Origin of the sequence: Pseudonocardia sp. CA-142604 (genome assembly GCF_050948475.1) — a bacterium.
Lineage (GTDB): Bacteria > Actinomycetota > Actinomycetes > Mycobacteriales > Pseudonocardiaceae > Pseudonocardia > Pseudonocardia alaniniphila.
The window spans coordinates 2,170,514-2,226,938 of sequence record NZ_CP192045.1 but is presented as its reverse complement, the minus strand read 5'-3'; the positions used below and the strand labels follow the sequence as shown (position 1 = coordinate 2,226,938).

General features: G+C 72.0%; 54 protein-coding genes and 1 pseudogene (1 of these 55 only partly in view). 20 read left to right on the top strand and 35 right to left on the bottom strand.

From position 1 onward, the window contains the following. The first annotated feature begins 49 nt into the window (after positions 1-49). Both ACQPZQ_RS10085 and ACQPZQ_RS10080 read left to right on the top strand, forming a co-directional pair. Positions 50-853, top strand: coding sequence for a DUF5995 family protein (locus tag ACQPZQ_RS10085; RefSeq protein ID WP_433294363.1), 804 nt, complete (start codon positions 50-52; stop codon positions 851-853). A gap of 68 nt (positions 854-921) precedes the next feature. Then, on the top strand, positions 922-2,568 hold the full coding sequence (locus tag ACQPZQ_RS10080) for an ABC-F family ATP-binding cassette domain-containing protein (RefSeq protein WP_433294361.1): 1,647 nt from the start codon (positions 922-924) through the stop codon (positions 2,566-2,568). Between the two features lie 14 nt (positions 2,569-2,582). Here ACQPZQ_RS10080 and ACQPZQ_RS10075 read toward each other — a convergent pair whose 3' ends face one another. The 11 genes from ACQPZQ_RS10075 to rimP all read right to left on the bottom strand — a co-directional run bounded on the left by ACQPZQ_RS10075 (position 2,583) and on the right by rimP (position 13,395). Next, positions 2,583-3,932 carry an MATE family efflux transporter gene (locus ACQPZQ_RS10075; RefSeq protein ID WP_433294359.1) on the bottom strand — a complete coding sequence of 450 codons (1,350 nt, stop codon included), beginning with the start codon at positions 3,930-3,932 and terminating at the stop codon, positions 2,583-2,585. A gap of 25 nt (positions 3,933-3,957) precedes the next feature. Continuing rightward, entirely contained in the window at positions 3,958-4,596 is a 639-nt protein-coding gene (locus tag ACQPZQ_RS10070; RefSeq protein ID WP_433294357.1) for a class I SAM-dependent methyltransferase, read from the bottom strand. Between the two features lie 89 nt (positions 4,597-4,685). Continuing rightward, a complete protein-coding gene (locus ACQPZQ_RS10065; RefSeq protein ID WP_344725331.1) occupies positions 4,686-4,952 on the bottom strand; it encodes a hypothetical protein in 267 nt (88 codons plus the stop codon). Beyond that, complete coding sequence (locus ACQPZQ_RS10060; protein ID WP_433294355.1) at positions 4,949-6,160, bottom strand: S8 family serine peptidase; 1,212 nt, start codon at positions 6,158-6,160, stop codon at positions 4,949-4,951. Before ACQPZQ_RS10060 ends, ACQPZQ_RS10065 begins: the two co-directional genes overlap by 4 nt. A gap of 147 nt (positions 6,161-6,307) precedes the next feature. After that, the gene (locus ACQPZQ_RS10055; RefSeq protein ID WP_433294353.1) at positions 6,308-7,342 is read right to left on the bottom strand and encodes a DHH family phosphoesterase; all 1,035 of its coding nucleotides are present in this window, start codon (positions 7,340-7,342) and stop codon (positions 6,308-6,310) included. Continuing rightward, positions 7,339-7,788 carry a 30S ribosome-binding factor RbfA gene (gene rbfA, locus ACQPZQ_RS10050; protein ID WP_433294350.1) on the bottom strand — a complete coding sequence of 150 codons (450 nt, stop codon included), beginning with the start codon at positions 7,786-7,788 and terminating at the stop codon, positions 7,339-7,341. Before rbfA ends, ACQPZQ_RS10055 begins: the two co-directional genes overlap by 4 nt. 27 nt (positions 7,789-7,815) lie before the next feature. Next, a complete protein-coding gene (locus ACQPZQ_RS10045) occupies positions 7,816-8,115 on the bottom strand; it encodes a DUF503 domain-containing protein (protein ID WP_344725334.1) in 300 nt (99 codons plus the stop codon). Between the two features lie 62 nt (positions 8,116-8,177). Then, positions 8,178-11,270: a translation initiation factor IF-2 gene (gene infB, locus ACQPZQ_RS10040; RefSeq protein ID WP_433294346.1), complete on the bottom strand. Its 3,093-nt coding sequence runs from the start codon at positions 11,268-11,270 to the stop codon at positions 8,178-8,180. Between the two features lie 93 nt (positions 11,271-11,363). Further along, the gene (locus tag ACQPZQ_RS10035; RefSeq protein WP_433294344.1) at positions 11,364-11,912 is read right to left on the bottom strand and encodes a YlxR family protein; all 549 of its coding nucleotides are present in this window, start codon (positions 11,910-11,912) and stop codon (positions 11,364-11,366) included. Further along, entirely contained in the window at positions 11,837-12,856 is a 1,020-nt protein-coding gene (gene nusA, locus ACQPZQ_RS10030) for a transcription termination factor NusA (RefSeq protein WP_433294342.1), read from the bottom strand. Before nusA ends, ACQPZQ_RS10035 begins: the two co-directional genes overlap by 76 nt. Beyond that, complete coding sequence (gene rimP / locus ACQPZQ_RS10025) at positions 12,853-13,395, bottom strand: ribosome maturation factor RimP (protein ID WP_433294340.1); 543 nt, start codon at positions 13,393-13,395, stop codon at positions 12,853-12,855. Before rimP ends, nusA begins: the two co-directional genes overlap by 4 nt. A gap of 150 nt (positions 13,396-13,545) precedes the next feature. On the opposite strand from rimP, the gene ACQPZQ_RS10020 reads away from it, so the two are divergent. Both ACQPZQ_RS10020 and ACQPZQ_RS10015 read left to right on the top strand, forming a co-directional pair. Then, entirely contained in the window at positions 13,546-14,019 is a 474-nt protein-coding gene (locus ACQPZQ_RS10020; RefSeq protein WP_433294338.1) for a hypothetical protein, read from the top strand. Beyond that, positions 14,016-14,483 carry a ferritin-like domain-containing protein gene (locus ACQPZQ_RS10015; protein WP_433294335.1) on the top strand — a complete coding sequence of 156 codons (468 nt, stop codon included), beginning with the start codon at positions 14,016-14,018 and terminating at the stop codon, positions 14,481-14,483. The genes ACQPZQ_RS10020 and ACQPZQ_RS10015 overlap by 4 nt, the downstream gene beginning before the upstream one ends. A gap of 21 nt (positions 14,484-14,504) precedes the next feature. Here ACQPZQ_RS10015 and ACQPZQ_RS10010 read toward each other — a convergent pair whose 3' ends face one another. Next, a complete protein-coding gene (locus ACQPZQ_RS10010) occupies positions 14,505-15,527 on the bottom strand; it encodes an aminotransferase (RefSeq protein WP_433294333.1) in 1,023 nt (340 codons plus the stop codon). A gap of 19 nt (positions 15,528-15,546) precedes the next feature. On the opposite strand from ACQPZQ_RS10010, the gene ACQPZQ_RS10005 reads away from it, so the two are divergent. Then, complete coding sequence (locus tag ACQPZQ_RS10005) at positions 15,547-15,957, top strand: secondary thiamine-phosphate synthase enzyme YjbQ (protein ID WP_433299102.1); 411 nt, start codon at positions 15,547-15,549, stop codon at positions 15,955-15,957. A gap of 29 nt (positions 15,958-15,986) precedes the next feature. Then, on the top strand, positions 15,987-17,291 hold the full coding sequence (locus ACQPZQ_RS10000; RefSeq protein WP_433294330.1) for a hypothetical protein: 1,305 nt from the start codon (positions 15,987-15,989) through the stop codon (positions 17,289-17,291). Positions 17,292-17,329: 38 nt separating this feature from the next. On the opposite strand, the gene ACQPZQ_RS09995 is transcribed toward ACQPZQ_RS10000, so the two are convergent. The 7 genes from ACQPZQ_RS09995 to ACQPZQ_RS09965 all read right to left on the bottom strand — a co-directional run bounded on the left by ACQPZQ_RS09995 (position 17,330) and on the right by ACQPZQ_RS09965 (position 27,558). Next, positions 17,330-20,728 carry an FHA domain-containing protein gene (locus ACQPZQ_RS09995; RefSeq protein WP_433294328.1) on the bottom strand — a complete coding sequence of 1,133 codons (3,399 nt, stop codon included), beginning with the start codon at positions 20,726-20,728 and terminating at the stop codon, positions 17,330-17,332. A 269-nt stretch (positions 20,729-20,997) separates the two neighbouring features. Continuing rightward, positions 20,998-22,746, bottom strand: a complete 1,749-nt coding sequence (locus ACQPZQ_RS09990) for a proline--tRNA ligase (RefSeq protein WP_433294326.1) — start codon at positions 22,744-22,746, stop codon at positions 20,998-21,000. 91 nt (positions 22,747-22,837) lie between these two features. Next, positions 22,838-23,290: a dCMP deaminase gene (locus ACQPZQ_RS09985; RefSeq protein ID WP_433294323.1), complete on the bottom strand. Its 453-nt coding sequence runs from the start codon at positions 23,288-23,290 to the stop codon at positions 22,838-22,840. Then, a complete protein-coding gene (locus tag ACQPZQ_RS09980; RefSeq protein WP_433294321.1) occupies positions 23,283-23,969 on the bottom strand; it encodes a RibD family protein in 687 nt (228 codons plus the stop codon). The genes ACQPZQ_RS09985 and ACQPZQ_RS09980 overlap by 8 nt, the downstream gene beginning before the upstream one ends. 112 nt (positions 23,970-24,081) lie before the next feature. Beyond that, positions 24,082-24,927, bottom strand: a complete 846-nt coding sequence (locus tag ACQPZQ_RS09975; protein WP_433294319.1) for an SMP-30/gluconolactonase/LRE family protein — start codon at positions 24,925-24,927, stop codon at positions 24,082-24,084. Between the two features lie 80 nt (positions 24,928-25,007). Then, positions 25,008-26,159 (bottom strand): homoserine O-acetyltransferase MetX, encoded by a 1,152-nt coding sequence (gene metX / locus ACQPZQ_RS09970; protein WP_433294317.1) that lies wholly within the window; start codon positions 26,157-26,159, stop codon positions 25,008-25,010. Positions 26,160-26,244: 85 nt separating this feature from the next. Then, entirely contained in the window at positions 26,245-27,558 is a 1,314-nt protein-coding gene (locus tag ACQPZQ_RS09965) for a bifunctional o-acetylhomoserine/o-acetylserine sulfhydrylase (RefSeq protein WP_433294315.1), read from the bottom strand. Between the two features lie 547 nt (positions 27,559-28,105). On the opposite strand from ACQPZQ_RS09965, the gene yaaA reads away from it, so the two are divergent. The 3 genes from yaaA (at position 28,106) to ACQPZQ_RS09950 (ending at position 31,747) form a co-directional block, all read left to right on the top strand. Further along, positions 28,106-28,855 (top strand): peroxide stress protein YaaA, encoded by a 750-nt coding sequence (gene yaaA / locus ACQPZQ_RS09960; RefSeq protein WP_433294312.1) that lies wholly within the window; start codon positions 28,106-28,108, stop codon positions 28,853-28,855. Between the two features lie 275 nt (positions 28,856-29,130). Next, positions 29,131-30,087: a serine protein kinase RIO gene (locus ACQPZQ_RS09955; protein WP_433294310.1), complete on the top strand. Its 957-nt coding sequence runs from the start codon at positions 29,131-29,133 to the stop codon at positions 30,085-30,087. A gap of 361 nt (positions 30,088-30,448) precedes the next feature. Beyond that, positions 30,449-31,747 carry a DEAD/DEAH box helicase gene (locus tag ACQPZQ_RS09950; RefSeq protein ID WP_433299100.1) on the top strand — a complete coding sequence of 433 codons (1,299 nt, stop codon included), beginning with the start codon at positions 30,449-30,451 and terminating at the stop codon, positions 31,745-31,747. A gap of 83 nt (positions 31,748-31,830) precedes the next feature. On the opposite strand, the gene ACQPZQ_RS09945 is transcribed toward ACQPZQ_RS09950, so the two are convergent. Both ACQPZQ_RS09945 and ACQPZQ_RS09940 read right to left on the bottom strand, forming a co-directional pair. Continuing rightward, positions 31,831-32,154 carry a LapA family protein gene (locus ACQPZQ_RS09945; RefSeq protein ID WP_433294308.1) on the bottom strand — a complete coding sequence of 108 codons (324 nt, stop codon included), beginning with the start codon at positions 32,152-32,154 and terminating at the stop codon, positions 31,831-31,833. Between the two features lie 275 nt (positions 32,155-32,429). Then, on the bottom strand, positions 32,430-32,897 hold the full coding sequence (locus ACQPZQ_RS09940; protein ID WP_433294306.1) for a GNAT family N-acetyltransferase: 468 nt from the start codon (positions 32,895-32,897) through the stop codon (positions 32,430-32,432). 125 nt (positions 32,898-33,022) lie between these two features. Between ACQPZQ_RS09940 and ACQPZQ_RS09935 the strand changes: the two genes are divergently transcribed. Both ACQPZQ_RS09935 and ACQPZQ_RS09930 read left to right on the top strand, forming a co-directional pair. Beyond that, complete coding sequence (locus ACQPZQ_RS09935) at positions 33,023-34,402, top strand: mycothione reductase (RefSeq protein ID WP_433294304.1); 1,380 nt, start codon at positions 33,023-33,025, stop codon at positions 34,400-34,402. Positions 34,403-34,506: 104 nt separating this feature from the next. Next, complete coding sequence (locus ACQPZQ_RS09930; RefSeq protein ID WP_433294302.1) at positions 34,507-35,454, top strand: acyl-CoA desaturase; 948 nt, start codon at positions 34,507-34,509, stop codon at positions 35,452-35,454. Positions 35,455-35,462: 8 nt separating this feature from the next. Here the strand turns inward: ACQPZQ_RS09930 and ACQPZQ_RS09925 are convergent, their stop codons facing one another. The 6 genes from ACQPZQ_RS09925 to ACQPZQ_RS09900 all read right to left on the bottom strand — a co-directional run bounded on the left by ACQPZQ_RS09925 (position 35,463) and on the right by ACQPZQ_RS09900 (position 40,725). After that, on the bottom strand, positions 35,463-36,275 hold the full coding sequence (locus tag ACQPZQ_RS09925; RefSeq protein WP_433294300.1) for a lysophospholipid acyltransferase family protein: 813 nt from the start codon (positions 36,273-36,275) through the stop codon (positions 35,463-35,465). 129 nt (positions 36,276-36,404) lie between these two features. Next, complete coding sequence (locus ACQPZQ_RS09920) at positions 36,405-36,995, bottom strand: pyridoxamine 5'-phosphate oxidase family protein (RefSeq protein WP_433294298.1); 591 nt, start codon at positions 36,993-36,995, stop codon at positions 36,405-36,407. 10 nt (positions 36,996-37,005) lie between these two features. Next, entirely contained in the window at positions 37,006-37,545 is a 540-nt protein-coding gene (locus tag ACQPZQ_RS09915; RefSeq protein WP_433294296.1) for a CGNR zinc finger domain-containing protein, read from the bottom strand. 59 nt (positions 37,546-37,604) lie between these two features. Continuing rightward, positions 37,605-38,462, bottom strand: coding sequence for a type I methionyl aminopeptidase (gene map, locus ACQPZQ_RS09910; RefSeq protein WP_433294294.1), 858 nt, complete (start codon positions 38,460-38,462; stop codon positions 37,605-37,607). 37 nt (positions 38,463-38,499) lie between these two features. Further along, entirely contained in the window at positions 38,500-38,880 is a 381-nt protein-coding gene (locus tag ACQPZQ_RS09905; RefSeq protein WP_433294292.1) for a DUF3054 domain-containing protein, read from the bottom strand. Positions 38,881-38,934: 54 nt separating this feature from the next. Beyond that, complete coding sequence (locus ACQPZQ_RS09900; RefSeq protein WP_433294289.1) at positions 38,935-40,725, bottom strand: penicillin-binding transpeptidase domain-containing protein; 1,791 nt, start codon at positions 40,723-40,725, stop codon at positions 38,935-38,937. Between the two features lie 215 nt (positions 40,726-40,940). On the opposite strand from ACQPZQ_RS09900, the gene rfbC reads away from it, so the two are divergent. From rfbC to ACQPZQ_RS09885, 3 genes are all read left to right on the top strand, one after another. Next, entirely contained in the window at positions 40,941-41,489 is a 549-nt protein-coding gene (rfbC, locus tag ACQPZQ_RS09895; RefSeq protein WP_433294286.1) for a dTDP-4-dehydrorhamnose 3,5-epimerase, read from the top strand. Next, the gene (locus ACQPZQ_RS09890) at positions 41,486-42,769 is read left to right on the top strand and encodes an NAD(P)H-dependent oxidoreductase (RefSeq protein ID WP_433294284.1); all 1,284 of its coding nucleotides are present in this window, start codon (positions 41,486-41,488) and stop codon (positions 42,767-42,769) included. The genes rfbC and ACQPZQ_RS09890 overlap by 4 nt, the downstream gene beginning before the upstream one ends. A 199-nt stretch (positions 42,770-42,968) precedes the next feature. Beyond that, entirely contained in the window at positions 42,969-43,607 is a 639-nt protein-coding gene (locus ACQPZQ_RS09885) for a TetR/AcrR family transcriptional regulator (protein WP_433294282.1), read from the top strand. Here ACQPZQ_RS09885 and ACQPZQ_RS09880 read toward each other — a convergent pair. After that, positions 43,604-44,404 (bottom strand): TetR/AcrR family transcriptional regulator, encoded by an 801-nt coding sequence (locus tag ACQPZQ_RS09880; RefSeq protein WP_433294280.1) that lies wholly within the window; start codon positions 44,402-44,404, stop codon positions 43,604-43,606. The genes ACQPZQ_RS09885 and ACQPZQ_RS09880 overlap by 4 nt on opposite strands. Before the next feature lie 69 nt (positions 44,405-44,473). Here ACQPZQ_RS09880 and ACQPZQ_RS09875 point away from each other — a divergent pair, with 69 nt between their 5' ends. Next, complete coding sequence (locus ACQPZQ_RS09875; protein ID WP_433294278.1) at positions 44,474-45,466, top strand: ATP-binding cassette domain-containing protein; 993 nt, start codon at positions 44,474-44,476, stop codon at positions 45,464-45,466. Next, positions 45,463-46,176: pseudogene (locus tag ACQPZQ_RS09870) on the top strand (ABC transporter permease); the annotation flags it as partial. The gene ACQPZQ_RS09875 and the pseudogene ACQPZQ_RS09870, both read left to right, overlap by 4 nt. Positions 46,177-46,284: 108 nt before the next feature. Here the strand turns inward: ACQPZQ_RS09870 and ACQPZQ_RS09865 are convergent. From ACQPZQ_RS09865 to dxr, 6 genes are all read right to left on the bottom strand, one after another. Then, positions 46,285-47,100 carry an SAM-dependent methyltransferase gene (locus ACQPZQ_RS09865; protein WP_433294276.1) on the bottom strand — a complete coding sequence of 272 codons (816 nt, stop codon included), beginning with the start codon at positions 47,098-47,100 and terminating at the stop codon, positions 46,285-46,287. A 49-nt stretch (positions 47,101-47,149) separates the two neighbouring features. Continuing rightward, positions 47,150-47,983 (bottom strand): GNAT family N-acetyltransferase, encoded by an 834-nt coding sequence (locus tag ACQPZQ_RS09860; protein ID WP_433294274.1) that lies wholly within the window; start codon positions 47,981-47,983, stop codon positions 47,150-47,152. Positions 47,984-48,199: 216 nt separating this feature from the next. Further along, positions 48,200-49,342, bottom strand: a complete 1,143-nt coding sequence (gene ispG, locus ACQPZQ_RS09855) for a flavodoxin-dependent (E)-4-hydroxy-3-methylbut-2-enyl-diphosphate synthase (protein WP_433294272.1) — start codon at positions 49,340-49,342, stop codon at positions 48,200-48,202. A 74-nt stretch (positions 49,343-49,416) separates the two neighbouring features. Beyond that, entirely contained in the window at positions 49,417-49,956 is a 540-nt protein-coding gene (locus ACQPZQ_RS09850) for a hypothetical protein (protein WP_433294270.1), read from the bottom strand. Positions 49,957-50,076: 120 nt separating this feature from the next. Then, positions 50,077-51,366, bottom strand: coding sequence for a M50 family metallopeptidase (locus ACQPZQ_RS09845; protein WP_433294268.1), 1,290 nt, complete (start codon positions 51,364-51,366; stop codon positions 50,077-50,079). Further along, positions 51,363-52,565, bottom strand: coding sequence for a 1-deoxy-D-xylulose-5-phosphate reductoisomerase (dxr, locus tag ACQPZQ_RS09840; RefSeq protein WP_433294266.1), 1,203 nt, complete (start codon positions 52,563-52,565; stop codon positions 51,363-51,365). Before dxr ends, ACQPZQ_RS09845 begins: the two co-directional genes overlap by 4 nt. A gap of 110 nt (positions 52,566-52,675) precedes the next feature. Between dxr and ACQPZQ_RS09835 the strand changes: the two genes are divergently transcribed. After that, on the top strand, positions 52,676-52,969 hold the full coding sequence (locus ACQPZQ_RS09835) for a DUF2631 domain-containing protein (RefSeq protein ID WP_433294264.1): 294 nt from the start codon (positions 52,676-52,678) through the stop codon (positions 52,967-52,969). 6 nt (positions 52,970-52,975) lie between these two features. Next, entirely contained in the window at positions 52,976-53,944 is a 969-nt protein-coding gene (ligD, locus tag ACQPZQ_RS09830) for a non-homologous end-joining DNA ligase (RefSeq protein ID WP_433294262.1), read from the top strand. A gap of 49 nt (positions 53,945-53,993) precedes the next feature. Here ligD and mug read toward each other — a convergent pair whose 3' ends face one another. After that, positions 53,994-54,554, bottom strand: a complete 561-nt coding sequence (mug, locus tag ACQPZQ_RS09825; protein ID WP_433294260.1) for a G/U mismatch-specific DNA glycosylase — start codon at positions 54,552-54,554, stop codon at positions 53,994-53,996. Positions 54,555-54,649: 95 nt separating this feature from the next. Here mug and ACQPZQ_RS09820 point away from each other — a divergent pair, with 95 nt between their 5' ends. Next, on the top strand, positions 54,650-56,257 hold the full coding sequence (locus ACQPZQ_RS09820) for a DUF222 domain-containing protein (RefSeq protein WP_433294258.1): 1,608 nt from the start codon (positions 54,650-54,652) through the stop codon (positions 56,255-56,257). 74 nt (positions 56,258-56,331) lie between these two features. After that, positions 56,332-56,425, top strand: the start of a protein-coding gene (locus ACQPZQ_RS09815) for an ATP-dependent DNA ligase (protein ID WP_433294256.1). 974 nt of this gene lie beyond the right edge of the window; only the first 94 of its 1,068 coding nucleotides appear in the window; its start codon is at positions 56,332-56,334; the stop codon falls past the right edge of the window.

Here is a 56,425-nt window from a genome sequence, read left to right as displayed (position 1 = left end):
CACCTGGAGCAGTCACCCGGACGGGAAGATCGAACGAGAGGAGCGTGCAGTGGACACGGAGGACATCGGGAAGTTGGCACAGCCCGGCGGGGGGCCGGGGTCCACTCAGCACCTGGCCAGGCTCGCGGGCACCACCATGCCGGAATCCATCCCCGACGTCATTCGGCGGCTCGCCGCGATCCACGAGTACGCCTCCGGCACGTCGATGCTGCGCGATGACGACGGAATCGCCGCGTTCACCCGGCTCTACCACATCATCACGACCCGGATCGGGAACATGGTCGACGGCGGGGAGTTCCGCGACCCTGCCTTTCTGATCAGGCTCGATCTGGAGTTCGCCGAGCGCTACCTGCGCGCCCTGCGCACCTACGCCGAGGACATGCACCGCACGCCCGGGGTCTGGCGCCTGCTGTTCGACAACCGCAGCGACCCCCGTATCGCCCCGGTGAACTTCGCGGTGGCGGGCGTGAACGCCCACATCAACTTCGACCTCTCGTGCGCGCTGGTGGCCACCTGGAAGCACGTCACCCCCGACGGCGACGGACCCGACAGCGCCCAGTTCTACGACTACCGGCTGATCAACGAGGTCTTCGAGCAGGAGATGGACCCCCTGCGCGAGGAGCTGGGCTCCTTCCTCAGCAGGGGCCCGGACGACGCCATCTGGGACCGCACGGCCAACTGGGTCTCCGACCTCGTCATCCGCTTCACGCGCGACCTGGCGTGGGACGAGGCGAAGCGGGTGTGGGACCGCGGCGCCGACGACAAGGTGATGCAGGCGTCCGAGGAGAAGCTCGACACCATCGCCTCGTTCGTCGGCGAACGCCTGCTCCGCGCCCCGATCCTGCCCGTGTAGTCACCAGAGATATCGGCTGGGATATCGGCTCGACCCGGCGACCGGCCTACGGGCACCATCTCCCCTCCGTGGGACACATCGAGGCAATGGCCGTCGGGCACCGCCTGCCCGACGGCCGCACGCTCTTCTCCGACGTCAGCTTCCGGGTCGGCGAGGGCGCCAAGGTCGCCCTCGTCGGCCCGAACGGTGCAGGGAAGACCACGCTGCTGCGGATGATCGCCGGCGAGCTGACGGCGACGACGGGCAGCATCGCGCGGAGCGGTGGCCTCGGGGTGATGCGCCAGTTCATCGGGTCGATCACCGACGACCGCACCCTCGCCGATCTCGCCCTGTCCCTCGCCCCGCCCGGGGTGCGTACCGCCGGACTCCGGCTTGCCGCGGCCGAGCAGGCGCTCGACGACGGGGAACGCTCGCAGCTCCGGTACGCCCACGCGCTCGCGAGCTGGGGCGAGGCAGGCGGGTACGCGGCCGAGGTGGAGTTCGACACGGCCGCGATCGCTTCGCTGGGCCTGTCCTGGGCCGATGTCCGTGACCGCCCCGTCGTCACGCTCTCGGGCGGGCAGCAGAAGAGGTTCGCGCTCGAACTGCTGCTCCGCGGCCCTGACGAGGTGCTGCTGCTCGACGAGCCCGACAACTTCCTCGACGTCCCCGGCAAACGCTGGCTTGAGGGCCGGATCCAGGAGTCGGGCAAGAGCGTGCTGTTCGTCAGCCACGACCGGGAGCTGCTCGCCGCCACCGCCCAGCGTGTCGTCACAGTCGAGGCGGAGTCGGCGTGGGTGCATCCCGGCGGGTTCGCGTCCTGGCACGAGGCACGAGTGGCGCGCCACGACCGTCTCGACGAGGAACGCCGCCGCTGGGACGAGGAGCGAGCGAAGCTGGAGCGGCTGGTCGTGTACTACAAGCAGAAGGCCGCCTACAACGACGGTCTGGCGTCGCGTCTGCAGGCGGCACGCACCCGGCTGGCCCGGTTCGTCGATGCGGGCCCACCCGAGGAGAAGGCGCGCGAGCAGAACGTCCGGATGCAGCTGACCGGCGGCCGTACGGGCAAGCGAGCGCTGGTCTGCGACCAGCTCGAACTGGACGGGCTCACCTATCCGTTCGATCTCGAGGTCTGGTTCGGCGATCGCGTAGCAGTGCTCGGGGCGAACGGCTCGGGCAAGTCCCACTTCCTGCGGCTCCTCGCGCGCGGAGGCACCGACCCGGAGCCAGGCAGCGTGCCGGCCAGCGGCGCGGCCCTTCCCGCCGTGGCCCATGACGGCGTGGCCCGGCTCGGCGCGCGCGTGCGTCCCGGGCACTTCTCGCAGACCCACGACCGGCCCGAGCTGACCGGTCGCACGCCGCAGGACATCCTCGTGAGCGGGGACGCCGACCGTCCGGGTCGCACTCGCGGCGACGCCATGAAGGCGCTGGCCCGCTATGAGCTGGCGGCCCAGGCCGAGCAGCGGTTCGAGACGCTCTCCGGCGGGCAGCAGGCCCGGCTGCTCATCCTGCTGCTGGAGCTGTCCGGAGCCACGCTGCTGCTGCTCGACGAGCCGACCGACAACCTCGACCTCGCCTCGGCGGAGGCGCTCGAGCAGGCCCTCGACGCATTCGAGGGCACAGTGCTGGCGGTAACCCATGACCGCTGGTTCACCCGGGGGTTCGACCGCTTCCTGCTCTTTGCGGGGGACGGCGAGGTGCGGGAGACCGACGAGCCCGTGTGGGCCGTGGGCTGAGATTCGTCACCGCGTCAGCGCGCGGGCCGCACGGCGCCGATCACCACCCACCGGTCCGAGCGCGCCCGCAGCCCCACGGCGACGAGGCGGAGCACCATGAACAGCGTGAGGCCCGTCCAGATCCCGGCCAGGCCCCAGCCGAAGGCGAGCGAGGCCCAGATCAGGGGAAGGAATCCCACCACTGCGGCGAGCAGGGTGGACGTACGCAGGTAGGCGGCGTCCCCGGCGCCGAGCAGCACTCCGTCCAGTGCGAACACCACCCCGGCCACCGGTTGCATGGCCGCGAAGAACCACCAGGCGACGGGCACGGCGTCGAGCACCTCGGCGTCCGGGGTGAACACCGGCGGCAGCACCCCGGAGAGGGCCGCGTACAGCACGCCGAACCCGATGCCGAGCACCAGCCCGTAGCGGGTGACCTGCCCGGCCAGTGCCTTGGCCCGCTCCGCACCGCGGTCCGGCGATCCCAGCGCGGCCCCCACCAGTGACTGCGCCGCGATCGCCACGGCGTCGAGCACGAGGGCCTGGAACGTCCAGAGCTGCAGGACGATCTGGTGCGCCGCCACCGTGGCAGCCCCGAAGCGGGTGGCGACCGCAGCGGCGGAGAGGAAGCAGGCCTGGAACGCGAGGCTGCGGGCGATGAGGTCGCGGCCGAGCGTGATCTGCGAGCGCAGCACCGTGGCCGAGGGCCGCAGCGGCGCCGCCTCGGCCCGCGCGGCCCGCACGAGCGCGCCCAGGAACAGGCTCGCACCGACGGTCTGCCCGGCGACGTTCGCCCACGCCGACCCGACGAGCCCGATCCCCGCCCAGCCACCGATCCCGTGCACGAGCAGGGGGCAGGCCAGCGCGGAGAGCCCGTTGCCTGCGAGGACGTAGCGCAGCGGGCGTGCGGTGTCCTGCACGCCGCGCATCCAGCCGTTGCCTGCCAGCGTCACCAGCACCAGCGGCGCTCCGATGAGGGCGATCCGCAGCCAGGACACCGCCGCGTCGGCGATGTCGCCGCCGTTCCCGAGAGCAGAGGCGACCGGATGGGCGACGAGCTGCCCGACGACGAGCACCAGAAGGCCGACGGCCAACGCGAGCCAGGTGGCCTGCACGCCTTCCCCCACGGCATCGCTGCGCCTGCCCGCGCCGTGCAGGCGAGCCGCGCGTGCCGTGGTGCCGTACGAGAGGAAGTTCAGCTGGCTCGTGACCTGCGCGAACAGCACGCCGGCGATGGCGAGACCGGCAAGCGGCACCGCACCGAGCCGACCGACCACCGCGGTGTCGACGAGCAGGTACAGCGGCTCGGCGGCCAGCACCGGCAGCGCCGGGGCCGCCAGTCGAAATATCTCTGAGGCGTTGGCGCGAGCGGACGTCGTGGTCATCGAGCAGCGACCCGGGAGACGACGGTCATTCGGCAGGTGTGCGCGGGCGCCGGCACACGTAGACGAAGGCGGGTGGCAGGTTGCGCCACACGGTGGCGGTGACCAGCACCTCGTCGAACGTCTCGCGCAGCGTGCGGCGGAAGCGGCGGGCCGCTCCGAGCGTCATGCCGTGCAGGTAGGCGAACGTGGTGAAGGCGCCGGTCGACCCGATGGCCCGGCTGATCTCGGCGAGCAACGCGGTCTGGGTCGGGTCGTCGAACAGCGCCCACGGCAGGCCGCAGATCACTGCGTCGACGGACGAGATGTCGCGCTCGGCGAGCAGGGCGCCGAGGTTCGCGGCGTTGCCCGGCACCACCTCGAGCTCCGGGCGGGTGCGGCGCAGGAACGTGACCATGTCCGGGTCCAGCTCCACGGCGAGGTGCCGGGCGCCTGCGGGCAGCCGCTGCGCGATCACGGCGCTCACCGCCCCGGTGCCCGGACCCAGCTCGACCACGACGGGAGCGCCCGCGGTGGGCACGATCGACGCGAGCACCGCACCCAGCCGCGGCGAGCTGGGGGCGATCGCTCCCATGGTCGCCGGCCTGCGCACGGCAGCCGAGAGAAATGCGCGCCGAGCCGCACCCGCATCCGATTCGGCGCGGGCGGGTCCGGTATCGGACGTCATCGTGCGGGGCTCCTTCGTTCGGTGTATCCACCGTAGACCGGAGCCGGCGTCACCGATCACCCGGCGAGGACGCCACCGAGGCCTTCGGTTCATCTGTCCCGTTCGTCCTGGAAGGGGCCGTCAGGTGGGAGGCGGAACGTGCGCTGCGGCTCCACCGCGGCCACGCCGTCGAGATCGGCGAGCGCCTCCCAGTCGGCCGGCGCCGATCCGGTGATCACCCCGACCGGACGGAGCACCTGCTCGACGTCCATCCCGGCCGCCCGCAGGCGGTCGGCCAGCTGGTCGATCGCCCCGACGTGGGCGTCGTCGACCGTGACCGTGACCGAGACGTGTCCGGGAGTGTTCGACGAGGTCATGACGGTGCCTGCACGAGTCCGGCGCCGACGTCCGTCGCCGGTGCGTCGAGCGCTTGAGCGGCTCCCACGACCTCGTCCCAGAGCCCTCGGCCGCGGGCACCGTTGCGTTCCGCCCACAGCGCGGCGATTCCCGCGACGTGTGGAGTGGCCATGCTGGTGCCGGAGATCGTGTTGGTGCGCCGCGGGAGCGGCCAGCTCGAGTAGACCGCCACACCCGGTGCCGCGATGTCGATCTCGCCGCCGCCGACGTCGGTGGCCGATGCGGAGAAGTCGGCCACGGCAAGGGTGGAGTCCACCGCCGCCACCGCGAGTATCGACGGGCTGTTGGCCGGCACCCCGACGAAGCCGGGGTTGCCCTGCGAGCGGCGTGCGTTGTTGCCTGCGGCCGCCACGATGAGGGTGCCTGCGGCCAGTGCCCGGCGCCCCACCGTCTCGTAGGCGGTGGAGATCGCCCGCTGGTCGGCGCCCAGCGACATCGAGATCACCTGAGCGCCGGCACTGATTGCCCAGCTCATCCCGGCAAGAATATCCGCGTCGGTGCCGCTGCCCTGGTTGTTCAGCACCTTGCCGACGAGCAGCCGGGCGCCGTACGCGATCCCGTAGCGCCGCCCCTGCGCCGGTTCGCGCGGGCCCGCCATCGTGCCCGCGCAGTGCGTGCCGTGCCCCTGGACGTCCTGCGCGGTCTCACCGTCGACGAACGAGCGGGTGGTGATGTCGCGGCCGGCGAAGTCAGGGTGCCGCAGGTCGATGCCGGTGTCGAGCACCGCGATGGTGATCCCGGCCCCGGACTCCGTCGCGTCGAGCACGCCGGTGGCGTGCAGCCCCCAAGTCGCCACGGTGTCATCGGAGAACGCGGCCTCCTGCTCGGGATCGACCGGCGCCGCTTCCTGCAGAGCGTGCACCACCCGCTCCTGCTCGACGGCGAGGATCCGGTCGTCGGCGGATTCGAACACGCCGGTGGCCCCCACCCGGTCCGGCGCGACGCTGACGACCGCGACCCCGAGCTCGGCGAACAGCAGCGCGCCCGTGGTGGCCGCGGGGTCGAGCGCCTGGGCGCCCGGATCCTTCGTGCTGACGACGTCCTGGACGCCACTCACCTCACGCACCACCTCGCGCGACGCCTCATCGTCCCCGAACAGCTCGTCGCTGATCACGAGCAGGTAGCGCCCGGTCGTCGAGGCCGCCGGTTGCGCGTCAGGTCCAGTCATCATCACATCGTGACGGACGATCGATCATTCGTCTCGAAAGTCTCGCCGGGATGTGATGTCGGATCGCGGGAGCGCCATCGCCCTGCCTCCTCGACGGGCGCCTCCTGCCGGATGAGGGTGTCCGACGGTCGAGAACTCCCGGGGATCTCAGGCAGGTCGCTCCACCGCGTCGAGGGCCCTCAGCGCAGAGCGGAGGGCGGCGAGCACCTCGCCTTTCGTGCCGTCGTGGGTGAAGCCGGCGGCAGCCCGGTGGCCACCCCCACCGAGCAAGGAGGCGACCTTGGCGACGTCCACGCGCCCCTTCGACCGCAGCGAGGTGACCCACCGCCGCTGGGCCACCTGCTTGAGCACCGCCGCCACCTCGGCCTCGGCGACGGTGCGCAGGACATCGACGATGCTGTCGACCTCCTCAGGGCGGAACCGGGAGACGTCCTCGAGGGGAACGGAGGCATGCACCAGCCCGAGACCGTCGCCCGCCTCCGGCTCCAGCTCGACGCGTTGCAGCACCTCGCCCAGCGTGGCCAGCCAGCCGTAGGGATGGGTGTCCATGATCGGACGCGCCACCGCTTCCGCCTCGACGCCTGCGGCCAGGAGGTCGGCCGCGATCCGGTGCGCCGCCTCGCCCGCCGTGCGGAATCCACGGGTGTCGGTGACCAGCCCGGCGTAGAGACACCGGGCGATGTCGGCGTCGATCGGCTCCCCCATCGCCACGAGCACGCGGTGGACGAGCACGACCGTCGCTTCGGCGTCGGGGTCGAGCACCTGGACCCCACCGAAACCCGGGTTGGTGGTGTGGTGGTCGATCATCAGCGACGCCTCGGCACAGTCCAGCCGGTTTGCGAGTGCGCCCAGCCGGGACGGCTCCGCGGCGTCACAGAGCACCAGGACCTCGGGGGCAGCCGGCACCTGGTCCGGTCCGACCACCAGCCCGAGGACGTCCAGCGGGCCGAGCGTCTCGGGCACACGTGCGGGCGACGCGAACGACACCCGGACCGTGGCCCCGCGGCGGCGCAGCGCGATCCCCAGGGCCAGTGCGCTACCCAGCGAGTCGGCGTCGGGATTGATGTGGGCGAGCAGGGTGACGTCCCGGGCACGGACCAGCAGCGCGGCCGCAGCCGTGATCGCGGCCTCGAGGGACGTCGTCGTCCCGAGACCGCTGCCCCGCCCGCCCCGCTTGGTCACTCCTCGTCGGTCCGCTCGCGTGGCACGCGGTACGGGTCGGCGTCCCCGGCCGGACGGGCACCCGCGGCTAGCCGCGCCACCTCCGCGTCGGACTCCCGCGTGCGGGCCAGCAATTCCTCCATGCGACGCGCCTCGTCCGGCACCTGGTCCGGCACGAACGCGAGCGAGGGCGTGTAGCGGACGCCTGTGCCCGCCCCGACGAGCGAGCGCAGCACACCGGTGGCGCTCGCCAACGCGGCCGCAGCGCCGGCGGTGTCGGGGTCGGCATCGACCGTCTCGCCGAGAACCGTGTAGTACACGGTGGCCTCTCGGAGATCACCGGTGACGCGCGTGTCGGTGATCGTCACCATCTTCAGGCGAGGGTCCTTGACCTCGTGTTCCAGCGCGGCAGCCACGATCTGCGAGATCCTCTTGGCCAGTCGCCGCGCACGAGCCTGGTCCACCATCAGCCGCTCCTCAGGGTCTTACCGGTCCTACGACTCATCGTCAGGGCGCATCATGCGCTGCCGCGCGGAGAGCAGCTCCAACTCGGGTCGGGCGGCGACCAGCCGCTCGCACCGGTCGAGCACCTCCGTGACGTGCTGGTGGTCGGCAGCCACGCAACTGACCCCGAGCAGCGCACGGCGGTGAAGGTCGAGATGGCCCGCCTCGGCGACCGCCACCTCGAACCTGCGGCGCAGCTCGCTCAGCACGGGCCGGACGACCGACCGCTTCTCCTTGAGGGAATGGACGTCACCCAGCAGCACGTCCAGTTCCAGCGCTCCGACGAACATGGGATCTCCACGATCGAACCGACGACGGGGGGACCGGTGAGCACCGGTCCCCCCACGTCGCGTCAGCTCCTCGGCTTCTCGCGCATCTCGAAGGTCTCGACGACGTCGCCGACCTTGATGTCGCTGTAGCTGCCGAGGGTGAAACCGCACTCGAAGCCCTCGCGGACCTCGACCACGTCGTCCTTGAACCGCCGCAGCGAGCTGATCGGCAGGTTCTCGGCCACCACCACGTTGTCGCGCAGCAGGCGGCCGCGCGCGTTGCGGCGGATCTCGCCGGACAGGACCAGCGCACCGGCGATGGTGCCGAACCGGGAGGACTTGAAGACCTCGCGGACCTCCGCGCGGCCCAGCTCGACCTCCTCGAACTCCGGCTTGAGCATGCCCCGCAGTGCCTGCTCGATCTCCTCGATGGCCTGGTAGATCACGGTGTAGTACCGGATCTCCACGCCCTCGCGGTTGGCGAGCTCGGTGGCCTTGCCCTCGGCCCGGACGTTGAAGCCCAGGACGATGACGTTGTCGGCGATGGCGAGGTTGATGTCGCCCTCGGTGATGCCACCGACGCCGCGGTGGATGACCCGCAGCTCGACGTCGTCGCCCACCTCGATCTTCATGAGCGCGTCCTCGAGGGCCTCGACGGTACCCGAGTTGTCACCCTTGATGATCAGGTTGAGGGTGTTGGTCTCCTTCAGCGCGGCGTCCAGGTCCTCCAGGCTGACGCGCTTGCGGCGGCTCGCCAGCTCGGCGTTGCGCTCGCGAGCGCGCCGCCGGTCGGCGATCTGCCGGGCCACGCGGTCCTCGTCGACGACGAGGAACGTGTCGCCCGCGCCGGGCACCGAGGTGAACCCGATGACCTGCACCGGCCGCGACGGGAGGGCCTCCTCCACGTCGTTGCCGAACTCGTCGAGCATCCGCCGGACGCGGCCGGAGGCGTCGCCTGCCACCACCGAGTCGCCGACCCGCAGCGTGCCGCGCTGAACAAGCACGGTGGCCACGGGACCACGACCGCGGTCGAGGTGCGCCTCGATCGCGACGCCCTGGGCCTCCATGTTGGGGTTAGCCCGCAGGTCGAGCGCGGCGTCGGCGGTGAGCAGGATCGCCTCGAGCAGCTGGTCGATGTTGATGTTCTCCCGTGCGGAGATGTCCACGAACATCGTCTCGCCGCCGTACTCCTCGGCGACCAGCCCGTACTCGGTGAGCTGCTGGCGGATCTTGGCGGGGTTGGCCCCCTCCTTGTCGATCTTGTTGACCGCGACCACGATCGGCACGTCGGCCGCCTGGGCGTGGTTGATCGCCTCCACCGTCTGCGGCATCACGCCGTCGTCGGCCGCGACCACGATGACCGCGATGTCCGTCGACTTGGCACCGCGGGCACGCATGGCGGTGAACGCCTCGTGACCCGGGGTGTCGATGAACGTGATAGGCCGCTCCTGGCCCTCGAGCTCGGTGAGCACCTGGTAGGCACCGATGTGCTGGGTGATGCCACCGGCCTCGCCCTCCGCGACGTTCGCCTTGCGGATGGTGTCGAGGAGTCGCGTCTTTCCGTGGTCGACGTGGCCCATGACGGTGACGACCGGCGGGCGGACGACCAGGTCCTCCTCGCCACCGGCGTCCTCGCCGTAGGAGATGGAGAAGCTGTCGAGCAGCTCGCGGTCCTCCTCCTCCGGGCTGACGACCTGCACGTTGTAGTTCATCTCGGTGCCGAGCAGCTCGAGCACCTCGTCGGCGACGGATGCCGTGGCCGTGACCATCTCACCGAGGTGGAACAGCACCTGCACCAGCGAAGCCGGGTTGGCGCCGATCTTGTCGGCGAAGTCGGTGAGCGACGCACCACGCGGGAGCTTGATCGTCTCGCCGTGGCCCTTCGGCAGGCGGACGCCGCCGACCGAGGGAGCCTGCATCGAGTCGAACTCCTGGCGCTTCTGCCGCTTCGACTTGCGGCCCTTGCGAGCCGGTCCACCGGGACGGCCGAACGCACCCGCGGCTCCACCGCGACCGCGACCACCGCCACCACCGGGACGACCGCCACCGCCGCCACCGGGGCCGCTGCGGAAACCGCCGCCGGCCGGGGCGCCGCCGCCACCACCGGGACCACCCGGACCACCGCCACCAGGGCGGAAGCCACCGCCGCCGGGACGACCACCGGGACCGCCGGGACGTCCACCACCCGGACCACCCGGGCGACCACCCGGCCCACCACGGCCACCGCCGGGACCACCCGGACCGCCACGCCCTGCGGGCGGGCGAGCGGGCATCATGCCGGGGTTCGGGCGCGGCGGCATGTTGCCGGGCGACGGGGGACGCGGGCCTGCGCGGCCCGGCTCACCGGGACGCGGGGCACCGGGACGCGGAGCGCCCGGACGCGGCGCGCTCTGGCTCGGGCCGGGCTGACCCGGGCTGCCACCCTGGCCCTGTCCACCCTGAGCCGGACCCTGCCCGGGAGCGGGCGGGCCGGGACGAGGCGGGGCAGGACGCGGCGGAGCGCCGGAGCCGACACCGAACGGGTTGTTGCCCACCCGGGGCGTGCGGGGGCCCGGGCGCGGACCACTCGGACGCGGAGGCACGACGGCGGCACCCGCGTCGGCGGCGGCCGGTCGCTGCTGGCCACCCTGCGCCGGCCCCTGCGGACCGGGCTGACGCGGGCCGGGCCGAGGCCCGGGACCGGGCGAGGGCCTGGTGGAAGGCTGCGCGGGCGCCGATGCGGCCGGCGCCTGCGGGGCCGGGCGCTGAGGCTGCCGCTCCGGCTCCTGCCGGGACGGAACGGCCGAAGGACCGGGCCGAGGACCCGGACGCGGGCCGGTGGGACGCGGACGGTCCGGCGCCCCCGTGGAAGGCGGAGCAGCCGGCGCCGACGGCGCGGACGCCGCAGGAGCCGACGGGCGCGGACCCGGGACGGGACCACGCGAGGGCTGCGACGGGCGCGGCGGAACCGCGGCCGGGCTGGCGCCACCACCGGGACGTTGCCTGCCTCCACCGCGCCGACCACCGGAGTCGCTGCCATTGGACATCGACTCACGAAGCTTGCGGGCCACGGGGGCCTCAACGGTCGAGGACGGGGACTTCACGTACTCGCCGAGATCCTGCAATTTGCTCAGTACTTGCTTGCTGCTGACTCCGAGCTCCTTGGCGAGCTCATGTACGCGGGCCTTGCCTGCCACTGCACTCCTTGTTTGTCGGAGGCCGGCGGCGGTACCCGCTCGACCTCGAACCTAGTGTCGAAGCACGTTCATGGTGCGATCTTCACGACTGGCTCATGACGGGTCGACCTTGCTTCCTCGTGTGACGGACCCGGGTCTTTCCCGGACCCCGCTCGCGGTACTGCCCATCTGCACTGCATCGTTCACGTGCTCGCTCCGACTCCCACACTCGATTCTGGCCCGTACCGCACCGGTGTCCAGCGGACCCGGGACGCGCAACGCCCGCGGGAACGCCGAGCGCCGCTCGGCACGGTCCAGGCACTCCGAAGCCGGATGCAACCATGCACCTCGCCCGGGAAGCCGCCGCCGTGGGTCAGGGGTGAGGACCCCGTCCACCACGACGACCCGCAACAGACCGTCGACCACCGATCGACTTCGGCATCCTATGCAGGTCCGGACGGGTCCCGCCGCGGATCGCGGATCCGGGGTGGGCGTCGGACGAGCGGAGGCCGAATTCGAGCTGTGGGCCGAGGTGGAGTGTAGCGCAGCAGTGTGATTCGTTCCGCCCTCGCGGGGTGCCTCGCGGATCAGCCGACCGACTCCGACTCTGGTGCATCCACGGCCCCCCGGGGATCGGCGTCGCTGCGGATGTCGATCCTCCATCCGGTGAGCCGGGCCGCCAACCGGGCGTTCTGACCTTCCTTGCCGATGGCCAGCGACAACTGGAAGTCGGGCACGACCACCCTCGCGGTCTTCGTGCGCGCGTCGAGGACAGTGACCGACACCACTTTGGACGGCGAAAGGGCGTTGCCCACAAAGGTCGCCGGGTCGTCGGACCAGTCGATGATGTCGATCTTCTCCCCGGCCAGCTCGCTCATGACCCCGCGCACCCTCGCCCCGACCGGGCCGATGCAGGCGCCCTTGGGGTTGACGCCCGGCACGGTGGACCGGACGGCGATCTTCGAACGGTGTCCGGCCTCCCGGGCCACGGCGACGATCTCCACGGACCCGTCGACGATCTCCGGCACCTCGAGCGCGAAGAGCTTGCGCACGAGGTTGGGATGCGTCCTGCTCAACGTGATCTGCGTCCCACGCATTCCCCGCGTCACGCCGACCACGTAGCAGCGGATCCGTGAGCCGTGCTCGTACTTCTCACCGGGGACCTGCTCGGCCTGCGGCAGCACGCCCTCGGTCTGCGGGCTCAGCTGCACGATCACCACGCCACGGGCGTTGGCGCGGGCGTCGCGCTGGATGACGCCCGCGACGATCTCGCCCTCCTTCGCCGCGAACTCGCCGTAGGTGCGCTCGTGCTCGGCGTCGCGCAGGCGCTGCACGATCACCTGGCGCGCGGTGGTGGCCGCGATCCGGCCGAAGCCCTCAGGGGTGTCGTCCCATTCGGACGCCACGGCCCCGTCCGAGCCGATCTCCTGGGCCATCACGCGGACCGCGCCCGTCTTGCGGTCGATGTCGATGCGCGCGTGGGGCTGGTGGCCGTCCGTGTGTTTGTAGGCAGTGAGAAGGGCGGTCTCGATGGCCTCGATGACCGTCTCGAAGGGGATGTCCTTCTCGCGCTCGATGGTGCGCAGCGCGGCGATGTCGACATTCATGCCGTGTCCTCCTCAGGTGGCTCGGACGCCCCCTGCAGCAGCTGCAGCTCGGCCTCCGGCGCGGGCCGGAACTCCACCTGGACGCCGGCGTGTTCTACGTCGGCGTAGCGCAGCCCGCGCAACTCGCCGTCGACGAGGACGGTGACGGCCTCCTCGCCTGCCGGACCGACCCGGCCGGTGAACGTGTCGCCCTCGCGCGTGCGGACCGCGACCTGACGCAGGTGCGCCCGCCGCCAGTGCCGGGGACCGGTCAGGGGCCGGTCGACGCCCGGTGAGGTGACCTCGAGGGTGTAGGAGCCGGGGATGAGGTGCTCGTGCTGGTCCAGCTCGGCCGAGACGGCCCGGGACAGCTGCGCGATGTCGTCGAGCCCGATGCCGGATTCGGAGTCCACCACGACCTTGATGGTGTGACGACGGCCCGCGGTGCGCACGTCGAGCTGGTCGAGCTCGAATCCGGCATCGCGGACAATCGGTTCCAGCACGCCGTGCAGCTGTCCGGGCGGCTGCCCGGCTTCCTGCGCGGGGCGGGGGGAGGGCATCGGATGACTCCTGCTCGTTTCGGTTCTCTCCGCCTGCGCGGCAGCGGCGGATGTCGCTGGGCGGGTGCGGTGAGTTTGCCAGGGTATCGCGCCCGGCCCTCACAGCGGCCTGGCAGGATATGGCCGTAACGCGCTGCGTGAGGAGTTTCCGTGCGAGAGCATCCCGGGTCGGCTTCAGCACCCGGGATCACCCGTCGCCAGTTGATCACCGGTCTCCTGCTTCTCCCGCCCGCTCTGGCCGGTTGCGCGATCGGCACGAACGCACAAGCAGGGCCCGACCCACTGATCGCGCTCGCCGACGCCGCCCGCAACGATGTGGCTCTGGCCGCCACGGCGATCGCGTCCACTCCCGCCCTCGCCCCGCGGATTCAGCCGTTGGTCGACGCGCGCACCGCGCACGCCCAGGCGCTCGACGCCGAGGTGGCCCGCCTCGACCCGTCGCAGCCGAGCAAGCCGCCTGCCCAGGCCACCGCCCGCACCGTCACGCTTGCCGAGGTACGCGCCGCGGTACTCGCCTCCGGCCAGTCGGCCACCGCCGCGGTGCTCACCCTGCCCCCCGATCGCGTCGGGCTCGTCGCTTCGGTGGCGGCGTGCTGCGCGGCCTACGCACAGGTGCTCGGATGAGCGACACCCCGCCCACCGGAGCGATCGGGATCGACAAGGCCGCAGTGGACGCGCTGCAGGACGCTCTCGCGGCCGAGCACGCCGCCGTCTGGTGCTACACGCTCATCCCCGCGTTCCTACCCGCCGACCAGGTGTCGACCGCCCGTGCCGACGCCGACGCGCACCGGGCGGTGCGCGGGCAGCTCGAGCAGATACTCAGCGACCTCGGTGTCCAGCCCGTCTCGGCCCAGCCCGCGTACCAGACACCGAAGCCGGTCGTCGACGGGCCGTCCGCGGCGGCGCTCGCGGTCGTCGCGGAGACCGACGCGCTGGCGGCCTGGCGCTCGGTGGTGGAGCGCACCAGCGATCGCTCGCTGCGCCAGGCCGCGCTCGACGTCCTCACGAAGGGCACGCTGCGCTGCGCGGTGTGGCGCACGGTCGTGAAGGACCCACCCGCGATCCTGGTCTTCCCGGGCAGCGCCTGACGTCCGGGGCCGGTCGAGCCGTCAGCCGGTGAGGGCGTCGAGGGCCCGGTCGCGGTCGGCGTCGGTGTTGTAGAGGTGGAACCCCACGCGCGCGGCTCCGGCGCGTCCGCTCGCCACCACCCCGGCCGCGGTCAGGCGGTCCATCGCCCCGGCCGTACGGACGGCGACGATCGCGGATCCCGCGGGCTCCATCCCGAGGGCGGCCCGGAACCCGTCCGCGAGGCCCACGCAGTGGGCGTGCACGGCCGCGCGGTCCAGCCCGGCGAGCCATGGCAGGGCGACAGCCGCTCCTGCGTGGCAGTACCAGGCAGGCGACGTGTCGAGGGACCGGGCGTCGGCAGCCAGCTGCAGCGGCAGCCCGTAGATGCTCCCCCACCGGTCGGCCGCGGCGTACCAGCCGGCCTGGTGCGGCACGACCTCGACTCCGGGAGCGATGGCCATCCACGCCACCCCGCGCGGGGTGAGCAGCCACTTGTAGGCAGCGGCGACCACGACGTCGGCCCAGCCGAGGTCGGCATCGAACCAGCCGAGCGCCTGGGTGGCGTCCAGCACCACCCTCGTGCCTCCCGCCTGAGCGGCCCGCAGGGCGTCGAGGTCGACCACGCGACCGTCGGCGGACTGCACGACGCTCACCGCGACGAGGTCGTACTCGCCTGCCAGGTCCCCCAGCTTCTCGAGCTCGGCCTCCGTGACGGTCACACCGCGTGCAGCCTGGGCCGCGAAAGGCCAGCTCACGCTCGTGAACTCGCCCGATGCGACGAGCACCCTGGTTCGGTCGGGAACACTCGCGGCGATCAGCCCGACCAGCTGCGACACCGCCGAGCCGATCGCCACCCGGCCCGCATCCACCCCGACGAGCTTGCCGAAGGCGGCACGGGCGATCTCCACGGACTCGTCGTAGTCGCCCGGCCGCCCGCCACCGGTGCGCCACCCCCGGATCGCGGACTCGACGATGTCGGCGATCGCCGCTGAGGGGACCCCGATGCTGGCGGTGTTGAGGTAGCCGGAGGGGACATCGAACTGCTGACCGAAGGCGCTGCGCATGGACAAGGACACTACGAGCATGGACAGCCAGCTGATCGAGATCAGGACCGGCGGCCGGGAGGCCGTGGTGGATCTGACCGACGAGATCGCCACCTTCCTGCGTTCCGTCGACGCCCGGGAGGGCCTGCTGAACGTGTGGGTCCCGCACGCCACCGCCGGCCTCGCGGTGATCGAGACCGGCGCCGGCAGCGACACCGACCTGCTCGCCGCGCTGCGCGAACTACTTCCCGCCGACGACCGCTGGCGGCACCGGCACGGCAGCCCCGGCCACGGCCGCGACCACGTCCTGCCCGCGATCGTCGCGCCGTCGATGTCCGTCCCGGTGCTCGACGGACGCGCCGCCCTCGGGACCTGGCAGTCGGTGTGCCTCGTGGACACCAACGGCGACAACCCCGTGCGCTCGGTCAGGCTGTCGTTCCTCACCGGATGAGCCGAAAGGCGTACAACTACCCTTGATCCGTGACGACGACCGGTGGAGCCCACCCGCCGCAGCCTGGGCCTGACGACCAGCGACCGAGCGGGGCGACCGCGCCGCCGGAGCCCGGTTCACGCAGCGGCTCCCCGGACCCGACGCCGGACCCGGCACCCGAGACCGGGCCGGAGGCCGTGCCGGAGACGGGGCCCCAGCCCGTTTCCGAGACCGGACCCCAACCGGTCGCTGAGACCGCGCCCTACCCCGTCCCGGAGACCGGGCCCCAGCCCCTCCCCGAGACCGGGCCACCCGTCCCCGACGCGGCGTCCGGGGCCAAGCCCGGATCCGGGCAGGGCGGCACGGGAGACAGCACGGTCTGGATCGAGCCGTCGCAGGCCGCGCCGGAGACGTCGCCGTGGGGTATGCCCGCCGTCGACGCACCACCGCCGCCCGCCGACGCCAGAGCCTGGGGACCGCCCACCCCGCCCGCGCCGTGGGGTCCCGCGCCGCCTCCTCCCGGACCGGCGGGGCAATCGTGGCCCGGCGGTCCCGGCGCCGGGCCGTCGCCGTGGGCGGGGCCGGCTTCGGGCCGGCCCGCGGGATCGTGGCAGCCGCCGGCGCCGGGACAGCAGCCCTGGTCCGGTCAGCAGCCGTGGTCCGAGCCCGCGCCTGCGGCACCGCCCGCCGGTGTGGCCCGCCGCAACCGCACCACGGTGGTCGCGATGATCGCTGTGGGCGCGCTCGTGCTCGCCGGACTCGGCGTCGCCGGCTACCTGCTGCTCAAACCGGGCGGCACCGCGGCGGCGGGGCCGATGACCCCGATCCAGACGCCCACCCTCAGCTACGCCGTGCCCACGGACTGGACACAGGGTGGTGACCCGCTGACGAACCCGTTCGGGCTGACCTTCGCCGGCGTGGCCAGAGGCCCCGAGTACGAGTGCGCCGGCCGGTCCTTCGTCCGCGGGATCGTCGCGAGCGCAGTGCTGCCGGGAACGGCCTCGCTCACCTCCTTGCCCGCGCTCGCGCAGGGCCTGGCGCAGGCCCTCTACACGCCACCGGACGGCTCGCGCCCGGACGTCAGCGCGAGCAACGCGCAGACCGTCGACGTCGGTGGAATCCAGGGCAACCTCGTGGAGGCCACGGCGCACACGGCCACGGACGACGGATGCCTCGCGACCGAGGGCACGGTTCTCGTGCTCGCCGTGCCGACCTCCGGGCCGGACGGGCGGCCCGCGATGGCGCTGCTCGTGGTGAACGGGGACGACGCGGGTGGGCCGCCCGACGCTCCCCCGTCACCGTCCCGTGCAGCGCTCGACGCGATCGTGGCGAGCGCCCGCCCCACCACCATCTGACCGGCCACCCGGTCGGCCAGCGGCAGGGCCGACCGGGGTCAGCGCACCCCGGGCGGCGCCTCGAACAGGAACGTCCGCCCACCCAGCCGCACCCGCGTGCCCGGCACCAGCCACCGTGACTGCCGGGCCGGGAGCGGCGTCCACGCCGACTCGCCCGGGCCGGCCACGAACGTGCCGTTGCGGGATCCGGAGTCGACGAGCAGCACGTCCCAGCCGTTGAGGCGGATCTCGGCGTGCACCCGTGACACCGCGCCGGACGGGTCCTCGATGAGAAGCGAACGCAACGATCCTGCGCGCACCCGTGGATCGGCTTCCGGCATCCGGCCCACGAGATGGTCGGCATCGACCGTGTGCGTGACCCCGTCGTCGAAGATCAGCATGCCCAGCGGCGGACGCGGGCCGGACACCAGCTCGCCACCGCCCTCCTCGACCCGGGAGCCGCACGACGGACAGAACTGCGCCCGCGGGTCGTTGAGGTGGCCGCGCGGGCACAGATGGCCCCGGACCTGCGGTGTCTCGCTCGAATCGGAGTCGGCCGCGGCCGCGTCCCCGCTCGGGACGCTGACCGTGGCGGCCTCGGCGGACGGCACGCCGACGGGGGCCGGCTCGGCCCCCTGCGGTCGTGCCGGATCCGCCGGCACGACGCCGAGCACGCGTTCGGCCCGCAGCTGGGTCTGGGTCGTCGAGCCGGGGGCCACGGCCGGCCCTGCCTGAGCGGGCGCGCCTCCCCCCGCCTTCTGCGCGGCCGCTGAGTCCTCGGCTTCGGGCCGGCCGTGCCGCGGTCGTCCCTGCCGTGAGGGAGCGGCGGCTTCGGCGATGTCGGTGTTGCTCGCGAACCACTGGTCGGACTCGGGCTGTGTCGACTCGGCCCCGCCTGCGGCGGTGCGGCGGCGCGGGAGGTCGGCAAGGGGGTGTACGGATCCCACGCTGGTCTCGTCGATCGCCGGGGTGGCGGCACCACCGGCGGTGTCGCGCGGCACCAACCGGGCCACGACGGCGACTCCGCCTCCCGAACCGGCCTCTGCCCCGGCCGGGTCACGCACGTCCGCCGGAGCACCGGACCCGCCGTCGGTGGGACTCCGATCGGCCCGTCCCTGGTCGGCACGGCCGTCACCGGACCGGCCCGGATCAGCGTTCCGGAGGTCAGCACCGTGCATGTCGGCACTCCGGATATCAGCACTGCGCGGACCGCCGCCGGAGCTACCGCGCCGCGCCTCGGCCTTGCCGGTGGACCCGTTGCGGCCCGACGGGCCTCGGCCCGCTTCGCCGCGGTCGGCGCCGGGCGCACCCCGCTCCGCACGGTCTCCTTCTCCACCGCGCTGCGCGGCGGGGCCCGAGCCGGTGCGGGCCGATGCGGCGCCCGTTGCAGTGCCGCCCGACCCCGTCCGGCCCGTGTCGCCGCCGCGCGTGACACGACCGGTGTCGGTCCGGCCAGGCGGAGGGCTCTGCTTCGCCGGCTTCGAGTCGGCACCGTTCACGCCGGCTCCGGTCGAGCCGGTACCGCCCGCCCCGGCGCCGGTCGACCCGATCCGGTTCGCCCCGGCACCGTTCGTCCCGGCACCGTTGGTCCCGGCACCGTTGGTCCCGGCACCGTTGGTCCCGTTGACCGCCGCACCGTTCGCTGCAGCACCGTTGGCCGCAGCACCATTCGCTCCGGCACCGTTCGCCGCACGGTTCGCGCCCGAGCCGTTGGCTCCGGCACCGGTCGAGCCGGCCCAGTTCACCCCGGCATCGATCGAACCGGCGCCGGTCGACCCCGTGCGGTTCGCGCCGGCGCCGTTCGCACCGGCACGGTTCGAGCCGGCACCTGGCGAACTCACGCGGCCCGATCCGGCGCTTCTCGGCTCGCCGCCGCCTGCGCGGCCCGCATCGGCACCATCGGGGGCGACGGGACCGGAGTCGTCAGCGGGCCGGGAATCAGCGCGTGCGGCGGCGGGAGAGGTCGAATCCGCTCCCGTACGGGCTCCGCGCTCATCGATCCCGGGCGTGGCTGCCGGCTCGCCGGCATCGGCGGCAGCGCCACCTGGCGCACCGCCGTCCGGAGCAGCGTCGCCGGCAGTGCCCCGCCCCTTCCCGAGGCCGCCCGACCCGCTGCGGGCCGATGCTCGTGCCTGCGCTTCGGTCGCGCCCGAGCGGACGGTGCGGCCGGACTGGCCGCGCTCGCGCTCCTCCCTGCGGGGGTCGGCCTCGACCACCGGTCGCAGGGCACTCCTGCCCGCCGCGGCCTCCGTGGCCGCGGCGCGGCGGTCCTCGGCAGGCGGGGCCGAACCGCTCAGGCTCGTCGTAGCGGGATCGCGCACCTCGCCGCCGGACGTGTCGCGTTCGGACTCGCGGCCTGCGGAACCGAGCCGCGCCGCTTCGTTCTCGACGGACGCCGCGCCCGGTGGACCACTGTCATCGGCTCGTCCGCCATCGGAGTCGTCGCGGCTCGCCCCCTCGTCGGCGCCACCCCGTTCCGGAGGCTCGAAGTCGCGGCTCCCGACCGCTCGCAGCACGGACCCGTTGGCGCCGAGGCCACCCCGGCTCGCACCGGAACGCCCCGTCCGTCCGCGACGGGTGCCGGACGGGCCACTCGACCGGTCGGGACCGGTGCGCCGGGTGGTGGGCCACCCCGCACCGCTCAGCCCGGAACTCGTGCGTCCGCCGGCGGAACCGTTGCCGCTGGATCGGCTGTCGCCCAGGTCGCCGCCGAGGATGTCACCGCCCGACGGGTCACCGCTCAGGACGTCGCCGACCATGGCGTCGCGGCCGCCGAGCACCCCCCGCCAGATCGGGCTGTCCTCGGCGATGCCGTCGACGGGCTGCCGCACCGTCGGACGGCTCGTGGCGAGCGGCCCGGTGTCGGTCATGCTCCACGGGGAACGCTCCAGCTCTCCCGGGACGTCCACGAGGTCGGGCCACGTGGGCTCGGGCGTGCGCCGCTGGGCGATCTCCTCCGCCTTGTCACCACCCGAGTTGCGCCGGACCTGCACCAGCACCGCACCGGCGCCCGGCACGACGCCGGAGCGCAGGTCGTGGACGCCGTCCACCAGGTCGGCCGGGACGGGGCTGCCCTCGAGCACCAGCACACCCGGGGTGTCCTGTCGCGACAGCAGCCGGTCGGTCCAGGTGGCGGCGTCGGCGCCGGACAGCTCGATCCCGCTGCCGGGGACGATCAGCCCGACCGAGCCGAACAGGAACACCGCCCACTGGTCGCCGCTGATCGCGACGGTGCCGAACCTCAGGCCCGAGCCCGGCGCGTCGGGGCCGCCGAGCCACATCGCCAGACGCCGGGCCACGGTGCGCCCGGGATCAGGACCCGCAGTGGACGCGCACACGTCCAAGAGGCGGCGCAGTACGGCGCGGTCCTCGCACTCGGCTACGCAGATCAGGCCGGGCCAGCGTCCGACCACCCCGCCACCGGGCACCACGGCGGCCCGTAGCGCGTCGAACTCCATTCGGGTCTACCTCCTCCCGCGGAACCGCCGGGCACACGATCTGCCGACGGCGAGGAGCACGGCACAGGTCCGGATCCGAGCGTCACGCGCGGGGAGCGCCGCTGGACCGTCGTGCCGCAGCCTCGCGTCCGCTGCATCGCGCACCGGCAGACCGCGTTCACGGCGACGCGGGGGATCAGGGTTGCTCACGCATACCCGTCCTCTCGCACCGCCCGACGTCACACGGGCACAGAAGATCATGTGAAGCGCCGACCCGCCAGAGTCGATCGCTACTGCTTTCGCACCAGATCGGCGAGTTGTTCCACTGCGCCGTTCAGCGGTATCTCGATTCGGTCACCGCTGCGTCTGTCCTTCACCTCGACGACCCCGTTCGCCAGTCCGCGACCCACGACGACGATGGTCGGGATGCCGATCAGCTCGGCGTCGGCGAACTTGACCCCGGGCGACGCCTTGCGGTCGTCGAGCACGACGCGCAGGCCCGCCGCTTCGAGATCGGCGGCCAACTGCTCGCCGCCTGCCACGATCTCGTCGGTCTTCCCGGCGATGACGACGTGCACGTCCGCCGGGGCTACACCGCGCGGCCAGATCAGGCCCGACTCGTCGTAGCTCTGCTCCGCGATGACCGCCACGAGCCGGGAGACACCGACCCCGTAGGAGCCCATCGTGATCCGCACGGGCTTGCCGTCGGGCCCGAGGGCATCGAGGCCGGCTGCGTCGGCGTACTTGCGGCCGAGCTGGAACACGTGCCCGATCTCGATGCCACGGGCCGCCTCCAGCGGGCCCGAGCCGTCGGGAGCGGGGTCGCCCTCGCGCACCTCGGCCGCCTCGACCGTGCCGTCAGGGGTGAAGTCACGCCCGCACACGAGGTCGACGACGTGGTGGTCGACCTTGTCCGCGCCGGTGACCCACGCCGTGCCGGGAACGATCCGGGGGTCGACCAGGTAGCGCACACCGTTGGCGGCCAGCGCTCCCGGCCCGATGTAGCCCTTGACCAGGAAGGGGTGCTTCGCGAAGTCGGACTCATCGAGCAGCGCCACCTCGGCGGGTTCGAGCGAGGCCTCCAGCCGCTTCATGTCGACCTCGCGGTCGCCCGGCACGCCCACCCCGAGCAGGGTCCACTCGGCCGAGCCCGGACGCCGCGTCTTGACCAGCACGTTCTTGAGCGTGTCGGCCGCGGTGAAGGTGCGGCCCAGACCGGCGTTGTTGAGGAACGCCACGAGCGTCTCGATCGTGGGGGTGTCGGGCGTGTGGTGGGCCTGCGCCGCGGGCAGCCCCTCGATCGGCCGGGCGGGAGGCGCGGGCGTGGTGACGGCCTCGACGTTGGCCGCGTACCCACCGGGGCTGCTGACGAACGTGTCCTCGCCGGTGGGCGCAATCGCCAGGAACTCCTCGGAGGCCGAACCGCCCATCGCCCCGGACGTGGCCTTCACGATGACGTACTTCAGCCCGAGCCGGTCGAAGATCCGGACGTAGGCGGCGCGATGCAGCCGGTAGGACTCGGCGAGGCCCTCGTCGGTGAGGTCGAAGGAGTAGGAGTCCTTCATCAGGAACTCGCGGCCGCGCAGGATGCCCGCGCGCGGACGCGCCTCGTCCCGGTACTTGTTCTGGATCTGGTAGAGCATCACCGGGTAGTCCTTGTAGGACGAGTACTCGCCCTTGACCAGCTGGGTGAAGAGCTCTTCGTGCGTGGGGCCGAGGAGGTAGTCGTTGCCCCTGCGGTCCTTGAGCCGGAACAGGTTGGGGCCGTACTCGGTCCAGCGGCCCGTGGCCTCGTAGGGCTCGCGCGGCAGCAGCGCCGGGAAGTGGATCTCCTGGGCGCCGATGGCGTCCATCTCCTCGCGCACCACCTGCTCGATCGCGCGCAGCACCTTCAGCCCGAGCGGCAGCCAGGAGTAGATCCCCGGCGCAACGCGTCGGACGTAGCCGGCGCGGACGAGCAGCTTGTGGCTCGGCACTTCCGCGTCGGCCGGGTCCTCGCGCAGGGTCCGCAGGAACAGCGACGACATCCGGGTCAACACCTGGGAAAGGGTAGCGACGACCCACGGCCCGAGTGCTTCCGGCGTCCCCCGTCCCGCCGTCGCGACACGCCCAGGCCGTGCCTGCGGGCTCTCAGCCGGCCAGCAGGTGCCGGTTCACCGCGCGGACCTCCTCCGCGAGCTCCGGCACCTCGACGACCTCCAGGCCCGCCGCACGCAGCAGCTCCGCGCCCTCGCAGTCGACGAAGATGGTCGGCTCCCGCCAGGCGAAGACCACCCGCTCCACTCCCGCGGCCAGGATCAACTCGGTGCAGGTCCGCGGGCGGGACGCCCGGACGCTGCACGGTTCGAGCGAGCTGTAGACGGTGGTGCCGGGCGGGGCCTGCCAGCCGCGGCCGAGTGAGGCGAGGGCGGCCTCCTCGGCGTGGTCGTGGGAGTCGTGCATCCGCGACCAGCCCTCGGCGAGCACGGTGCCGTCCCCGGCCACCACGAGCGCGCCGACCGAGAAGGCCGTGGCCGACGGCGGGCTCCGGTGCGCCAGCTCGATGGCCCGCGTGAGCAACGCGCAGTCGTCGAGGTCACTCACGACTGCCCTCCAGCACGTAGTGCAGCAGTACCTGGTCGCCGATCGGGCGCGCCTCGGCGAGCCGCATGCGATGCGCACTGTCGTGCGGGAACCGCGCAGGGCCGACGAACCGCGGGGCATCGGCGTCGCCGACGAAGAAGGGGGCGACGACCAGATGCAGCTCGTCGACCACGCCCGCGCTGAGGAAGAGCGTGTGCATCGTCGTGCCGCCCTCGACGAGCAGCCGGCGCACCCCGCGCGCGGCAAGGTCCTCGAGCACGCGGTGCAGGTCGAGGGGGTCGCCCGCCCCCACCACGTCGGCCACGGGCGCCAATCGATCGGTGGCCTGCGCCAGCCCGCTCGACGGCACGTAGACGACACGGCCCGTGTCGCCTGTCGTGAACACCCGCGCTTCCGGGTCGAGGTCGCCCCGGCTGCTGATCACGACCTTGAGCAGCTGCGGCGGCCTGCCCGCCGCGACACGCGCGGCGACCCGCTCCTGCGAGCGGACCAGCAGGCGCGGGTCGTCCCGGCGGACCGTCGTGGCGCCCACCAGAATCGCGTCCACACTCGCCCGCACCTCGTCGACGCGGTCCCAGTCGGCGTCGTCGGATAGCACGAGACGCTGGGGCGACGCGTCGTCGATGCAGCCGTCCACCGACATCGCGGCGGACAGCAGGACGGTCGGACGGTCGCGCACGAACCGATCCTGCCGGACCCGGCCACAGAGCTTCGACCGCCAGTGGGCAATGGCACCGTGGGTGTCGTCCCGGTTCCGCGAGAAGCCCACTCCTCCGCCACGGAACCGCAGGTCACACGCCCGGAACGGCCACGCGAAGGGCCAGAACCTTCGCCTCACGGGAATGGCGCCGATCCCGTTCATGAAATCCGGGCGCCGTGCACAGAAAGAGGGTCCGCCGGTCCGCGCCGCCCAGCGCGCACGCGTAGACGCCCGTCCCCGGCTCCACCACCTGCACGACCTCACCGCCCTCGCGCACCCGGATGGCGCGGTTGCCCGCTGGGTCCGCCATCCAGATCGCGCCTTCGGCGTCGGCGCAGATGCCGTCGGGCGCGACACGGCCGCGCGCGGGATCCCACGCCGCCCAGTCACGGCGCGGGCCGAGCGTGCCGTCGGGCGCGATGTCGAAGGCGCTCAGCCGGTTGCCGTTCGTCTCGCCCACCACGAGCACGTCCCCGATGACCACCGATCCGTTGGGGAACTTCAAACCCTCGGTGGCGACGGTCGTCGTCCCGTCGGGGTCGACCCTCACGAGCGGAGCCGGACGCGCCTGCTCCCCCGCCATCAGGTCGTAGCCGAAGTTCCCGACGTAGGCGCGCCCCTGCGGGTCGACGACCATGTCGTTGCACCAGCCGGTGGCGATGTCGGACAGGTCGGCGTGCTCGACAAGGGTGCCGTCGAGCTCACGGCGCAACACCCGCCGGTCGCGCATCGACACCACCAGCAGGCGTCCGTCTGGCAGCCAGCCGGTGCCGGACGCGCCGTTCGGCACCTCCGCCTCCACGCGAGGCTCCCCCGGCGGGTCGACGGACACCACGACCCCCAGGAAGAAGTCGGAGAGCCAGAGCCGCCCGTCGTGCCAGCGCGGGCCCTCCAGGAAGGCGTACTTCTCCACCACGACCGAGAGATCGACAGACATGAGGTAGTCCTAGCCCCGGCCACGGGGAACGACCATGGCGCGCGCCACAGAACTCACCCCCCGCGCCTTCCGCGTTTCCACTACCGGATCGCGTGCTCCATCAACTCCGTGACGAGCGACCCCACGGTCAGCGACTCGATGAGGAACCCGTCGTGGCCGTACGGCGAGTCGATGAGGCGCAGCGGGTCGGCACCCGGGATACCGGCGGCGAGCTCTGCCTGCTGCTCGGGCGGGTACAACCGGTCGGAGCTGATCGCGGCGACGAGCGTGCGGGCCCTCACCCGCGCGAGGCCGCCCGCCACACCACCGCGGCCGCGGCCCACGTCGTGGGCGTTCATCATCTCGGTGAGCCGCACGTAGGACGCCGCGTCGAAGCGCCACACCAGCTTGGCCGCGTGGTGGTCCAGGTAGGACTCCACCGCGTAGCGGCCGCCGTCGAACGGGTTCTCGTCGTCCTGGGCCCGGCGACCGAAGCGCTCACCCAGCTCATAGGCACTGCGGTAGCTCAGGTGCGCCATCCGGCGCGCGATCCCCAGCCCCACGTGCGGGCCCTGCCCGGGCGGGGCGTGGTGGTAGTCGCCGCCACGCCATCCGGGGTCGCTGCGAATGGCGGCGAGCTGCGGAGCCGCCCAGCCGATCTGGTCGGCCGTGGTGGCCGCGGGACTCGCCACCAGGAAGAGCCGGTCCACGCGGTCGGGCTCGGTGGCCGCCCACTCGAGCGCGCGCATGCCGCCCATCGACCCGCCGACGACGCAGGCCCACCGCTCCACACCAAGGGCGTCCGCGAGGACGGTCTCGGCCGCCACGGAGTCGCGGGCCGTCACCAGCGGGAAGCGGCTCCCCCACGGCCGTCCGTCGGGGGCCGTCGAGGCGGGGCCGGTGCTGCCCTGGCAGCCGCCGATGACGTTGGGCGCCACCACGAACCAGTCGGCGGGGTCCAGGGCGCGCCCGGCCCCGATGAGCCCCTCCCACCATCCGGCGGTCGGGTGGCCCTCCTGGGCGGGGCCGCTGACGTGGCTGTCGCCGGTGAGCGCGTGCAGCACCAGTACGGCATTGGACGCGTCCGCGTTGAGGGTGCCCCACGTCTCGTACGCGATCCGGACGCCGGGCAGCTCGCCGCCCGCCTCCAAGCGCAGCGGCCTGGGTAGCTCCACCCACTGACGGCGTCCGGGATGATCCCCCTCCCGCCACGCACCCGTGGCGGGAGGAAGCTCGGTCTCTACTACAGTCACGGCCCGTCCTCGCTGACGCTCGTCCCGGCCGTGCCTGGGAGTGCTGCGTTGAACGGTGCCCTCGCGAGCTCGGCCACTCCTCCGCTCAAGCTCCCTTGGCCGCGCGGAAGCCCGCGTCGAGGTCGGCCTTGAGGTCCTCGATGCCCTCCAGGCCGACCGAGAGGCGCACCAACCCAGGCGTCACACCGGTCGCGAGCTGCTCCTCACCGGAGAGCTGGCTGTGGGTGGTGCTGGCGGGGTGGATCACCAGGCTGCGGACGTCGCCGATGTTGGCGAGGTGGCTGTGCAGCTCCAGCGCGTCGACGAACCTGCGCCCGGCCTCCACACCACCCTGGATGTCGAACGCCACCACGGCGCCCGCGCCGCGCGGCAGGTACCGCTGCCCGGCCTCGTACCACGGGCTCGACGGCAGCCCGGCGTAGTAGACCTTCTCCACCTCGTCGCGCTGCTCCAGCCACTGGGCCAGCGCCTGCGCGTTCTGCACGTGGCGCTCCATCCGCAGCGACAGCGTCTCGATGCCCTGGATGAGCAGGAAGCTGTTCTGCGGGGAGATCGCCGGGCCGAGGTCACGCAGCAGCTGGACGCGCAGCTTGATGATGTAGGACTGCGGGCCGAGCGCGTCCCAGTAGTTCAGGCCGTGGTAGCTCGGGTCGGGGGTGGTCAGTCCGGGGTAGCGCTCGGCGTGGTCACCCCAGGCGAACTTCCCGGAGTCGACGACGATGCCGCCGATCGCTGTGCCGTGGCCACCCAGGAACTTGGTGGCCGAGTGCACCACGATGTCCGCGCCGTGCTCGATCGGACGCAGCAGGTAGGGCGTGGGCACCGTGTTGTCGACGACCAGCGGCACGCCCACCTCGTGCGCCGTGTCCGCCACGCCCCGGACGTCCAGGACGTTGCCGCGGGGGTTGCCCAGCGTCTCGGCGTAGAAGGCCTTCGTGTTGGGCCGCACGGCGGCGCGCCACGCGTCGAGGTCGTCGGGGTTCTCGACGAACGAGACCTCGATGCCGAGCTTCGGGAACGTGTAGTGGAACAGGTTGTAGGTGCCGCCGTACAGCGAGGCGCTGGAGACGATGTGGTCGCCTGCCTCCGCGATGTTCAGCAGCGCGAGCGTCTGCGCGGCCTGCCCGGACGCGAAGGCGACGGCGGCGATGCCGCCCTCGAGCGCCGCGACGCGCTGCTCGAGCACGTCCTGCGTGGGGTTCATGATCCGCGTGTAGATGTTGCCGAGCTCGGTGAGCCCGAAGAGTGCGGCGGCGTGCTCGGTGTCGCGGAAGGTGTAGGACGTGGTCTGGTAGATCGGGGTCGCGCGCGCACCGGTGGTGGGGTCGGCCGTGGCGCCGGCGTGCACCTGCTTGGTCTCGAAGGACCACGCGGCCGTCGGGTCAGGGGTGTCGGACACAGTTCTCTCCCTTGAGATCGGGTGATGTCGAGACAGCGGCCGAGGGCCGCCGGAGGGCCGAGTCAGCGGCCGCGACAGGCCGTGCTCGTGACCCGCATGTAGTCGACATGCCGGCGCGCCACGAGGCAGATCACGCGGTGGACCGTAACGGGGAGGTCATCTGCGCACAACCTGTCACCCATGGGCCACTCGACCGGGTGACCTGGGCCACTACCGATGATCGGAACTTCCGACACTGGTTTCTCCCCTTCGACGATGTCACTCATGAGCGGGTCGCCTGCGCTCTGCCCGAGGGGCCCGGACACAGCCGGACCGTGGTTGACGGAGCCGAGGTGCGGCCCGCCGTGGGCGCTCGTTGCGGAGGACCTGTTCGTGGCATGTAGACGAGACCGGATGGCAGTGGTGTGACAGGTTTGGCGCTCGGTCGATGTGTCACGCCGTGGCGCGGGGCTGAGCACCGGCGCATGTACCGCAGCTCGACGCGGCCTTCGGCCCCTCGGCGGGCAGCTCACGGGGATGCCGGCGGGCCCGCGCTAGCCTCGAAGGCGTGCTCGTCCTGCTGCCCCCGTCGGAGACCAAGGTCAACGGCGGCGAAGGTCCGCCGCTGCGGCTGGACGCGCTCTCGCACCCCGAGCTCGACCCGGTGCGCAAGGAACTGGTGAACGAGCTCGTCGACCTGGCCGGGGACGTGGCGGCGAGCCGTGACGCGCTGGGTCTCTCGCCCAAGCAGGACGCCGAGGTGGCCCGCAACGCGGCGATCTTCGACTCCCCGACGATGCCCGCGCTGCACCGCTACACCGGCGTGCTCTACGACGCACTCGACGTCCGGTCGCTGCGCGGCGCCGCGGCCGAGCGGGCCAGGGCGCGCCTGGCCGTCGGGTCGGCGCTCTTCGGGCTGCTCCACGCGGACGACCCGGTGCCGGCCTACCGGCTCTCCGCAGGCTCCGCGCTGCCCGACCGGCCCAGCCTCGCCGCCCGCTGGAAGCCGGTGCTGGAGCCGGTGCTGGCCGGGATCGCCGCCGACGAGCTGGTCGTCGACCTCCGGTCGGGCTCCTACGCCGCGCTGGGGCGGGTGCCCGGAGCGGTCACGGTCACCGTCCTGGCCGAGCGCCCCGACGGCTCCCGCAGCGTGGTGAGCCACTTCAACAAGGCACACAAGGGCAGGCTCGCCCGGCTGCTCGCCGGCACCCGCGCCGAACCCACCGACGCCGCCGCGGTGGCGACCATCGCCCGACGTGCGGGGATGCAGGTGGAACGCGTGGGCACGCACGCCCTGGAGATCATCCTCCCGGCCTGACCAGGCGAGTTCCACCCGCGACATGGACACCTGTCGCCGTTCGAACGGGCCGCCGTTCCGCGTGGTGTGTCCATGTCGCGGGGCCGCCGCCGGAAAACGCGTTGCATGGTCACTCCGGCTTGCGACATCGTTCTTCCGAGCCGTGGGAGTACGGCACCGGGAACAGGAGGAGGTGCGTCATGTCGATCGCTGTCGTGGACGTGGCCCGCCACCGTCCGATCCCCGCCCCGCGCTGACACCTGCCCGCGGGGCGCCTGTTCCCAGGAGACCCCGCGTTGCGCGACCCCGAGCAGTTCACCGAGCCATCCCGCAAGCGGCGCCGCCGCCGCTTCGACGACGAGATCGACACCCGTGCCCGTCGTGGCGCCCCCACCGAACTCACCGATATCTCCGCGCTCGACGAGCGCCACGGCATCGATCCCGACGGGCCACCCGAGGGCGACCGCTGGTCCACGTGGGACGGCGCCGAGCACGGCCCCGAGCCCCTGCCGGCGTGGGTGATCACCGAACACGCCGCGGTCGACACCGAGCTCGGCGTGCTCAAGACAGGCAAGGAGGCCGACGTCCACCTCGTCGAGCGCGCCGTGCCGGGCACCGGCCGTCGCACGCTGCTGGCGGCGAAGCGGTACCGCTCGGCCGAGCACCGCCTGTTCCACCGCGACGCCGGCTACCTGGAGGGCAGGCGCGTCCGCCGCTCCCGCGAGATGCGGGCGATGGCCAACCGCACCGGCTTCGGCCGCGACCTGCTGGCCGGCCAGTGGGCCGGTGCCGAGTTCGCCGCCCTCGGCCGGCTCTGGTCCGCAGGCGTGGCGGTGCCCTACCCCGTGCAGGTCGACGGCACGGAGCTGCTGCTGGAGTTCATCGGGACGGACGACGGGACGGCCGCGCCACGGCTCGCCCAGCTGCGGCCCGACCCGGAGCAGCTGTGTGATCTCTGGCACCAGCTGGTCGACGCGCTGCTCGGACTGACCCGCCACGGCCTCACCCACGGCGACCTGTCGGCGTACAACCTGCTGGTGCACGACGGCAGGCTGGTGCTCATCGACCTGCCGCAGGTCGTGGACGTGATCGGCAACCCGCAGGGACCCGCGTTCCTCGCGCGGGACGCGCAGCGGATGGCCGAATGGTTCATCGCGCACGGCCTATCGGCCGACGCCGGACCGGACACGCTGCTCGACGAGCTCCACGCCGAGCTGGGAATGCCACCGGCCGCGGGAACGTCGGACGGATAGGCCCGGCGGATCCGGGTCGGTCGGGTACTCAGCTAGGCTCGATCACGAGCGCCCGGCCGATCCGCTTCCCCATCGGGCGCACCCGCTTCACCCACCAGGGCGCGTTGCTGCGCCCGGGCTCGTCTCTGAGATCTCAGCCGCCGTCATCTCGGCGCTGCTTCTCCGTGCGACGTGCCACGTCCCGGAGGTTCGCTTGACATCCCCTTCCTCTCGCCGTGCCCAGTTCTCGGCGAACCCACGTTCCCGTCGCTCCGACGGTGGCCGTTCCCGCTCCCCTCGTGGACGTTCCCGCGCCCCCCAGGAGCGCCCCACCCTCGCCGCAGCACCGCCCGAGGTGCTCTGGACCGTCCCCGAGACGGGCATGCCGTCGTTCGCCGAGCTCGGCCTGCCCCAAGCCGTCGTCCAGGCGTTGACCGCGAACGGCTTCGTCGAGCCGTTCCCGATCCAGGCCGCGACCCTGCCCGACACGATCGCCGGGCGCGACCTGCTCGGCCGGGGCCAGACCGGCTCCGGCAAGACGCTCGCCTTCGGTCTCGCGCTGCTGTCCCGGCTCGCCGGTGGCCGTGCACAGGCCCGCCGTCCCCGCGGCCTGGTCCTGGTTCCCACCCGGGAGCTCGCCCAGCAGGTGGTGGACGCGCTGGTGCCGTTCGCGAAGGCGCTCGGCCTGTCCATCACGTCGGTGGTCGGCGGCCTGTCGTTCAACCGGCAGGCGGCCGAGTTGCAGCGCGGCATCGACCTGCTCGTCGCCACGCCCGGCCGGCTCACCGACCACACCACGCAGCGCACCTGCGACCTGTCGGACGTCACCGTCACGGCCATCGACGAGGCCGACCGGATGGCCGACATGGGCTTCCTGCCCCAGGTGCGCAAGATCCTCGACCGCACGCCGGCCGACGGGCAGCGGCTGCTGTTCTCCGCCACGCTCGACGGTGACGTGGGCGCGCTGGTGCGCGAGTACCTGACCGACCCGGTCACCCGCTCGATCGCCTCGGCCACCGCGCAGGTGGAGACGATGGAGCACCACGTCCTGCTGGTCGAGGCCGCCGACAAGCCGCGGGTCGTCGCCGAGATCGCCGCCCGTGACGGACGCACGATCCTCTTCGTGCGCACCAAGCACGGCGTCGACCGGCTCGTGCGGACGCTGCGGCGCGACGGCATCCACGCCGGCGCGCTGCACGGCGGCAAGGCGCAGAACGCCCGTAACCGCGCGATCGCCGACTTCAAGGACGGGAGCACCCCGGTGCTCGTGGCCACCGACGTGGCCGCACGCGGCATCCACATCGACGACGTCAGCCTCGTCGTCCACGTGGACCCGCCCACCGACCCGAAGGACTACCTGCACCGCGCGGGCCGCACGGCCCGGGCAGGCGACTCGGGCACCGTCGTCACGATGGTGACGGCAGCCGAGCGGCGTGACGTCGACCGGCTCACCCGGCTCGCCGGGGTCCGTGCCACCAACACCGAGGTCCGTCCGGGCGACGCGGCGCTGGTGCGGATCACCGGTGCCCGGCCGCCGTCTGGCGTGCCGATCGTCGAGCCGCCGAAGCCGAAGCAGAACCCTCGGGGCAGCGGCGGCGGCCGACGGCCACGGGGCGGCCCGGTCCGCACAGGGGCTGCCCGTTCGGGTGGCCGCGGACGCCGCGGCGACACGGCCGCCTGAACCCGCACCGATCACGAGGCGCAGCACCCCTCTCGGGGTGCTGCGCTTTCGTTTGTCGAGGCGACTCTCGGGAGAGACGCCCGTCAGCGGGCGCGGCGGCCACCCTGCTTCGCCGCGCGGCGAAGCTGCAGGATGCGCAGACCACCGGGGATCGCCACGAGCAGCAGGCCCGCGATCGCCGACAGCAGCAGCGCCACGCCGGAAGGCAGCGTGCCTGTCCAGACGAGGAAGTTGATCTGGATCGGCGCGTTGTTCTGCAGAACGAAGATCAGCAGGAACAGCAGCACCACCGCGGACAGGACCAGGCCCGTCCACCACCCGCCGGTGCGGGTGCGGGTGACCACCACGGTCGGCGCAGGGCCGGGGGTGGGGTCGGGGTCCGGCGTGAACGGCGCCGGGGTCGGCACCGTCGGTCCTTCCGGCTCCGGGACGCGGACCGGCCGCATCGCCGGGTTCGTGGGCGGGTCGGCGTGTGGGTCCTCCGGACCGACACTGCCGTGCAACGGGGATCCGGGACGTGCCGTCGCTCGCGTCGGGTCGTCCGCCAATCTGGTTACCTCGCTCCACTCACCTGTACGTTTCGTGCACGTTCGAGCGGAGTATCCCGCAAGGTCCGATATGTGGACCGGGCACGGTGCGGCGCGGTCACCGCCAACGACGCACCGTAGCGGTCAGCGGAAGGTCAGCGGCCGTCGCGGCGCATCGGCACATGGGCGACGCCGTCCCAGTTGTAGGCAGGGCCGGTGGGGCGGAACCCGTAGCCGACGTAGAAGTCGGCGAGGTGCTCCTGCGAGTCGAGCACGCATCCGTCGTCGCCCACCTCTGCCAGTGCCGCCTCCATCAGTCGCCGCCCGAGCCCTCGTCCACGGGCCGACTTGGCGGTGCACAGCCGTCCGATCCGGAAGTCAGCACCCCCCGGCTCCCTGAGCAGTCGCACGCAGCCGAGCACCGGCTCGGGTTGCCCGGAGCCGCCTAGCCAATAGTGGCGGGCGCCGTCCTCGAGGTCGCGTCCGTCGAGTTCGCTGTACGGGCACGCCTGTTCCACGACGAACACCTCGACCCGGAGCCGGAGGATGTCGTACAGGGTGCGGGGCTCGAGATCGGCCGCCCAACGTCGGTGCACAGTGGCCGCAATAGCCTCGCTGGTCATGCGAGTGTGCCTACCAGATCCGCCGGTGGTGCGCTGGGCAGGTCCCGAAGAGACCTCCGGGCACACCGATGTGTGCTGCGTTAACGGGCCGGGCACGCGTCGTCGACCACAGCTAACGTGTTGTCGTGCGCCACCACGATCTCGTCGTCATCGGCACCGGATCCGGCAACTCGATCATCGACAGCCGGTTCGACGATCTCGACGTCGCGCTCGTCGAGCACGGCGTGTTCGGTGGCACGTGCCTGAACGTCGGCTGCATCCCGACGAAGATGTACGTCTACCCGGCCGACGTGGCGGAGGCGGTGCGAACCGCGGGCCGCTACGGGATCGACGCGAACATCGACAAGGTTCGCTGGCGCGACATCCGCGACCGTATCTTCGGCCGGATCGACCCGATCTCGGCCGGCGGCCGGGAGTACCGGGTGCTGCGCTCCCCCAACGTCACGGTCTACGAGGGCCACGCCCGGTTCACGGGGCACAAGGAGCTCGCCGTGGCGCGCACCGACGGCTCCGGCACCGATGCCATCTCCGGCGACCGGGTCGTCATCGCCGCCGGAAGCCGGGCCGTCGTCCCGGACCCGATCGCCTCCTCCGGCGTCCCGTTCCACACGTCCGACACGGTGATGCGGATCGACGACCTGCCCGACCACGTCCTGATCGTCGGCAGCGGCTACATCGGCGCCGAGTTCGCGCACGTGTTCTCCGCTCTCGGAGCCCGCGTCTCGGTCGTCGGGCGCAGCGAGCAGCTGTTGCGCAGCCACGACGAGACCATCGCCGAGCGCTTCACGGCGGTCGCCCGCGAGAAGTGGGACGTCCACCTCGGCCACGAGGTCGCACGCGCGCGGAGCGGCGGCGACGGCGAGGTGGTGCTCGACCTCGCCAACGGCACCGTCCTGCGGGGCGACCTGCTGCTCGTCGCGACCGGGCGGGTGCCCAACGGCGACCGCCTCGACCTCGACCGCACGGGCGTGCCGACCCATCCCGACGGCCGGATCGTGGTCGACGACCAGCAGCGCACGCCGGTCGACGGGATCTTCGCGCTGGGTGACGCGAGCTCCCCCCACCAGCTCAAACACGTCGCGAACCACGAGTCGAAGGTGGTGGCGCACAACCTTCTGTATCCTGACGCACCACGGCGGACCGACCACCGTTTCGTGCCGTCGGCGGTCTTCACCGACCCCCAGATCGCCGCTGTCGGCCTCACCGAGGCCGAGGCCCGGGCCGCAGGCCACGACGTCGCCGTCAAGATCCAGGCCTACGGGGACGTCGCCTTCGGCTGGGCCATGGAGGACACCGTCGGCTTCTGCAAGGTGATCGCCGAGCGCGGCAGCGGCAGGCTGCTGGGCGCGCACGTGATGGGGGCCTACGCGGCCACGGTGATCCAGCCGCTGATCCAGGCGATGTCGTTCGGCCTCGGGGCGCGGGAGATGGCCACTGGTCAATACTGGATCCACCCCGCTCTGCCTGAAGTGGTGGAGAACGCACTGCTCGGTCTGGATCTGTAGGCGTTCACACCCGATCCGGGGTGCCGTCTGCCGGCGAATGCCTGGTAGACAACGTGGCAGTAAGGTCACCCTTCCTTCCTTCGAAACCCACGAGGTGCATGCCCATGACCGTTGCCGAGAGCCCAAGCCGACCAACCGGATCGGCCAAGCCGATCCTCGACGGCCGGCGCGGAGTGGCGCCGCAGATCGCGGTCTACGTGTTCGTGATCGTCCCGCTACTGGCGTTGATCGCTGCCATCCCGTTCGCGTGGGGTTGGGGGCTCGGCTGGACGGATGTCGTCCTCGCGGCCGTGTTCTATGTGATCAGCGGCCTCGGTATCACGGTCGGCTACCACCGGTACTTCACGCACGGATCGTTCAAGGCGAAACGGCCGCTGCGGATCGCCCTGGCCGTCGCCGGCAGCCTGGCGATGCAGGGCCCGGTGATCGACTGGGTTGCCGACCACCGCAGGCACCACGCGTTCTCCGACAAGGAGGGCGACCCGCACTCGCCGTGGCTCTTCGGCACGGGGCCGGGCGCGCTGGCCCGCGGGTTCTGGCACTCGCACATGGGGTGGCTGTTCGAGCGCGACCAGACCAACGAGGCGCGCTTCACTCCCGACCTGCTCGCCGACCGCGACATCGTCCGGGTCGACCGCCTGTTCGTCGCGTGGTCGACAGCCACGCTGCTCGCTCCGGCGCTGCTCGGCGGGCTCCTGACCTGGTCGTGGTGGGGCGCACTCACCGGCTTCTTCTGGGCCGGCCTGGTGCGCGTCGCGCTGCTGCACCACGTGACCTGGTCGATCAACTCCATCTGCCACATGATCGGCGACCAGCCGTTCGCCGCCCGCGACCACTCGCGCAACGTCTGGCCGCTGGCCGTGCTCAGCTTCGGTGAGTCGTGGCACAACCTGCACCACGCCGACCCCACGTGCGCCCGCCACGGCGTACAGCGCGGTCAGGTGGACATCTCCGCCCGGGTGATCCGGATCTTCGAGAAGCTGGGCTGGGCCCACTCCGTGCGCTGGCCCACCCCGCGCAGGCTGGAGAAGCTCGCCCGCTCCGCCGCCTGACCAGCCGGTCAGCTCGCGGGGCGCTCCTGCTCGATCCCGTCGCTGCCGCCCGTTCCGTTCGATCCCGCACCGGCGGGGTCGAACGGGACGGGCGGCGGGGTCTCGCCCCGGATCTCGGCCACCAGCTGCGTGACGTCGGCCATGATCGCGGCGGTGGCGCCGTCGAGGGCCGAACGCGTGCGCGGCCCGCCGACCCACGCGGAGAGGTCGACGGGAGGTCCGGCCACCACCGTCACGTTGCGCCGGGGCAGCAGCCGGGGACGCGCGGTGCCGGGCGGCAGCACGTCCTGCGTGCCCCAGTTGGCCACCGGGATCACCGGAGCGCCCGTGACCAGCGCGATCCGGCCGATCCCGTTCTTCGCCTTCATCGGCCAGCCGTCGGGGTCGGCGGTGTAGGTGGCCTCCGGGTAGAACGCCACGATCTCGCCGCGCTTGATGGCCGCGATCGCGTCGCGGTAGGCGTCGCCTGCCCTCGTCGAGGCGCGGTACACGGGGATGTGGCCACCCCTCCCGAGCACCGAGCGGACGATCGGCACCTTCCACAACTCCGACTTCGCGAGGAAGCGCGGCATCCGGCCGTGGGAGACGGTGAACGCGACGTTGAAGATCGGATCCGAGAACGACACGTGGTTGATGGCCAGCAGCGCTCCGCCCGTGCGCGGGAGGTGCTCGCCGCCCCGCCACGCGATCCGCGTGCCGAACATCGCGAACGGCCAGATCACAGCGATGGCGAGCCCGTACCAGAAACCCGCGCTGCGCCAGCGCCGGGAGAAGGTCAGCACGAGCTTCTGCCACTCCGTGAGCGGCCGTTCCGCCGTCATGTGTCCTCCTCGCACGGGTTCGCGTCCGTCCGGACGCCGATCCTGATCATTTCAGGCATCCGCCGGGCCGCGCCGCCGACGCCGGGGTACCCGTCGCGGTGCGGTGAGCGTCACAGGGGCCGGCGGAACTCAGGCGACGGTGCCCGCCACCGGGATCGCGCCGGGCAGGCCCGGCAGGCCGTCGAGGCTGCGTGCGTTCCGCTCCGCGTGGTAGCGCGCGATCCGCTCGTCGTCGCGGCTGCGCCACACGGCGTCGAGGGTCTCGCGCTCCTCCACCAGATCCATGCGGGGCACCGCGTAGCCGCAGGAGTCGGCCACCCTGGCCACGTCCACGACGATCACCGCTCGCAGGTACGGGCGCCGCTGCTCCCCTGCCTCGCCGAAGCCTGCCAGAACCTCGTCGAACCCGGGATCGCCGGGCGTGACCGCACGTCCGGTGCCGTGCAGGCGCACGATGCCGGGGCGGCCGTCGAACGCGCAGAACATCACACAGATCCGGCCGTTCTCCCGCAGGTGCGCAATGGTCTCCACGCCGCTGCCGGTGAGGTCCAGGTACGCGAAGGTGTGCTCGTCGACCATACGGAAGGTGCCCATGGTGCCCTTGGGCGAGAGGTTCACCAGCCCGTCCGCTTCCAGCGGTGCGGTGGCGACGAAGAAGACCGGCTGCTTCTCGATCCAGGCGGCCATCGTCGCATCGACGCCTTCGTAGACCTTCGCCATGATCCCGACACTACGGCCGTGACGGCCTGCGGACGAGCGGTTGTGAGCCACCCTCGCGTGTGCGGGCGTAATGACGCCCGGCCTTCGCACGGTTCCCGCATGCGTCCATGGAGCACCAGCGCCGCGTGCCGTTGCGCGACGTGTCGTGGAACCAGAGCACGCAGTTCGGGTGGGCGCAGCCCCGGACACGGTCGGGCCGCTCGGCGAGCAGGCGCAGGTGGTCGACGGCCGCATCCCAGGCCGCTCGCCAGTCCGGGTCGACCTCGACGAGCTCGCCGGGGCGCCCATCGGATCCGAGTACCGGCCGGCGGGTGCCGCGGGCGAGCACCGCGTTGAGCGGGCCGGGGTCGTTCTGTTCCAGCTGCGCCCGCAGAGCCGCCCTGACCTCCCGCAAAGCAGCCTCCGACCCACCGGCGTAGCCGTGCTCGGCGAGCCAGTCCGATGTCCCGTTCGGCTCGTCGAACAGGTCGCGGGGGACGCCGCCCTCGCTCCACAGGGTGTTCACCAGGTCGAGGGAGAGGGGCTCCCCGCGCAATGGCCGTTCCGTCACAGAGACAGCCTAACCCTCATTGCACCGTTGACAGGTAAGATCCGCCTGTCCAGCGATGGTCAGGGCAGCGTGAGGATCTCCGCGCCGGTGGCCGTGACCAGCACCGTGTGCTCGAACTGGGCGGTGTGGGCGCGGTCCTTGGTGACGACCGTCCAATCGTCGGGCCAGATGTCGTAGTCGATGGTGCCGAGCGTGATCATCGGCTCGATCGTGAAGGTCATGCCCGGCTCGAGGATCGTGTGCACGCTCGGCTCGTCGTAGTGCAGCACCACGAGGCCGCTGTGGAACGAACGGCCGATGCCGTGGCCGGTGAAGTCGCGCACCACGCCGTAGCCGAAGCGCTTGGCGTAGGACTCGATCACCCGGCCTACGACGTTGAGCTCGCGCCCCGGACGCACGGCCTTGATCGCCCGCATGGTGGCCTCACGGGTGCGCTCGACGAGGAGGCGGTCCTCCTCGGAGACCTCACCGGCGAGGAAGGTGGCGTTGGTGTCGCCGTGGACACCGCCGATGTAGGCGGTGACGTCGATGTTGACGATGTCCCCGTCCTCGATCACGGTGGAGTCGGGGATGCCGTGGCAGATCACCTCGTTGAGGCTGGTGCAGCACGACTTGGGGAAGCCCTTGTAGCCCAGCGTCGACGGGTAGGCCCCGTGGTCGATCAGGAACTCGTGCACCACCCGGTCGACCTCGTCGGTGGTGACACCCGGCGCCACCGCCTCGCCGCCGGCCTGCAGCGCCTGCGCGGCGATCCGGCTGGCCACACGCATGGCCTCGATCACGTCGGGTGTCTGCACCCATGGATCGTTGCTGCGGGACGGGCGGTCCTTGCCGACGTACTCCGGGCGCGGGATCTGAGCGGGTACGGGACGAGTCGGGGAGACGGTGCCAGGAGTCAGCAACGTGCGGGCGGGCATGGCCCCAGTCTAGGCGCCGTGCGGGCTGATCGGCCGCTCAGCGCACCGCGCGCTGATCGGCACGGTGGGACACCAGCAACGACAGCGCCCGCCAACCGATCAGCAGCACCGCGAGGGACACGACGGTGACCACCGCGAAGCTCAGCGGGAGCCGCCACGTGAAGGCGGCCCGCAGCAGGAGTCCGAGCACGGCCGTGCCGGCCAGCACCACCGCACCGGCCCGGAAACCGACCGGGTGGGCCCGCACTACCGGGGTGGCCCAGGACGCGACCAGACCGATCAGGAACGGGGCCGCGGTGGCGAGCAGACCCGACAGGCTCTCGGCCTCGGCGTGGCTGATCCGGCCGACAGCGGCGAAGACGACCACCGCGATCACATCGGCCGCGAACGCGAGCGCGGGGATCCGGCGGGGAGACATGCACTCCAGCGTAAGCGCCAGAGCGGCGTTCCGGCTCTGATCGTCGCGTTCCGATCAGCCGATCGTGGTGAGAAACCGCTCCGCCACTTCCACGGCAGGTGCGGAGGACCCCGCGTCGACGACGAGTACGGCGAACGCGACGTCTCCTCGGTACCCGACGAACCACCCGTGCGCCCGGCCTCCCCCGGTGAACTCGGCGGTGCCCGTCTTGCCGTACACCTCGCCGAGCCCGGCCAGCCTGCTCGCAGTGCCCTCGGTGACCACCGCACGCATCATGGGCCGCAGCTGGTCCAGCTCCGCTGCGCTCGGACCGGTGGCTGCCCGCAGCACCTGGGTGGGCCGGTCGCGCAGCAGCTGCGGCACCACCGGTGAACCGTGGGCCACCGTGGCGGCGGCCAGCGCCATCCCCAGCGGGGTGGCAAGCACCTGGCCTTGGCCGAACCCGTCCTCGGCACGCTGGACGGCGTCGGCCGACGCGGGTACCGAGCCGGTGATCGTGGTGAGGGCGGGCACCACGTAGTCGGCCCCCAGGCCGAACCGTAGCGCCGCCGCCGGCAGCGCGCTCCCGCTGAGCTGCGACGCGAGACGCGCGAACGTGGTGTTGCAGGACCGGGCGAACGCCGTGCGCAGCGGGACGGTGCCGAGGTCGAGGCGTTCGGAGTTGGGCACGGGGCGCCCACCGATGACCGTGGTGCCGGGGCAGGCCACCGGTGAGGTCTCGGTGAGCCCCTCTTCGGCCACCGCCGCGGCCGCTGTGACGATCTTGAAGGTGGACCCCGGCGGATAGCGCCCGGTCAGGGACAGCGCACCACCGGCGTCGGCAGCATCGTTCTGGGCCACGGCCAGCATGTCACCGGTGGACGCCGACACGGCGACGAGCATCGCCTGCTGCGGCACCGGCTCCACGGCGTCCTCGGCTGCTGCCTGCACCCCGCGATCCATGCCGATGGTGACCGTGCTGCCCGGGTGGGGTGGTTCCTCGACGAGCGGGCGGATCGTGGCGCCGTCCGAGTCGGCCAGCACCACCGACCACCCTGCGACCCCCTCGAGCTGCGCGGCCGTCTCGTTGCGGATCGCGGGCAGCACCTGCCGGCCGAAGTCGGCGTCGGGCGCCAGCAGCCGCTGGGAGCTGCTGAAGCGAACACCGGGCAGGTCGTGGATGGCGGGCTTCACGGTCTGGTAGTCGACGTCACGCAGAACGGCGACGGGATACGCCTGCCCGTCGGGCGTGCGGGCGGCACCGTCGGTGATCGAGGCCTGCGTGATCCGGGGGTCCAGCGGCCCGAGCGCGCGAGCGAGGGCGTCGGTGACACCGGGCAGGTCGCCGGTTGCCTTCCGGTCCAGGAGCACCGAGACGACCGGCGTGGCTGTGAGCACGGGTACCCCGGCGCGATCGACGACCGGAGCAGGAGGGGCCGGGTCGGTGCGCAGCGCCAGCCGTTGCCGGGCCGCCAGGTCGGGATGCACCACCGTGGGCGCCCAGCGCACGGCCCAGCCGTGCTCCTTCTCGGGAGAGGGCAGCAGCTCGAGCTCGTTCAGGTAGGTCCATGTGCGATCCGGGCCGAGGTGCCAGGTCATCTCCACGGAGGCCGCGGCGCGCTCGGTGGCGGTGCGCACCTGGGCGACCTCGGCCACCAGCGTGGCCGGAGCGAGCGCCTCGCGGGTGGCGACCATCAGCTGACCCGCCGCCGCGGGCGCGTCGGTGAGGGCGGCCGCCCCCATGTCGTCACCTGCCGACCAGGCCGCGACGAAGGCGCTGGCCGTCTTCTCCGGGCCGTCGTCCCCGAACAGCCCGCACCCGGCCGTGACCATCAGGACCGGCAACGCCGCGAGGAAGGCAGGCAACCGCCGGGCGGTCCGAACCGGACGGCAAGGGTGCACGCGGTCAGTATGCCCAGCTAAGTAGTTCGCCGCTCCGGACGATCTTTACTCGGGAGTACGCGAGCCTCGGGCGGCAGAGACCGGTGCATCGCGAGGGGTGTCGCCCTGTCGGGCGCAGCCGAACGGGTGAGTCACGGCTACCATCCCGCGACACCATGACGGAAGGACGAACCCTCCCCATGCAGATCACCCCGACCCCGCTCCCCGGGTCCGCGCTGATCGATCTGACACTCCTGGAGGACGACCGCGGCTTCTTCGCGCGGATGTTCTGCCGGCAGGAGTTCATCGAGGCCGGTCTCGAACCCCTGGTCGAACAGGCCAACGTCTCGTTCAACCACAAGGCCGGCACCCTGCGTGGGCTGCACTACCAGCTCGAACCGAACGCGGAGACCAAGCTGGTGCGCTGTTCCCGCGGCGCGATCTACGACGTGATCGTCGACCTGCGGCCGGAGTCCCCCACCTACCTGCGGTGGTTCGGGGCCGAGCTCACCGCGGACAACCGCACGGCGATGTACGTGCCGCGCAGCTTCGCGCACGCCTACCTCACCCTCACCGATGGCGTCGAGGTGTCCTACCAGGTCAGCACGCCCTACACGCCGGGCGCCGAACGCGGCCTGCGGTGGGACGACCCCGCGATCGGCATCGACTGGCCGATCCCGCCGGTGCTCGTCTCCGAGAAGGACGCGAGCTGGCCGCTGCTGTCGGAGGCGTCGGTGGAGGCCCGATGATCATCCTGGACACAGCCCTACGGCGGCGCGAGGCCGAGGGCCGTCCCATCCGTGTCGGCATGATCGGTGCCGGCTTCATGGGCCGCGGCCTGGCCAACCAGATCGTCAACTCGGTGCCGGGCATGCTTCTCGTCGCCGTCGCGAACCGCACACTTGCCCACGCCGAGCGTGCCTACGCCGAGGCGGGCGTCGAACCCGTGCGGGTGGAGAACGCCGGCGAGCTCGACGCGGCGATCGAGAAGGGCACCCCGGCCGTTCTCGAGGACGCGTTCGAGCTGATCAAGGCCGTGCACCTGGACTGCGTCGTCGACGTCACCGGTGCGGTCGAGTTCGGCGCCAGGGTCACCGTCGCGGCCATCGAACGGGGCCTGCCCGTCGTCACGATGAACGCCGAGCTGGACGGCACCGTCGGTCCGCTGCTCGCGCACCGTGCCCGTGAGGCGGGCGTGGTGCTCACGGGCGCCGACGGCGACCAGCCCGGTGTTCAGGCCAACCTGCTGCGGTTCGTGAAGGGTCTCGGCGTCACGCCGCTCGTCGCGGGCAACATCAAAGGCCTGCAGGACGAGTACCGCACCCCGACCACGCAGAAGGCGTTCGCCGAGCGCTGGGGCCAGGACCCGTACATGGTCACGAGCTTCGCCGACGGCACCAAGATCTCGTTCGAACAGGCGATCGTCGCCAACGCGTTCGGCCTCACCGTGGCGAAGCGGGGCATGAACGGCTGGGACCACGAGGGCCACGTCGACGAGCTCACCACCCGCTATGAGGTGGACGAGCTACGCGAGCTGGGCGGGATCGTCGACTACGTCGTGAAGGCGAAACCAGGCCCCGGCGTCTTCGTGCTCGGCACCCACGACGACCCGAAACAACGCCACTACCTGGAGCTCTACAAGCTCGGTACGGGCCCGCTGTACTCCTTCTACACGCCTTACCACCTGTGCCACTTCGAGGTGCCCAACTCGGTGGCGCGGGCTGTCGACTTCGGCGACGCCGCGCTCGCTCCACCGGCCGGTCCGCGGGTCGACGTGGTCGCCACGGCCAAGCGAGACCTGCGGGCCGGCGCGACAGTCGACGGCCTCGGCGGGTACGACACCTACGGCGTGGCGGAGGGGTGCGCGGTCGTGCGCGCCGAGAACCTGCTGCCGATGGGGGTGGCCGAGGGGTGCGTGCTCAGGAGGGACGTCCCGAAGGACGCGGTGCTCACCTACGGCGACGTGACGCTGCCTCCCGGCCGGCTCGTCGACCAGTTGCGCGAGGAGCTGGAGAAGCTCTTCGCCTGACGCCACCAGGCCCCGCGATCCGCCAGGACACCTCGCGGGAGGCGATCATCCGCCGGGCCAGGAACGGCGTGCAGGACCTGTTGCCGAAGACCCGAAAGCTCGCACTGCGGCGCTGACGTCCACGGCTGCGCCGGCCGCCTGCGCTCGCCACCATCGTCCCGGGCGAGTCGCAGATCAGCCGACAGCGGAAGATGGGCCCGTGACCGACCATCCGGACCTTGCCGCCACCGAGGCGGCCCGGCCGCAGCGACCACGCAGCGTACGGGCGCGCAAGGCCGTCCTCGACGCGACGAACGAGCTGCTCGCCGAGGGCGGCCTCCCCGTGGCGACGATCGATGCGATCAGCGCCCGGTCCGGGGTCAGCAAGGCGACGATCTACAAGCACTGGCCCAGCCGCACCGCCGTGGCGGCCGAGGCGTTCGGGCTGCGGATGTCCAGCGCGCTGCCGCCGCCCGACACGGGCTCGGCCCGCGGCGACTTCACCACGCAGGTCCGCCTGGTCAGCGAGTTCTACGCCAGCCCGGCGGGCACTGTCTTCGCCCAGCTGCTCGCGGCCTCGGTCACCGACGCCGAGGCCGCCCACTTCTTCCGCACGTTCTTCCTCGCAGGCAGGCGACAGGCGATCGCGGAGCTGTGGCAACGCTCGAAGGACCGCGGCGAGGTGCGGTCCGACGTCGACGTGGAAGTCGCCCAGGACGTCCTGTTCGGCCCGTTGATCTTCCGGCTGCTGAGTGGGCACGCGCCCCTCACCGAGGAGCAGGCCGCGCAGATCGCCGACGCCGCGCTGAACGGGCTGCTCACCGAGGCCGGCGGAAACGGCGCCGTCGGGTCCGCCTAGGAGTCACATCCGGCGACGGGTGGCCGCGGTCGCTCGGGCGGGCCCGTCGCACGGCGTGCCTCGATCAGTACCGCCAGCCCGTCGAGCACCCGCTGCAGGCCGAACTCGAAGTTGTCGAACATCGAGGTGAACGCCCCTGCCTCGCCCACCTTGCTCAGCATCGGGAGCTTCCCCTCGACGACGGCGGGCCCGACGTACTCGCCCTGGATCTCCCACCATTCGTCGTCGCTGACGCCGGTGCTGTCCGCCGCCTGCATCGCCTCGATCGTGGTCTTGGCCAGCCCCGAGACGAACGAGCTGAGCATCACCACGGCTGCGAGCATCTCGTGCTCGTCGAGGCCGATGCCGTCCACGGCGAGCAGGGTGACGTCGGTGGACGCCATCGAGTTCGGCCCGAGCATCGGTCGTCCCTGCGCGATCTGCAGCATCCACGGGTGGCGCAGGTAGAGCGCCCATTCCTGGCGGCCGAACTCCTCGAGGCGTTCACGCCAGTCGCCCGTCACCGCCCGCACGGCCGCCAGGTCCTCGGCGTACACCTCGTCGACCATCAGGTCGATCAGCTCGGCCTTGCCCGGCACGTACCGGTAGAGCGACATCGCCCCGACGCCGAGCGCCGAGGCGATCCGCCGCATCGACAACGCGGCGAGCCCCTCGGCATCGGCCACGTCGATCGCGGCACGCACGATCCGCTGGACGGACAGCCCCGGCCGTGGGCCGCGGGTCGGCTCCTCCGGCGTGCCCCACAGCAGTTCCAGGCTGCGCCGGAAGTCCCCGCCACCACTCTGCACAGAAGTCATTTGCCGACGATCCTAGAACTGAGTACATTGTACGAAATAACACGTACAGCGTACTCAGTAAGGGGGATCATGGCGGCCGGACGGAACGCCGTAGTGGCAGAAGGGCTCGGCAAACGCTTCGGCGACAAGGTGGCGCTGGACGGGTTCGACCTCACGGTGGCCGAGGGCTCGGTGTGCGGGCTGCTCGGACCCAACGGCGCCGGGAAGACCACGGCCGTGCGCGTGCTCGCCACGCTGCTGCGCGCCGACGCCGGGCGCGCGGAGGTGGCGGGGTTCGACGTGGCACGCGAGGCCGCGATGGTCCGCCGGCAGATCGGCCTCACGGGCCAGCAGGCCACGGTGGACGACATCCTCACCGGACGGGAGAACCTGATCATGTGGGGCCGGCTCTTCCACCTCGGTTCCTGCGCCGCCGCCCGCCGGGCAGACGAGCTGCTCGAACAGTTCGGGCTCACCGACGCGGCCCACCGGCGGGCGAAGCTCTACTCGGGCGGTATGCGCCGCCGCCTCGACATCGCCAGCAGCCTGGTGCTCGCCCCGCGCGTGTTCTTCCTCGACGAGCCGACAACCGGGCTCGACCCGCGCAACCGCGGCGAGGTATGGAACGCGCTGCGCGGCTTGGTCGCGGGCGGCACCACCGTGCTGATGACCACCCAGTACCTCGACGAGGCCGACCAGCTCGCCGACCAGATCGTCGTGCTCGACGGCGGCCGCAAGGTCGCCGAGGGCACACCGTCACACCTCAAGTCGCAGGTCGGCGGCGACCGGATCGACATCCTGCTCCGCGACGAGGCGGACGTGCCGGCCGCCGCGGCCCTCCTCGCCCGTATCACCGGCGTCGAACCGGACGTCGACGCCCCGCTGCGCCGGCTCAGCGCGGCGGTGCGAGGCCGCGTCGCCACGCTCACGGAGGTGGTCAGGGCGCTCGACCACGACGGCCTCGTGGCCGAGGACATCGGCCTGCGCCGTCCCACCCTCGACGAGGTCTTCCTGCGGCTGACGGGCCGTCCCGCAGAGCCGTCCACCACCAGCGAGCCCGACAAGACGGAGGTCGCCGCATGACCACGCTGACCGCTCCCCCGCGGGCGAGCTCGCTGCGCTGGGTCCTCACCGACTCCTGGACGGTCGCCCGTCGCGATCTCATCCACTGGACCCGCAACCCGACTGTGATCATCGCCGGGCTGGCCTTCCCGATCATGTTCGTGCTGCTCTACGGGTACGTCTTCGGCAGCGCGATGATCGTGCCGGGCGGCGGGGACTACCGCGAGTTCCTGATGCCCGGCATGTTCGCGCAGACGATGATGTTCGGGGCGGCCTCCACCATCTCCGCCGTCGCCGCCGACAGGGCCAGGGGCGTCACCGACCGGTTCCGATCCATGCCGATGGCCCAGCCCGCGGTGGTCGTGGGGCGCAGCACCGCCGACATGGTCAACTCGGTGCTCGACCTCGCCGTGCTCGTCGGATGCGGGCTACTCGTCGGATGGAGCTCGAACGCCGGCCTGCTGCCCACCCTCACGGCATTCGGCCTGCTGCTCCTGCTCCGGTTCGCGATGATCTGGGTGGGCATCTACCTCGGCCTCATCGTCAGCGAGGAGGCCGCGGGCAGCACCTGGGCACTGCTCTTCCCGCTCACGATGATCTCCAACACGTTCGTCTCGCCGTCGCTGATGCCCCCGTGGCTGGGCACGATCGCCGAGTGGAACCCGCTGTCCGCCACGGTCGCGGCCACGCGCGAGCTGTTCGGCAACAGCGTGCCCGAACTGGTGGGCACCTCGTGGCCCGCACAGAATGCCCTTCTGCTCGCGGTGGCGTGGCCCGTGTTGATCGTGGCGGTGTCCTGCCGCTGGCGGTGCGCCGCTACCACTCCGCGGCGCGCTGAGCTATCCCTTGCGTCCGACGGCGCCGTACTCGTCGACGGCCACAGGAACACCGAGGTCGACGGCGTCCGGCCGCCACAGCGGGCAGGCGACGACCCCCGGCTCGAGCAGCTCCAGCCCGTCGAAGTACTGGGCGATCTGCTCGGGGGTGCGCAGCGTGTAGGGCAACGAGCCTGCCTTGTTCCACATGTCGATGGCCGCGTCGAACGGCCCGCCGTCGGTGGTGCCGTCCGCGACCACCAGGTAGCTGTCCGGGGGAAGAGCGGCCACCAGCCCCCCGACGACCTCCCGCGCACGCTCGAAGTCGGGCACGTGCCCGAGGATGTTCATGAGCATGAGCGCGATCGGCTGGGTGAAGTCGAGGCTCTGCGCGGCGGCCTCGAGGATCCGGGGGGTGTCGAACAGGTCCGCGTCGATGTAGGTGGTGGAGCCCTCGGGGGAGCTGAGGAGGAGCGCGCGGGCGTGCGCGAGCACGATCGGGTCGTTGTCGACGTAGACGATGCGGGACTCGGGGGCCACCCGTTGGGCTACCTCATGGGTGTTGTCCACAGTGGGCAGGCCGGTGCCGATGTCGAGGAACTGCCGAACTCCGGCTTCCCCGGCGAGGTGCCGGACGGCCCGGGCGAGGAATTGCCGCGACGAGCGGGCGATGTCGACGATCGGCGGGAAGAGCTCGCGGAACTGGTCACCGACGCGGCGGTCGACCTCGTAGTTGTCCTTGCCACCGAGCCAGTAGTTCCAGATGCGCGGGGAGTGGGCAACATCGGTATCGATCACCGATGCCTGCCCGAGACCGGATCCGTCCTCCGTCACGCTCATGACCTCCTGCCAGGTTGGGGATGCTGCGTCCCACCCTAGGCGAAGACGATCAGAAGAGGATCGTGGCGAAGCTGCCGACCTGCGTGAAGCCGATCCGGTCGTATGCCGAGCGGGCCACGCGGTTGAAGCCGTTGACGTAGAGACTCGACACGCGGCCGAGGGCGGCCAGACGCTCGACCACGGCGGCGGTGCCTGCCGTGCCCAGCCCCTGGCCACGGAGGCTGGGGTGCACCCAGACGCCCTGGATCTGCCCCACCTGGCGTGACAGCGCGCCGATCTCCGCCTTGAACACCACCTCGCCGCCCTCGAATCGGGCGAACGCCCGACCCGCGGCGACCAGCTCGGCCACACGGGACCGATAGCCGACCCCTCCGTCGCCTGCGCGCGGGTCGATGCCCACCTCCTCGGTGAACATCGCGACCGCCGCCGGCAGGTAGCGGTCCAGCTCGTCGGGGCGGACCGCGCGGACGTACGGGTCGGCGGTGACCGCGGGCGCGCCCGCCAGCGCCATCAGCGGCTGGTCGGCGCGCACCTCACGGGCGGGCGCCCAGTGTCCGGCGAGGTCGTCCCACAACGGCAGCACCAGCTCGGCCCGCCCGACCAGCGACGAGCAGGTGCGCCCGTAGCGGCGGGCCCGGTCGGCGAAGCTGCGGAGAGCCGCGCGCTCACCCCGCAGCGGCACGAGGTTGGCGCCGGAGAAGCAGAGACCGTCGAAACGCGAGCCGACGCCCCACAACTCACCCCCGAGACGCCAGGGATCCAGCCCCGCCACCTCGACGCGGGCGGCGACCATGCAAGCGGCAACGGGATCACTCTCGAGGACCGCGCAGACGTCCGCGCGGTCCCGGTCGTCGAGGAGCCGCGCTCCGGCGACACGAAGCACCCCATCACGATGCCAGACGGCCGCCACCATGCACACGACGGGATGGGTCTGAGCACCCCGAAATATCGCCGCGCACGGTAGTCGTGCCGCGCGATGGCACCAATGCGAGAACCGCCCCGCTCGTCCGGGACATGATCGTGGCGCCCGTCGTCCGCTCGCGGGCCGCGCGATTCCGGGCCGCTCACCCGATGGCGACGGAGCGCAGCTCCGCTCCGCTCACCCCACGGTGACCTGCGGCTCGCCCTCCTCCTCGATCGACTCGGCGATCTTCATCGCCTCCTCGATCAGCGTCTCGACGATGGCGTGCTCCGGAACGGTCTTGATCACCTCGCCGCGGACGAAGATCTGACCCTTACCGTTGCCTGACGCCACGCCGAGATCGGCTTCCCGGGCCTCCCCCGGACCGTTGACGACGCAGCCCATGACGGCCACCCGCAGCGGCACCTCCATGCCGGTGAGACCGGCCGTGACCTCGTCGGCGAGCTTGTAGACGTCCACCTGGGCGCGCCCGCACGACGGGCAGGAGACGATCTCGAGCTTGCGCGGGCGGAGGTTGAGCGACTGCAGGATCTGCGTGCCGACCTTGATCTCCTCGACGGGAGGCGCGGAGAGCGAGACGCGGATCGTGTCGCCGATGCCCTGGCGCAGCAGCGCCCCGAACGCCACGGCCGACTTGATCGTGCCTTGGAACGCCGGACCCGCCTCGGTGACTCCCAGGTGCAGCGGGTAGTCGCAGGACTCGGCCAGCAGTTCGTAGGCGCGCACCATGACGACCGGGTCGTTGTGCTTCACCGAGATCTTGATGTCGTGGAAGTCGTGCTCGGCGAACAGGCCCGCCTCCCACAGCGCGGACTCGACGAGCGCCTCCGGCGTGGCCTTGCCGTACTTCTCCATCAGGCGCTTGTCGAGCGAGCCCGCGTTGACGCCGATGCGGATCGGGGTGCCGTGGTCCTTGGCGGCGGCCGCGATCTCCTTGACCTTGTCGTCGAACTTCTTGATGTTGCCCGGGTTGACGCGCACGGCGGCGCAGCCCGCCTCGATCGCCGCGAAGACGTACTTGGGCTGGAAGTGGATGTCGGCGATCACCGGGATCTGCGACTTCCTCGCGATGGCGGGAAGCGCGTCGGCGTCGTCCTGGCTGGGGCACGCGACCCGGACGATGTCGCAGCCTGCCGCGGTGAGCTCGGCGATCTGCTGGAGGGTCGCGTTGACATCAGAGGTGAGGGTGGTGGTCATCGACTGCACGGAGATCGGGGACTCGGACCCGACTCCGACGGGACCGACCTGCAGCTGCCGGGTGGACCGGCGAGGGGCCAGGGTCGGCGCGGGAGGTGCGGGCATGCCCAGTGAGACGCTCACGGCGCCCAGTATCCTCCGACACCCTCCACCGCCGCTGGCGGCGTGCTCGGGAGCACTCTCTCGTGCACGGAGGGCTACGTGCGACCGGTGTCTTCCTGGGCCTTGCGCAGCGTCGACGAGTGCGGCAGCCAGGTGGCGAGCTCTACCGGCCATCCGTCGGCCTCGAGCAACGAGACGACCGCGGGGTCGTCGTCGAGCACCGACACCACACTCCGCACGGTGGAGAGCTTCCGCAGCACCTCGCGCTTGACCCAGCGAGCCGGGCGCCGGTCGTCGTCGGCGCGCATGACGAGCGGCTCCACCGGCAGTTCGTGGCGCACCAGCCAGTCCTCCGTGAGCCGCCGGGTGCGCTCGGGCCGGCCGGTCAGGTAGAGCACATCGTGGGCCGCGAGCGCGGCACGCACCCGCTCAGCACCCTCGACGAGGAGCGGGTCGCGGTCGGCGGACTGGAAGAAGTGCTCCCAGCGCTGGGGGCGGGCCTCCAGATGGTGCAACCGGTGGCGGACGTCGGCGAGCACACCGTCGATGTCGAACACGGCGAGAGGGTTGCGCTCGGAGTACGGGTCACGCGGGACCGTGGGTGGAGCGGGGACACCCGCCGCGCTGATAGTCACACCTTCAATTATCCAGGTGCCGATGCGGCCCGCAGCCGGTCGTGGCGGGCACCACGTTTCCGGCGATGACCTGCGGCAATGCTGCCGAGAGCACTGTCAGCAGCACTGCTGGGAGAGCCGTCAGAAGAGCTGGACCGGGTTGATGATGTCGGCGACGAACAACAACGCGCTCCACCCGATGAACACCAGCGCCACGACGTAGGCCACCGGCATCAGCTTCGCGACGTCGACGGGACCGGGGTCGGGCAGCCCGCGCAGCTTCGCGATCCGCCGTTTCACCGCCTCCCAGATCGCCGGGAAGATCTGACCGCCGTCCAGCGGCGGGATCGGCAGCAGGTTGAACAGGAACAACGAGATGTTCAACCCGGCCAGGAGCTGCAGGAACACCGAGAGCTCTGCGAGCGGAGGGGCGTCGGAGGCGAGGATCTCCCCGCCGATCCGCGAGGCACCGACGATGCCGATCGGGCCGTTGACGTCACGCTGCTCGCCGAGGAACACCGCCCCGAACAGCCCCGGCACCCGGGCGGGCAGCTGCACGATCGCGTGCCCGGTGCGGCCCACGATGTCGCCGATCTGCTCGAAGACGGCACCGACGTCCTTGCGCTCGTAGGCCGAGACGAGGCTGACACCGAGGAACCCGCCCTGGACGGTCTGCGATCCGTCGTCGAAGCTCGCCAGCTCGGTGCGGATCGGGGTCGGATGCAGGTCGATGCGCTGCCCGTCGCGTTCGACGGTGACCGTCACCGTGCCGGAGGACGCCCGGATCGCCTCCTGCAGGTCGCGACCGTCGAACTGCGTGTAGGGATGCCCGTTGAAGGCGAGAATGCGGTCGCCGGGCCGGAAGCCCGCGGCGGCGGCCGGCGTGGGGGGCGCGCCAGGCGGGCACTGCTCGGTCGACGGAGCGGTGGCCGAGACGACACAGGCGCTGACCTCACCGACGTCCGTGGTGGACGTGGGCACACCGATACCCATCAGCACGATCGCGAACAGGAACACCGCGAGGACGAGGTTCATGAACGGGCCCGCGAACATCACGATGATGCGCTTCCACGGAGCCCGCAGGTAGAACTGGCGGTCGGCGTCCTCGGGCTTCACATCCATCGCCGACTGCTGGCGAGCGTCGTCGATCAGGCCCTGGAACGGACCGGTACGGCGGCTCCGGCCGAGCGTCTCGCCCTTGGCGGGCGGGATCATCCCGATCATCCGGATGTAGCCGCCCAGCGGCACGGCCTTGAGCCCGAACTCCGTCTCGCCGACCTTGCGCGACCAGATCGTGCGACCGAAGCCGACCATGAACTCGGGAACCTTGATGCCGAACCACTTGGCCGTGGTGAAGTGACCGAGCTCGTGCCAGGCGACCGAGAACAGGATCCCCACGAAGAAGATCACGATACCGATCACGGTCATCATGTGGTTGCTCCAGCTTGTCCGGTACCGATGCTCGCTCCGCCGGCGCTGCGGGAGACGGCCTCGCGCGCGTGGGCCCGTGCCCACTGCTCGGCCGCCAGCACCTCGGCAACGGTAGCGGGGTCGCCGTGCCAGGCGTCGGCGGCGTCGAGCACGCCCTCGAGGACCTCACAGATGCCCGGGAACGGCAGCGCACCAGCGACGAAGGCGGCCACGGCCTCCTCGTTGGCGGCGTTGAGCACGGCCGGCAGGCAACCGCCCGCCGTGCCTGCTGCCCTGGCCAGCCGTACGCCGGGGAAGGCGTCGTCGTCGAGGGGCTCGAAGGTCCAGCTCTGAGCAGCGTCCCAGCGGCACGGCTTCGCGGCCCCCGGGAGCCGGTCGGGCCAGCCGAGCGCGAGCGCGATGGGCAGCTTCATGTCCGGAGGGCTGGCCTGCGCGAGCGTCGAACCGTCGACGAAGGTGACCATCGAGTGCACGATCGACTGCGGGTGCACCACCACGTCGATCCGCTCGTAGGGCACGTCGAACAGCAGGTGCGCCTCGATCAGCTCGAGGCCCTTGTTCACGAGGTTGGCCGAGTTGATCGTGACGACGGGGCCCATGTCCCACGTCGGGTGCGCCAGCGCCTCCGCCACGGTGACGCCGGCCAGGTCGGCGCGCCGCCTGCCCCGAAACGGGCCACCGGACGCGGTGAGCACCAGCCGGTCCACCTCGTTCACCCGGCCGCCCCGCAGGCACTGGGCGAGCGCGGAGTGCTCGGAGTCGACAGGGACGATCTGGCCCGGCGCGGCCGCCCCCGTGACCAGGGCTCCCCCGGCCACCAGCGACTCCTTGTTGGCGAGCGCCAGGGTGGCTCCGGAGGCGAGGGCCGCGAGGGTGGGGCCGAGCCCGACCGAGCCCGTGATCGCGTTGAGCACGGTGTCGGCGCCCGCCGTGGCCGTGAGCTCGGTGGCCGCATCCGGACCGGCCAGGACCTCGACGTCCGGCAGCAGCTCCCGTAGCGCCACGGCGGCGTCGGCACGGGCCACGGCCACCCGGCGCACGCCGTGGTCGCGGGCCTGCCGGGCGAGGAGATCGAGGTCGCCACCGCCCGCGGCGAGCCCCGCCAGGACAAATCGGTCCGGGTGGGCCGCGATGACGTCGAGCGCCTGGGTGCCGACGGAGCCCGTCGAACCCAGCACGAGAACGGAACGCTTACTCATCGCACTCTCCCGCCGCGCCCGGTCAGCGCATCGCCCAGGCGCAGTGACATCGACTCGCTCACACGCTCACTCATCACCACCCATCATCCCTGCTGCCCTGTTGTGCGACGATGAGGCCCACATCCGTGGATCTGGAGGACGGCGTGGCGAGGAACTCCCGAGAGCTGGCGCAGCGGCCCGCGGTCGACCCGTTGGACGAGCCGTCGGCTGAGTGGGGCTGGCACGGCGGGTTCCCGCGTGGCTCCGTGATCGCCGGCTGGGTGTCCGTCGTGATCCTGCTGCTGCTCACTATCGGCAACCACGAGGGCAGCACCGAGGACATCTGGCTGGTCGGCGCCGCCGTCCTGATCGCGTTCGGCCTGATCCTCCACGCGATCCGCCGCCGCCACGCCTGGCGCCGCTGAGCGACGATGGCCGGTCCCGCCGTCGAGCTGGAAGTCGGTGACCGCGTCGTCCGGCTGACCAATCCGGACCGCGTCTACTTCCCGGCCCGCGGGGAGACGAAGCTCGACCTGGCCCGCTACTACATCTCCGTCTCCGACGGGATCGTGCGGGCGCTGCGGGACCGCCCGTGCATGCTCCACCGGTTCCCCACGGGCGTCACCGGCGAGAAGGTGCACCAGAAGCGGCTCCCCAAGGGCGCGCCCGACTGGGTCCGCACCGTTCGCGTTCACTTCCCCCGCTGGAACCGGCACGCCGACGAGCTGTGCGTCCAGCACCCGGCCGACGTGGTGTGGGCCGTGCAGATGTCCACGGTGGAGTTCCACCCGTGGAACAGCCGCGCCACCGACACCGAGAAGCCCGACGAGTGGCGCATCGACCTCGACCCGATGCCCGAGGCGTCCTACGACGACGTGCGACGGGTCGCGTACGTCGCCCACGAGGTGCTCGACGAGCTCGGCGCCACCGGTTGGCCGAAGACGTCGGGCGGCAAAGGCATGCACGTCTACGTGCGGATCGCGCCGGACCACGGCTTCTTCGACGTCCGCCGGGCCGCGCACGCGTTCGCCCGCGAGGTGGCCCGTCGCTGCGATCTCGTCGATCTGACGTGGTGGCGCAAGGACCGCGACCCCAAGTCGATCTTCGTCGACTACAACCAGAACGCCCGCGACCACACCATCCGCAGCGCCTACTCCGTACGCGGGGTGCCCGAGGCGGTCGTCTCCACGCCGATCCGGTGGGACGAGGTGGGCGAAGCCAACCCACAGGACTTCACCATCGCCACGGTGCCTGTACGCTACGCCGAGCTCGGTGACCTGCACGCCGGTATCGACGACGCCGTCTTCCTCATCGACGAACTCCTGGAGTGGGCCGACCGCGACGCCCGCGACGGAGCTGCCGAACCGCCGACCGAGGACGTCCAGGACCTGGACGCCTGACCACCGGACGCCGCCGGCGGCGCAGCTCCGGACGGCCTCCAGCGCAAGGTCAGGAGTCGGCCGCCACCTCTCGCAGCCGGCCGTACTCCTCCACCATCGCCGCGAGCGACCAGTGCGCGTTCAGGCCACTCGGGTTGGGCAGCACCCAGATCCGCGTGTCCCCCAGCCGCTCGTCCTGCGGGCCGACCACGGCGCGCGGGACGTCGAACGCAGCCCGGTAGGCCGTCACTCCGACCACTGCGAGCCATCGGGGCCGATGCTGTTCCACCAGCTCGTGCAGCCGCTCCCCGCCCGCTACCATCTCGGCCACCGTGAGCTCGTCGGCACGTGCCGTGGCCCGCGGGGCCATGTTGGTGATGCCCAGCCCGAGCCCGCGCAGCTCGCCCTGCTCAGCCGGCAGCAACAGCCGCGGCGTGAAGCCGGATCCGTGCAGGACCGGCCAGAACCGGTTGCCGGGTCGGGCGAAGTGGTGGCCGGTGGCCGCCGACACGAGACCGGGATTGATTCCACAGAACAGCACGCGCAGGGGCGGATCGTCGGGCCCGGGCAGCACGTCCTCGAGGGTGCGATCGCGCGCCGCCTCCAACTCGGCCCGGGTCAGACGGGGCACACGAGTGCCTTCGCGGGAGCGGTCATCCTTCGATGATCCCCCTGTTGTTTCCAAAAGCCGGTGGTGGGTGACGAGGTTGGCGTAAAGTCGAACACATGTTCGAAGATGCCGGAGTGCCTCCCCTCGTGGAGGAGCACGCGGTGTCCAACAACCGGGAGGATGACCAGCGCTGGTCACCCACAGGTCCGCCGGACGCGCTCGACGAGCCGTCAGGCTGGGGGGCGCCGGAGCCTGCCCCTGCACATGAGCAACCGTCGGGTTGGGCGGCGTTCGAGCTGGACGCCGACACCACCGACCCGTCGCGACTCTCGGACGCACAGCTGATCGACGCCATGATCGGCTGCGAACGCACCGCCGCGTGGGCCGAGGCCCGTCAGGCCCGCCTGATGGCGGAGTTCGCGAAGCGCCGCCCGTCCGACGACCCCACGCCGGCGGGCTCCGACCGGCTCTCCGTCACCAGCCCGTTCGCACCCGACGAGGTCGGCCTCGCCTTGCAGCTGTCACGAGGGAGCGCCAACGCCCGGATCGCCCGCTCCCTCGAGCTCGTCCACCGCCTGCCCGAGACGTTGCAGGCCTGGGAGAGCGGGCAAATCGACGAACGCCGCGTCACCTCAATCTGTGACGCCGTCCGCCACCTGTCCGCCGAGAAGGCGCAGGCCGTGCAGCAGCGGGTCCTCGCCCGCGCGTCCAAGCAGACACCGGCCCAGCTCCGGGCGGCGCTCAACCGGGCGGTGCTGAGTGTCGATCCCGACGGCGGGGCTGAGCGGCACCGCAGAGCCCGTTGCGACCGGCGGGTTGCCGTCGGCGACGAGAAGGACGGGATGGCGTCGCTCTGGGCCCTGCTGTCCGCGCCCGACGCACGCTCGGCCTACCAGTGGCTCTCGCGCCTCGCCCGCGGGATCGGCGCCGACGACCCTCGTGGCATGAACGCCCGCCGGGCCGACCTCCTCGTCGACCTGCTCACCGGCAAACTCACCTACGCGGCCGCCACACCCGAGACGTCCTCTTCCGACGAGCCGACCCGGCACCGCGACCATGTCGAGCAGACCGAAGCAGCCGACGGCGAAGGTAACGGCAGCGTCTCGACCGCCAGCGATGATTACGGCGCGAACGATGGAGCCGACTTTGTGCCCCCGCGCCCGGTGAGCCCCGGCAAGCCCCTGGTCCAGGTGATCATGCCGTTGTCCACCCTGATGGGCGCCGACGACCAGCCCTGCGAGTTGGTCGGCCACGGCGCCATCCCCGCCGACCTCGCGCGCGAGATCGCCATCGACGCCGTACTGAAACGCCTGGTCTACGACCCGCTCTCGGGAGCCCTGCTCGATCACGGCCGCACCACATACCGGCCACCGGCCGCCCTCGCCGACTTCGTCCGCGCCCGTGACGTCTACTGCCGCTCACCGATCTGCAGGCGCCGGGCCATCGACGCCGAGCTCGACCACATCGTCCCTCACCCCAAGGGCCCCACCAGCGCCGACAACATGGCCGCCTGCTGCGCACACGACCACCGCATGAAGCACGCCCCCGGCTGGCAGGTCCGTGCCCACGACGACGGTGGGATCGAGTGGATCACTCCGACCGGGCACAGCTACCTCAGCCACCGCTACGACTACCGCCCCGACCAACAGACTTCGCCACCGCCACCAACCACCGGGGAACCTCCTCCCCCGCAGGAAGCCCACCACCCCGATCCGCCACCCTGACGCGCACCCACCCAGACGACGGTCAATGCGTCCGCAGGCTCGACCGCGGCGCCGGCAGTCGCCAGACTGGCCGCGTGCACCTACCTGTGATGCCGCCCGTAGCGCCGATGCTGGCGAAGCCCATCGGCGATATCCCTGCAGGTCAGCTGTACGAGCCGAAATGGGACG

Bases quoted from the DNA above. Each gene is read 5' to 3' on its own strand.
- ACQPZQ_RS10075 (WP_433294359.1), bottom strand. From the start codon at position 3,932: ATGACCACGACGTCCGCTCGCGCCAACGCCTCAGAGATATTTCGACTG.
- ACQPZQ_RS10070 (WP_433294357.1), bottom strand. From the start codon at position 4,596: ATGACGTCCGATACCGGACCCGCCCGCGCCGAATCGGATGCGGGTGCG.
- ACQPZQ_RS10065 (WP_344725331.1), bottom strand. From the start codon at position 4,952: ATGACCTCGTCGAACACTCCCGGACACGTCTCGGTCACGGTCACGGTC.
- ACQPZQ_RS10060 (WP_433294355.1), bottom strand. From the start codon at position 6,160: ATGACTGGACCTGACGCGCAACCGGCGGCCTCGACGACCGGGCGCTAC.
- rbfA (WP_433294350.1), bottom strand. From the start codon at position 7,788: ATGGTGGACCAGGCTCGTGCGCGGCGACTGGCCAAGAGGATCTCGCAG.
- ACQPZQ_RS10045 (WP_344725334.1), bottom strand. From the start codon at position 8,115: ATGTTCGTCGGAGCGCTGGAACTGGACGTGCTGCTGGGTGACGTCCAT.
- ACQPZQ_RS10035 (WP_433294344.1), bottom strand. From the start codon at position 11,912: ATGGAGGATCGACATCCGCAGCGACGCCGATCCCCGGGGGGCCGTGGA.
- nusA (WP_433294342.1), bottom strand. From the start codon at position 12,856: ATGAATGTCGACATCGCCGCGCTGCGCACCATCGAGCGCGAGAAGGAC.
- rimP (WP_433294340.1), bottom strand. From the start codon at position 13,395: ATGCCCTCCCCCCGCCCCGCGCAGGAAGCCGGGCAGCCGCCCGGACAG.
- ACQPZQ_RS10015 (WP_433294335.1), top strand. From the start codon at position 14,016: ATGAGCGACACCCCGCCCACCGGAGCGATCGGGATCGACAAGGCCGCA.
- ACQPZQ_RS10010 (WP_433294333.1), bottom strand. From the start codon at position 15,527: ATGCGCAGCGCCTTCGGTCAGCAGTTCGATGTCCCCTCCGGCTACCTC.
- ACQPZQ_RS10005 (WP_433299102.1), top strand. From the start codon at position 15,547: ATGGACAGCCAGCTGATCGAGATCAGGACCGGCGGCCGGGAGGCCGTG.
- ACQPZQ_RS09995 (WP_433294328.1), bottom strand. From the start codon at position 20,728: ATGGAGTTCGACGCGCTACGGGCCGCCGTGGTGCCCGGTGGCGGGGTG.
- ACQPZQ_RS09975 (WP_433294319.1), bottom strand. From the start codon at position 24,927: ATGTCTGTCGATCTCTCGGTCGTGGTGGAGAAGTACGCCTTCCTGGAG.
- ACQPZQ_RS09950 (WP_433299100.1), top strand. From the start codon at position 30,449: ATGCCGTCGTTCGCCGAGCTCGGCCTGCCCCAAGCCGTCGTCCAGGCG.
- ACQPZQ_RS09940 (WP_433294306.1), bottom strand. From the start codon at position 32,897: ATGACCAGCGAGGCTATTGCGGCCACTGTGCACCGACGTTGGGCGGCC.
- ACQPZQ_RS09930 (WP_433294302.1), top strand. From the start codon at position 34,507: ATGACCGTTGCCGAGAGCCCAAGCCGACCAACCGGATCGGCCAAGCCG.
- ACQPZQ_RS09925 (WP_433294300.1), bottom strand. From the start codon at position 36,275: ATGACGGCGGAACGGCCGCTCACGGAGTGGCAGAAGCTCGTGCTGACC.
- ACQPZQ_RS09920 (WP_433294298.1), bottom strand. From the start codon at position 36,995: ATGGCGAAGGTCTACGAAGGCGTCGATGCGACGATGGCCGCCTGGATC.
- map (WP_433294294.1), bottom strand. From the start codon at position 38,462: ATGCCCGCCCGCACGTTGCTGACTCCTGGCACCGTCTCCCCGACTCGT.
- ACQPZQ_RS09905 (WP_433294292.1), bottom strand. From the start codon at position 38,880: ATGTCTCCCCGCCGGATCCCCGCGCTCGCGTTCGCGGCCGATGTGATC.
- rfbC (WP_433294286.1), top strand. From the start codon at position 40,941: ATGCAGATCACCCCGACCCCGCTCCCCGGGTCCGCGCTGATCGATCTG.
- ACQPZQ_RS09890 (WP_433294284.1), top strand. From the start codon at position 41,486: ATGATCATCCTGGACACAGCCCTACGGCGGCGCGAGGCCGAGGGCCGT.
- ACQPZQ_RS09880 (WP_433294280.1), bottom strand. From the start codon at position 44,404: ATGACTTCTGTGCAGAGTGGTGGCGGGGACTTCCGGCGCAGCCTGGAA.
- ACQPZQ_RS09875 (WP_433294278.1), top strand. From the start codon at position 44,474: ATGGCGGCCGGACGGAACGCCGTAGTGGCAGAAGGGCTCGGCAAACGC.
- ACQPZQ_RS09865 (WP_433294276.1), bottom strand. From the start codon at position 47,100: ATGAGCGTGACGGAGGACGGATCCGGTCTCGGGCAGGCATCGGTGATC.
- ACQPZQ_RS09845 (WP_433294268.1), bottom strand. From the start codon at position 51,366: ATGATGACCGTGATCGGTATCGTGATCTTCTTCGTGGGGATCCTGTTC.
- dxr (WP_433294266.1), bottom strand. From the start codon at position 52,565: ATGAGTAAGCGTTCCGTTCTCGTGCTGGGTTCGACGGGCTCCGTCGGC.
- ACQPZQ_RS09835 (WP_433294264.1), top strand. From the start codon at position 52,676: ATGAGGCCCACATCCGTGGATCTGGAGGACGGCGTGGCGAGGAACTCC.
- ligD (WP_433294262.1), top strand. From the start codon at position 52,976: ATGGCCGGTCCCGCCGTCGAGCTGGAAGTCGGTGACCGCGTCGTCCGG.
- ACQPZQ_RS09820 (WP_433294258.1), top strand. From the start codon at position 54,650: ATGTTCGAAGATGCCGGAGTGCCTCCCCTCGTGGAGGAGCACGCGGTG.